Origin of the sequence: Paludibaculum fermentans (assembly GCF_015277775.1) — a bacterium.
GTDB lineage: Bacteria > Acidobacteriota > Terriglobia > Bryobacterales > Bryobacteraceae > Paludibaculum > Paludibaculum fermentans.
The window spans coordinates 4,323,364-4,379,538 of record NZ_CP063849.1; the positions used below are offsets into that span (position 1 = coordinate 4,323,364).

The following is a 56,175-nucleotide window of genomic DNA, read 5'->3' on the forward strand; positions in this document are numbered from 1 at the left end:
CGATCGCATGGCTGAAACGGGCCAGACGATGAGCGAACTCGCCGCGGGCCTGCCGCGCTACTACCGCCGCATGGGCAAAATGGCCTACGAACATGGCCGCCTCGGCTCCATGATGCAGGCGCTGGAAAGCCTCTTCCCCGGTGCACGCATTGATCGCAACGACGGCCTGAAGCTGATGTTTGCGGACGGCTGGATTCACGTGCGTTCGTCGAACACGGAGCCCATTCTGCGCCTCGCAGCGGAAGCCCGGACGGAGGATCGGCTGGAAGAACTATACTCGCGGGCGCTCAGCGTATCGTAAGAAAAGGCGGATGGACAGCGGCCTTACCGGGCCGCTCAGTCCTGGGGCGGGAGCTTGTCGGCGTCGTCCTGCAGAAAGATCGTCGTCTCGTGCTGTTTCGCCTTGCGCGTATGTTCGCGCACGGCCCTTTCACGCGCTTCCGAGCTGTTCTCCAGTTGATCGATGATGACTTTCTTCTTCTCGATCTCCTGCCGCATGGCCTCATTCTCCTGCTTCATACGCTCGATCTGCTGGCGTTTTTCCAACATGGCCGGAATGCCATTCGGCCCCCGCAGCACCAGGAATACATAGAAGCAGGTGACGGCGGCGGCGGCAACAAATCCGAGTTGGCGCAGGAGGGTGTTCATCGGTCGGGACGAGGGCCCATCTTTGTTTATAATCCGTTTGGTATCGCAAGTCCACACTTCACGGGATACTGAGTGACAAAATGACCAATAAAATCGTGGTACAGACGACTTGTGGATCCGAGGCCGACGCGCGCCGCATCGCGCGGCACCTTGTGGAACTGCGTCTGGCCGCCTGCGTAGCCATCACTCCGGGCCTGATCAGCACCTACCACTGGAAGGGCGCCATCGAAGAGGATCAGGAATGCGGCCTCGTCATCAAAACGCGCCGCGACCTCTTCGCCTCGCTTGCTACGGAGCTTCGCAAGGTGCACCCGTATGAGGTGCCGGAACTCATCGCCACGCCCATAGTAGATGGTTTCGCGGCCTACCTCGAATGGATGGACTCCGAGCTTCAACCACCTATCGAATTACCATAATCCTGTTGCGACGGCCATGACACCTGTGATTGGATAGGTGCTCATGCTGAACCAGCAGGCCCCTACTCGCGCCCGCCACTGGGTTGTGGTTTTCGCGGTCACCTTGGCCGTCCTGTCGTACATCGATCGTGTGGCGATCTCCAAAGCGACGCCATACATCATGAGCGACCTGGGGCTGACGAAAACTCAGATGGGGCGCGTCTTCTCGGCGTTTGCCCTCAGCTATGCGCTGGCCGAGATCCCCAGCGGCTGGATGGGCGACAAACTGGGGCCGCGCAATGTGCTGATGCGCATCGTCATCTGGTGGTCGGTCTTCACCGCTTCGGTCACCATGATGTGGAATGGTCTCTCCCTGGCCATCAACCAGTTCCTCTTCGGCGCCGGCGAGGCAGGCTGCTTCCCCAACCTCACCAAGACTTTCACCACCTGGCTGCCTTCCAACGAGCGCGTACGCGCCCAGGGCATCATGTGGATGTCGGCCCGCTGGGGCGGAGCGTTCACACCCATCCTCTGCGCTCTCATCTTCACCATCCTGCCGTGGCGCGCCGCGTTCCTGATCTTCGCCTGCCTCGGTGTCATCTGGGCCGTGTTCTTCTTCCGCTGGTTCCGTGATGACCCCAAGGATCACCCGTCGGTCAACGCCGCCGAACTCGCCCTGCTGTCCGAGAATCGTGGACTCGCCGGCAGCCACGGCGACGTGCCCTGGCGCAAGCTCCTCTCCAACCGCTCTGTGTGGCTGCTGTGGATCCAATACTTCCTCATCACGTACCCCTGGTACTTCTACATCACCTGGCTCTCCACCTATATCCGCGAATACTACGGCGTCAAAGACGAGATGCTGAGCGCGCGCTACGCCATCTGCCCTCTGCTGTTGGGGGGCATTGGATGCATCCTGAGCGGTCTGATGCTGCCCCGTATAGCGAAGCTCCTGGGCAGCACCACGAAGGCACGCCGCGTCCTGGCCAGTTCCGGCTTCCTCGGCGCCAGCGCCTTCCTGCTCATCTGCATCCAGCAGAAGGATCCGCTCTACGGCATGCTGGCCATGGGCATGGCGAGTTTCTGTAACGATCTGGTGATGCCCTGCGCCTGGGGTTCGTGCATGGACATTGGCGGCAAATACGCGGGTACACTCTCCGGCTCGATGAACATGATGGGCAACATGGCCGGCTTCGTCGCTCCGCAGGTCGGCGGCATCATCCTCGACGCCACGCGCACCACGGCCACACCGCAGGGCGACTACAACATGTTCATCTACACCATGGCAGCAGCCTACTTCCTGGGCGCGTTCTGCTGGCCGTTCATCGACCCCACCAAGCCCCTGGAACAATCCGAAGCCCACTGAGAGAAATCCGTGGTAACCTCCACTAAACTGTCGTGGATCAGAAAATAACTGAATTCACTCGAGACGTCGAGAACCTCATCCGCAGCGCAAGCGAGGACACCACCGACGCCTTGTGCGCTATCAACCGCACCGAGCATTCCTTCGATGCCGCGGCAGCAGGGCTCCGGGAGCGGCTGCTGAAGATCCCCCCGCCGCAGGAAAAGCCGCCTGTTTTCATTCCGCCACCGCCTTCCTTGCCGCAGGGACGCAGGCTGACCCGCCGAGATTTGAGCCTAGGCTGGTTGATGCTGATGGCCGGCGCAATGGTCGCCTTCGCCTTCGGCTACATCATGGGGTTGCCGCCCGATCAGCGCTTCCGCTCGCGCAACAGGTAAGTCGGATCCGGCTTGGCCGAAGTCGCGATCTCTTTCACCCGTTCCAGATCCGGCGCTGAGAACTCCACCACCTTGTTCTCCGCCTGCGCCGACACGAAGAGCTTCTGCCCATCGTCCGACAGCCGCAAGCCTTCCGCGCGTTGCCCCACCGGCACGCGATTCACCTCCAACTGTGTGTGCGCGTTGAGCACGGCCAGTTCTCCACTCCCGATCAGGCTAACGTAGATCCAGCGGCCATCCGGGGAAGGCGCCATCCGAGCCGGTTCGCCCGGAACACCCAGCTTGCGCTTGAGTTTGTTGGCCACGGCATCCACCTGCACCACCATGTTGTTCGTGCGGGTCGCGACGAATAGATTTTTTTCGTCGGTCGTAAGCGCGAAGCCCATCGGAACTCCGCCGACCTCGAGCTGCGTGGTCTGTCGGCGATTGGCCAGGTCGATGACGCTCACCGTGCCGGATCCCGCATCGGCCGTCCACGCCTTTCGCTCGTCCTTCGTCAGTTGCACCATGTGGGGCAACTTGCCGGTGAGCGGAATCGCCTTCACAATCCTCGACTTCTTCGCATCCACGATCAGCAGGGAGGCGGGAAAATCCGTAGTCACGTAAAGCAGCCCTGACTTGCCCCGTTCGATCCCATGCGGCCGGTGGTACTGGCCCAGTCCAATCTCTCCTACCGCCTTGCGAGCAGCCAGGTCGATGACGGTAATCGTGTTGCCGCCCTGCTGCGTTTCCGTGTAGGTGTCCGCCCCGTAGTTCGTCACGAAGGCGAACTTCTCATCCGCTGACAGAGCGAACTCGTGCGGCTTCTTCCCCACCGCAACCTTCGCCTCCAACCTGCCGCTGGCCGCATCATAGAACCCGAAGGAATCGTCCAGCTTGTGCAGTACCAGCAATTGATCCGCGCCCGGCAGGCATCCCGCAGCCGCCAGCATTGTCAGCAGCAAACGCTTCATACCTTCATTCTCGCGAAACTGTCCGGCGGGCCGCCATCACCGGCATTTCCGCCATTCCTTCGCCCAACTGGCGTAGTCCAGCCGGCAAAATCGGCGGGCTCGCCCCGCAAAACCGGGCCGGCATCATCTTTTCACCGCCGCTTTGCTAAACTGGTGGTTTCCGTATCCAAATACAGGAGTCCGTTTTTCGCATGATTCAGGCGACACAATTGCGTCCGGGGATGGTCATCAAGTTCAATAACGAACTGCATACCGTCTTCACCATGAACCACCGTACGCCCGGGAACCTCCGTGGCTTCGTTCAGGTCAAAATGCGCAATCTCCGCAGTGGGACGATGTTCGAGCATCGCTTCTCTTCCGAAGACCGCGTCGAGAAGGCGATTCTCGAGGAAGTGGAAATGGAGTACATGTACGACGACGGTGAGTACTACTACTTCATGAACACCGAGAACTACGAACAGACCCACCTCACGAAGGATCACCTCGGCGGCGGCGTTGACTTCCTGATCCCCCAGCTTAAAGTTCATGTCGAGTACTACGAAGGCAAGCCCATTAGCGTGGAGCTGCCTCCCTCGGTAGACATGAAGGTGGTGGAGACGGAACCCGGCATCAAGAGCGGCTCGGTTTCCAACGTGGGCAAGCCCGCGAAGATGGAAACCGGCCTCATTGTCTCAGTTCCTCAATTCGTGAACGAAGGCGATGTCATCCGTGTCAGCACGTCGGAAGGCTCCTACCAGGAACGCGTCACCAACTAGTTTTTAGAGGCGATGAGGGTGCCCGTCGCGGCATCCTCACCGGGCCTTTCTGATCGCCTCGGCCAGTTCTGCTTCTTCCTCCGGACGCACCGTCCGCAAATCCAGCAGCAATCGATCAGCTTCGATTCGCCCAATTACCGCCGGATCGCCCTCGCGCAACTGCCGCTCCAACACGGACGCATCGCCCTCCGGCGCAACCAGCCACGTGGGCAGCGCCTGCTCCGGAGTGGATCCTCCGCCCAGCAGCGATTCGCCAGGGACAACCGTGGCGGCTTCGACCTCGGCCGCCAGCCTCTCGGCGCGTACTTTGATCTCATCCGCCGTCAGGCGGATCATGCGCATCACCGGCAGTGCGGCCCAATCCTGCAGCAGCGTGTGCCGCAACGCCGTCTCCATGGCTCCAATCACCAGCTTGTCCAATCGCAGCGCGCGGAACATTGGATTCCGCCGCAGCCGTTGGACCAGATCCTCACGGCCCGCCAGCACGCCCGCCTGCGGCCCGCCCAGCAGCTTGTCGCCGCTGAACGAGACCAGGTCAGCACCAGCGCGCAGGCTCGACTGGACCGTCGGCTCGTTCACACCAAAGGGCGAGAGATCAGTCAGGCTGCCGCTGCCGAGGTCCTCGTAAACAGGCACGCCGCTGGCCTTGCCCAGCGCCGCCAGCTCTTCGATGGACGCCCGGCCCGTGAAGCCCTGCATGCGGAAGTTGCTGGGATGGACTCGCATCAGCAAGCGCGTGCGATCCGTGATGGCCCGTTCGTAGTCTTCAACCCGAGTGCGGTTCGTGGTCCCAACTTCCACCAGCACCGCGCCCGAGCGCGCCATGATATCGGGGATCCGGAAGCCGTCGCCGATCTCCACCAGTTCGCCGCGCGACACAATCACTTCGCCGCCGGAGGCAAGCTCGTGCAGCGCCAGGAACACGGCCGCCGCTCCATTGTTCACCAGAATCCCGGGCACACCCAGCAGCCGATCCAGCAGACTCTCCGTGTGGCTATCGCGTTTGCCTCTCCGTCCCGTCCGCAGGTCGTACTCCAGGTTCGAATACCAGCCTGGAGACGCGGTCTCCGCCAGAGGGGCCCGGCCCAGGTTCGTGTGCAGCACGACCCCGGTCGCATTGATGACGCGCCGCAACGAAGTCAGGGAAAGCCCCCGCAGTCGATCCTGCAGCAGGGTAAGCGGATCGGGCAAGGTCTTCTCCCCAGCCCGGATCATCGCCCGCAAGTCCTCAAGCACGGCGCGGCACTCCTGCACCGCCAGCTCATGCGGGACACCGCCCCCGGCCTGCAAGACCAGCTCGTCGACCGAGGGCAGCAATCGGAACAGCTCCTGCATTCTCACTTGAGGGGGAACAACGCGCGGAGTTCGTCCAGCTTGGGCCGCCGGCCGTACTCACACAGTTCGAAGCACTCGACATGCTGGACCTTGGCCGCGGCTTCGGCCCCGATCTCCTCGGCGAGCACCTTGCGCTTCTCGTCGCTGATGGGCCCGCTGCGCCACTTGTCCAGCCACACCCTGCGCGCCTTCAGATCCTTTGGCACCGAATCCAACTGGTGATCCACCCAGGGCAGCCACTCGTACACTTGCGAAACGTGGGCATCCAGGCCATCCACCTTCTGCTTCCAGGTGTCGTCGATGGAAACCACCACATCCGGACGGAACGGCGCCGGCTTCTGGAAGTTGTCTTCCACATAAAGGAAGATCGGGTTGTCTACCAGTGCGGGCGTGTCCGTCACGGTATTCGGCACCACCACCATGTAGGCGGCATCCTGGACCAGAACACCGGTGTAGCGATGATCCGGGTGATAGTCGTTCGGCCTCGGAGCCAGGACGATATCCGCTTTCCATTGCCGGATTGCGCGGATTACCTGCCGCCGCACCTCCAGCGAGGGCAGCAGTTCGCCGTCGTGGTTGTCCAGGATCTGGTATTCCATGATCCCCAGCCGCCGCGCGGACTCCTGCGCCTCGAGGTAGCGGCGCTTCGCCAACGCCGCGCCAGCCAGCGTCTGGTGGCCCGCATCTCCGTTCGTCACGGCCAGGAACTTCACCGCATGGCCGGCTTTGGCCATCTTTGCCGCCGTTCCGCCAAAGCGGATGTCACAGTCGTCCGGATGCGCGCCGATAGCGATCACCCGCAATTTCCGCGTGGATGCAGCCGGAGTCTGGCCCATCGCCAGAACCCCGAAAATCACGCCGGCAGCCAGCACTCTTCTAGTCATACTGTCCCGTAGAGTCCTTTCCATGTCTGTTCTTTCTGCGTGTACATGGCCGTGCGGCCCAGAATCGCGATCATCGTGGAACGCGCCGCCCGATCGGCTACGTTCTCCACGTCGCCGCTCAGAATGCGTCCCAGGAACTGCTCGATCCCTTCGTAGGTGATGTCGCGCTTCGACTCCATGGTCTCCACGTCGTTGCGTCCCTTGTAATGCACCATGCTGGCCCGCGATGTAACCAGTGTGCCCTTCGTGCCCGTGAACTCCTCGCCCACCTTGCGGTACCCGACGGGGGTCAACTGGTTCGCTTCGAAGTTCACCAGCAGGTTGTTCGGCCATTCGAACGTCAGATTTAGATTGTCGTTGATGTCCATGGTCGTCCGCACCTTGCGGCCGCAGTAACCCACCGCGCGTAGCGGCAACCCGCCCAGGAACCAGTGCAGGACATCGAGATTGTGGCAGTCCTGCTCAACAATGAAATCACCGGAGTACTTGCGGAAACAGAACCAGTTCCGCAGGTCGGCCTTCGCCGTATCCAGCCCCGGATAGTCGCGCCGCGTGAACGGGTCGTTCGCAATCCAGTAGCCCCGCGCCACCGATACACTGCCGATCGCTCCTGCCTGCAGCCGCTTGTACGCTTCCAGGTACACAGGGCCGTAGCGCTGCTGGTAGCCGAACGACAGCACCTTCTTCGGATCCATCTTCTTGCCCGCCGCCATGACACGCTTGCAGCCTTCAAAGTCCACACCTGCGGGCTTCTCACAATAAACGTGCTTCTTGGCTTCCACCGCGGCTTCCAGCATGCGAGGATGCTCGAACGGAGGCGTGGCGATGAACACGGCGTCAATCGACGGGTTCGCCAGCATCTTCTCAAACTCTCTGTACGTATCGACCTTGTCCAGTTGCAGCGCGGCCTTCGCCTGCTCAATGCGATCGTCGTAAAGATCGGCCAGAGCCGTGATGCGCGCCCGCGGATCGGAGTGCGTGATCTTGGAGTCGTAGGTACCCCGTCCGCCGCAGCCGATCAGGCCGACCGAGATTTTCGAGTTCGCCTGCGATCCGCGCACTGCCTGCGGACTGACAATCGAGAAGGCGCTCGCGGCTGTGCTGGCCAACACGGTCCGGCGCGAAATGGATGGGGATTCGGGTGATTGCGGCATGGAATGTCCCTGCCGCCTGATTCTATCTCAAACGGAACCGGCAACTACTTGTTGAGTGGCTCCGTCGGAGCCTGCCCGCGACGATGCTGGTGAGCGCTATGGTAGATCTCGCGAATCTCAGAGCCGGTCGTGGCCAGCGCCACCGCTCCCGCCGCCAGCAGCGGCACCGTCACGACAAAGAACATCATGCCGGAAAGCGACTTCGCTGTCTGTGCGTCCACACCCAGCATGCGGTGCAGTGCCAGGAATCCGCACAGGTGGAACAGACCCACATTCCCCGGCGCGCCAGGCACCACGGTGCCCAGCCTCAGCACCACCAGCACGATTGCCGCCGCGCCCCAAGGCAGGTTTAACCCATAGCCCTGCAGCATCGCGTGGATCGGGATCACCTGCAGTGCCAGGTAGACAGTGCTGGCGGCAACCGCCGCGGGGAACGACTTGGAGCGCCCCATCGCATGCAGCCCCTCCACCACACGCCGCAATTGTTCCGACCACCGGTGGCGCGTTGTCATGTGATGCGCAAAGCGCCGGTTTAAAACGGAGAACACGACCAGCCCGCCGATTACGGCGACCACGGAGGCGAGAATCCATACCCCGATCTCGATCTCCTTCGGCAGCTCCGCGGAGAGCGAGACCAAGGCGAAACCGACAATCAGCCACACCCCGTCGATCAGTCGTTCAATCAGCGCTGAGCTGAGCACAAGCGGGAAGGGAATCTTATCCCACACGGTCAGCAGGTAGCAGCGGATCAGTTCGCCGCTGCGCAGCGGCAGAACTTCATTCGCGAACAGTCCGATGTAGATCGCCTGGACACTGCGCCAGAACGGCACGCGGGCCACGGGCCGCAACAGGATGTTCCAGCGCCATGCCTGCGAGAAATAGACGAGGACGTCGCACGCCACGGCGAGCAGGATCCATGCCCAGTGCACGCGCGCCAGCTTCGGCAGCTCCAGGCGCCAGTCGAAATCGTGATAAACCCACAGGAGACAGCCCAGCGAAAGCGCGTAGACAATCACCGTGCCGAGCCACGGTGGAAACCGCCTGACTGCCCCACCGCCTGCGGGTGAGTTTGTCCCCATTACTCTTCCATCTTAGACTTCCGATGCTCCCGGAAGTATCGGGACAGGTTTTCTGGGGAAGAATTCCGTTACAACTGTTAATTCGGACGCGAAGCCGTGCTCTCTCGAACGATCAGTTCCGGGTTGAGCAGGATCACCACGGGATCGGGTGAATTCGTCCGTCCCTCGATCCTTTCGATCAGCAATTGAGCACCCCGCCGGCCGATCTCGTACGCCGGCTGGGCCACGACGGTCAGCCTGGGTTGGATCACATCGCCGAAGGGAATGTCATCGAACACCGCCAGCGCAATGTCTCCCGGGCACCGCAACCCCAGCTCCTGCATCGCCTTCAGCGCTCCGAAGCCCATCATCGCGTTGGCCGCGAAAATGGCAGTGGGCGGCTCAGACCGCAGCAGCAACTCCTTCGACATCTTGTAGCCGCTGTCCAGCCGGAAGTCTCCGAAACACACCAGCGACGGATCAAAAATCAGGCCGCTTTCTTCGAGCACCGACCGGTATCCCACCAGGCGCTGCTCCGAGGTGTAGACATCGTGCGATCCGCACACCATGCCGATGCGCTTGTGCCCGCGCAGCAGCAGGTGATGCATGCACATCCGCGTGCCCTTCACATTGTCGACGCAAACCGAGTCCACTGGCGAATCCAGCGGCGCACGGTCGAGACACACCACCGGCGTCCCGCCATCGATCGCGGCCTTAATGTGGCCGATGTCGCCCGAATCCGGCGCCATTACCAGGAGGATTCCATCCACCTTCCGCGCCCGCAGCAGCGTTACGGCCCGCCGCTCCCGCTCCACGTGATCGTCCGTGTTTAACGTGATCAACAGATAGCCGCGCTCCAGCGCCGCATCCTCCGCCCCGCGAATCATCTGCGGGAAGAACGGATTGGTAATATCGGTGACCACCGTACCCAGAGTTTTGGTCGACCGCGTTTTCAGACTTCGTGCAATTTGATTCGGTTCATAATCCAGTGCCCGCATCGCCTCTTCTACTCGGCGGCGCAGTTCCGGGCGCACTGACTCCGAACCAGACAGCACGTTCGACACAGTACCCACGGAAACGCGGGCTTTCTTTGCTACTTCCCGAATCGTGACCATCGCGATGTCAATCTACCACCATCCGATGGTCCCTTGCATTGCCACCCGAATCTTTACTTGAATCGACTCCGGCCTCCGGCTCGCGAAGGGCTTCGATCGGCCTGCGGGGTGAGCCTTTTCGAAGCCTGTTCAAATCGAGGGTTCAACTTTCACCGTGTTCATAAAATCCGGCCCGGACCCAGCCTTCCTGAGCGTGCAGTTCGGCTGTGAGCGCAGCATGATACGATCATTTCCGCATGCGCCCCGCCATCCTACTGCCTGCTTTCGCGGCCCTGCTCTTCCTCGCCGGCTGCAGCCCTGAAACCAAGCCCGAGCCCGCGCCCGTCAAAAAGGCAGCCGCGCCTCCGGCCGACGAAAGCCGCCGCTTCCCCTCCGCCAACCGCGTGGAGACCAACATCACCGCCGACCACCTGCTTGGTCACGATTTTCTGCCGGGCGGCAACATTGCCCACTACAAGAAGGGGGCGAAGGAGTTTGACCTGATCCTCCTCCGGACCTCCTCCGCGGAAGCGGCCGGCATCCTCCTGTTCGATTACAAGACCCACCTGGCCAACCCGAAAGTCGTCCCCGGCTTCGGCGGCTTTGCCGGCAAGGATGGCGCGCGCGACGCCTTCCTCTTCGCCAAAGGCAAATACCTGGCGGGCGTCATCGGCTTACCGGAAGCCGAAGCCGACGCGCTGGCCCGCGAATTCGCAGCACTCATCCAATAACCGGTTACCCGCCATGTCCTGCGGCCCCAAAGCCACGGAACTCGTCGGAATTGTAGGCCAGACCATGGCCCAAGCCCTGACAAAGGGCGGCGCGTGGATCGTCTGCCGCCCCGGCTGCGCCGAATGCTGCCTGGGGACTTTCGCAATCTCCCTCACCGATGCGGAACGCCTGGCGGAAGGCCTCCTTCATCTCTCCCAACACGATCCGGCCCGCGCCGCCCGCGTCCGCCGTCGAGCCCAGGCGTTTCTAGCGCGCTTCGCCGCCAGCTTTCCCGGCGACCCCGCCTCCGGCCTCCTCGACAACTCGACCCAAGGCCAGGAACAGTTCGAAACATTTGGCGAAGACGTGCCCTGCCCCGCCCTCGACCCCGCCTCCCAAACCTGCGATTTATACGCTTACCGTCCGGTCACCTGCCGCACCTTTGGACCTGCCCTGCGCTTCCCCGAAGGCGAGATCCGCGCCTGTGAACTCTGCTACCAGGGCGCTGCGGAGGACGAGATCGACAGCGCCGCCGTGCCGCTCACCCCCAGACACCTGGAAGATCTTCGTGAAGCTCACACCATCGCCGCGTTTGCCCTCACCGGCCCGCCGCGGCGCTTTTAGGCGACAACGCCCAACCCGCCTGTTACCCTGAAAGGGACCCCCTCCATGCGCCAGCAGCCCCCCGTCCGCAAACCCGAAGTCATGAGTCCGGCCGGCTATTGGCCCCAACTCCGCGCCGCCGTCGAGGCCGGAGCCGACTCCGTGTACTTCGGCCTGAAGCACTTTTCCGCTCGCGCCAAGGTCGGCTTCACGCTGACGGAACTGCCCTCCGTCATGCGCGAACTCCACACCCGCGGCGTCCGCGGCTACGTCACCTTCAACACGCTTGTCTTCGAACACGAGATCGCGGGAGCCGCCGACGCCATCGCCGCCATCGTCGACGCCGGAGCCGACGCGCTCATCATGCAGGATTACGGCATGGTCCGCCTGGCCCGCCAGATCGCGCCCGGCATGGAGTTCCACGCCAGCACGCAGATGAGCATCACCGACGCCGCCGGCGTCCGCCAGGCCCAGGAACTCGGCGTCCAGCGCGTCACCCTCGCCCGCGAACTCGCCCTCACCGAGGTGCGCTCCATCATCGAGCAGACCTCCTGCGATCTCGAGATCTTCGTCCATGGCGCACTCTGCGTCGCTTACTCCGGCCAATGCTTCTCTTCCGAAGCCTGGGGCGGACGCAGCGCCAATCGCGGCCAGTGTGCCCAAGCCTGCCGCCTGCCCTACGAAATGCTGGTCGACGGCCGCCTGGAGCCCCTGGCCGACGCCCGCTATCTCCTCTCGCCCGGCGATCTCTACGGCCTGCGCCAGGTGCCCGAAATCGTCTCCATGGGCGTGTCGGCAATGAAAATAGAAGGCCGCTACAAAGACGCCGACTACGTCGCCCTCGCTACCGCCGCCTATCGCAAAGCAGTCGACGAAGCCGCTGCCGGCCGCAAGCTCTCCATCACGCCCGTCGAAGAGCTCCAGCTAGAGCAGGTCTACTCCCGAGGTTCCGGCCCATACTTCCTCACCGGCACCAATCACCAGACCGTCGTCAAAGGCCGTGCCCCGCGCCATCGAGGTGTCTGCATCGGCAAGGTCACCAAGGTCAGCCCGGACTCCGTCACCATCCAGACGGCGCCTGCCCACAAAATCGCACCGGTGAAGCCCGGTGACGGCCTGGTCTTCGACGCCGCCTCCTGGCGCAGCCCGGAAGAGCCCGAAGAGGGCGGCCGCATCTTCCAGTCGCTCCCCAATCTCGACGGATCCCTGGAATTGAAGTTCGGCAACAACGCCGTCCGCTTCACCCGCATCCATCCCGGCGACCTCGTCTGGCGGACCCACGATCCCGCCCTCGAACGCGTGGCCAAGCCCTATCTCGAACCCGCCGCTCCCGCCGCCCGCCAGTCGATTCACATCCGAGTCACCGCCGCCGAAGGAGCGCCGCTGGTGACCGAGTGGCACCTCATCGCCCATCCGGAAATCTCGACCACTGTCATCTCGCCCGAGTCCATCGAACGCGCACAGAATCGCGGCCTCACCAAGGACTTCCTGCACGAACAGTTCTCCCGCCTCGGCAACACGCCTTACACCTTGAAGAGCATTGAGCTCACCTGCACCGGGACGCCGTTCGCAGCCAGTTCACTCCTGAACCGTCTGCGCCGCGAAGCCGTCGAGCAACTCCAGGCCCAGCAGGTCAACCGGCCGCCCCTGGAAGTCAACCAACCCAAGCCGCTTGTGGAAGCAGCCCTGCGCCAGGCCACCGCCGAGGAGCCTGCCAGCCTGGAGCCCCAGCTCCACCTGCTGGTCCGCACTCCCGAACAGCTCGAAGCCGCCCTCGAACTCACACCGGCCAGCATCACGCTCGATTACCTCGACCTCTACGGCCTGCGGCCCTCCGTCGAAAAGGTCAAAACAGCCGGCATCGCCGTCCGAGTCGCCAGCCCGCGCATCCTGAAACCCGGTGAAGCCCGCATCACCAACTTCCTGCTCAGCCTGGAGTGCCCGCTGGTCATCCGCTCCACAGGCATCCTGCACGAACTCAAGCAGCAGCCGCACTCCGACCTGATCGGAGACTTCAGCCTCAATACCGCCAACTCGCTCACCGCCTCGGCCTACTTTGAACTGGGGTTGTCGCGCCTGACGCCCACGCACGACCTCAACGCCGACCAGGTAGCCCGCCTCGCTCGCACAGCGGGCGCCGCCCGTATTGAGGTCGTAGCCTACCAGCACCTGCCGGTCTTCCACACCGAGCACTGCGTCTTCTGCCGCTTCCTCTCCACCGGCACCACTTACAAAGACTGCGGCCGCCCTTGTGAAACCCACACCGTCGCCTTGAAAGACCCTTCCGGCCGCGCCCACCCCGTCATGGCCGACGTCGGCTGCCGCAACACGGTCTTCGGAGCCGAGGCCCAGGAAGCCAGCAGCTTCATCGACCAGTGGCAGGAAGCGGGCATCCGTCATTTCCGTCTGGAGTTTGTCCACGAATCCGCCGGCCAGGTCCGCGAAGTCACCTTGGCCTTCCAGTCCTATCTGAAAGGCGAATCCACTTCAGCGCAACTGGCCGCCGAACTGAAGCGCATCGCCCCGCAAGGCGTCACCCAAGGCAGCCTCTTCGTCCCGCCGGACTACCTGGCCCTGCCGATTTTGCAGTGATCGACACAGGCGTTCCGGTATCATGACCCCATGCCGGAAGACCCATCGTTCGTCGCACGCCGGCATACCCGGTGGGTCGCACCACTCATCCTGCTCGCCCTCACCACAGGGATCTTCTGGAAACTGCTGACCAAGCAGTATAACTGGCTCGACAGCCCCGACCTTGCCTTCCAGATCCTCCCGTGGTTCCAGTTTCAGGCCTCAGCCTGGCACGCCGGAGAATTCCCCCTCTGGGACCCCCACCTCTGGGGCGGCCAGCCGCTCCTGGGCCAGATGCAGCCCGGAGCTGCCTATCCCCTCAACTGGCCTCTATTCCTCGCCCCCCTCCACAACGGCCACATCCAGCCGTTCTGGATCAATCTCCACTTCCTGTTCTCTCACTACCTGGCTGCCCTCTTCTGCTACCTACTCTGCCGCGACCTCGGCCGCTCCAACTCCGCCTCGATCCTCGCTGGAGCCGGTTACGCACTCGGCGGCGTCCTGGGGACCATCGGCTGGCCGCAGATGCTCAGCGGAGCCGTCTGGGCTCCCCTCGTCCTCCTCTTCTATTTCCGCTGCCTGCGCGGCTGCCATCCCGCCGCCAACGCCGCCCTCTCCGGAGCCTTCCTCGGCATCAGCTTCCTCTCCGGCCACCACCAGATCCCCAGTTTCACGGCTCTGGCCATGGGCGGCTTCTGGCTCCACTACATCTGGATCCAGCCCAACCGGATGCGCGCCCTCCGCCAGCCCGCGATCGCCGGCATGCTGCTGGCATTGGTGGGCGCCCTGCAACTCCTGCCCGCCATCGAAACCGGCCGCCTGTCGCTCCGCTGGGTCGAATCCCAGAACCCCGTCTTCTGGGGCCAGAGCGTGCCCTACATTGTCCACAAGCAGCATTCATTCCCGCCAAGCTCACTGTTGGGTGTCTTCATCGCCGGACTCAGCCGCGAGGTCGACCCCTTCCTCGGCTTCACCCTGGTTGCCCTCGCTCTGCTCGGCCTCGCCGCCTGTTGGAAACGCAGCGAGGTGCGGCTGTTCGGCGCCCTGGCCGTGGGTGCGGTCGTCTTTGCGCTCGGCGGCTTCTCCGTCTACCATGGCGTGGCTTACTTGCTCTTCCCCATGGTGGAGAAGGCTCGTACGCCAGCCATCGCCTTTTTCCTCGCTCAACTGGCCCTAGCCGCCCTGGCCGCTTTCGGCCTCGACGCCTTCCGTACGGAGGAGATCCGGCAATCCACCTTCGTCCGCAGCCTCATCCGGGGCCTGCTCGCGTTCAGCGCTGTCGCCTGGAGCATCACCCTCGCCAGCGCCACCGTGCGCCAGGAGACAGGCAACGAGTACGAGGCGCTCTCCCTCGCCGCAATCAGCGCCATCGGCCTGGCAGTTCTTCTGCACGCCTCCAGGACCGGCCGCATCCGGGAATCATCAGCCGCCGCGCTTTCTATTGCGCTGCTGCTGTTTGAGTTTGGCACCGTCACCACCGCCAACTACCAGCACCGCGAGAACAAAGGCGGCTCCCTCTACAAGCTCACGCAGCACGATGATGTGGTCGATTTCCTGCGCACTCTGCCCGCGCCCATGCGCCTCGAAGTCGACACCGACGACGTCCCCTTCAATATCGGCGACTGGGAGGGCCTCGAACAGTTCCGGGCCTACTCCGGCGGCCTCACCGCCAACGTCGCCCGCTTCGAAACCGACCGCCTCAACGGCGGCCATCTCGCCCCCATGCTCTTCGCCCTCGGCTACCACCTGGGCAACGATCCCATGCGCGACGGCCAGCAGCAGGTCTTCCAGGGCCGCGCCGGCCTGAAGGTCTATCGCAATCCCGAGGCGTTTCCCCGCTACTGGAGCGTCCACGAGGCCGCCACCGTGCCTTCAGCCGAGATCATCCGCCGCATGGGCGAGGAAGGTGGAAATCTCCGTCGCAAGGCCCTCATGACAGCCTCGGCGCCGCCGCTGGAAACCTGTGGCGACGGCGACGAACTGAGGCTCACCGCCCGCTCCTCCTCGGCCCTGACCTTCGAGACCACGATGCGCTGCCGGGGCCTGCTCGTCGCCAGCGAGACTTACTTCCCCGGCTGGCTCGGCTACGTCGACGGGCAACCGGCCCCACTTCACGAGGTCTACGGCGCCCTGCGCGGCATCGTCGTCAACCAGGGCCGCCACCGCGTGGAGATGCGCTACCGCCCCGTGTCGGTTTACTGGGGCGCGGGCCTCACCCTGCTCGGCCTGCTGACGGCTCTCGCCGCCGGCCGCTATCAAATGCGCGCGCCCGAAAAAGCCTGACGAACCTCCGCGCGGTTTACGGCCCGGCGCCCTGCCTGCTACGCTCCAGTTGAAGTGAGTTGTACAAAGTGAGCAGTCCCGCTGCCCCCACCGTTCCCTTGCCCTGGTATCTAAGCTTCGGTCCTGCTTTGGCCGCAGTTCTCTGCCTGTCTGTGTTCTACTATCGAGGACTCGATTGCTGGTTCTACCAGGACGACTTCGGCTGGCTCCATCTGGCCCCCGCTAAAGGTTTCCGCGACTTCCTCGCTATCATTTTCGCACCCAAAGCTCACGGCAACCTGCGGCCGTGGAGCGAGAACCTCTTCTTCTATGGCTTGAAGGCCATCTTCGGAGTCAATCCCTTACCCTTCCGGATCGTTGTCTTCCTCACCGTATCGGTCAACCTGTTCCTCCTCAACGCCATCGCGCGCCGGCTCACCGGGTCTGTCCTTGGCGGAGCCACAGCCGCCTTCTGCTGGCTGCTGAACCCCTGCGTGGCGCCCTCGCTGTGTTGGACTTGCATCTACAATCAGCCCCAGTCGCTCTGCTTCATCCTGCTCGCCTTTTTGCACTACCTGCGAGGACGCAAACGTGCCCAGTGGGTGGTCTTTCTGCTCGGGCTCGGCTCACTGGAAACAGTAGTGATGTATCCGCTCCTGATCTCGGCCCACGCCCTGCTGTACGATCGCAGCCGCTTCAAGCGAACCCTGCCCTTCTATGCCGGTTCCGCCGCGTTCACCCTACTCCACTTCCTGGTCGCACCCATCTACAAAACCGGCCCTTACGCCATCCAGATCGACCGAAGAATCTTCCACACCCTCTGGACCTATTTCGAAATGGCACTGGGTCCGGAACGCTTCGGCCACTTCTATTGGGATTGGCCTGCTTGGGTCGTGCCGTCAGCCACAGCCGCCATCTGCGCTGCCGTGCTTGTCATCGTGATCCTGCGGGACACAAGGCGTGGCAGCACTCAGATTGGCAACTCCACGGCAATCTTCGGCGCCGCCTGGTTCGTCATCATGCTCGGCCCGCTGTTGCTGCTGCCTGATCACATCATGGACTACGCGCTTACCGCCCCCGCGGTCGGTCTCGCCCTGATCATCGCCGCCGCTGTCTCGGCGCGGAAGGCGATAGGCATGCCCATCGCCATCCTCTACCTGGCGTTCGCAGCGCCCGCCGCCTGGCACGTCACGCGGTGGAACTGGGAGCGCAGCCACCTCGCCCGGGACCTGGTCCAGGGCGTCCTCCGATTCAAACGCGCCAACCCGGAAAGAATGATGCTGCTCACCGGCATGGATACTGACCAATTCCTCGCCGGCTATGCCGATCTGCCTTTCGAAGTGCACGGCTACTTCGACGTCTGGCTGGCGCCCGGCGCCGAGTCCAACATCCACGACGAGGGCCATCTGGCGCCGCTCATGGTCTGGAAGCCCGAGAAATCGTATCCGCTGCTCGATGCCGGCAAGGCCATGGTCCTCGACGTGGCAGGCGGCAACGTACACGACGTCACCGCCCAATACCAGGCCAACCGCCCGAAGTACTAAGCCGCCCGAGCCGGCAACAAGACAGCCTGTACCGGCCTTTGCGCCCGGAACGCGGCCAACTCCGCCGGGTACTCCCCGATGAGGGGCGCCGGAGCCCGCAGGACATTGTCCCCGAAAATTTCGCGCAGCTGCAGCGCATTCACCATGGCGCGGCCACCCTCCGCGTTGGCTGTCACCACCAGAACCCGCGCCGCATTCGCGGCCAGCCGCTCAATCCGCGGCTGCCACTCCAGCAATTCGTCGAGGTCGTAGAGGTACGACTGGTCCACCGGCTGATCAAACTCACGAAAACCCTCCGGGCTCCGCCGCCCATGCAATCGGACGACTGCCACCCCCGAGGTAAGCAACGCCGTGGGCGGCATCGCCCGGAAGTACTTCGGCTGGTCGATGTTGACGAAACCAACGCGGTAGTTCACCAGCGTCGTCACCGCCTCATCCCTCAGCCATGACTCGTGTCGAAACTCCGCAGCCAGGGGAAACTCATGGAACGTCCGTCGCAGCTGGATGAGGAACTGTTTGTTCTCCTCGCTGAACCGGAACGCCCAAGGAAACTGCATGACCACCGCACCCAGCCGCCGCGCCTTCAGCAGCGGGAACAGGCCCACCTTCCAGGCCTCCACCGCGGCCTCATTCAGGTCCCGGTCGTACGTGAAGCGCCGTTCCAACAGCGCCGTGAACAGGAAATCAGGGTTCCGCTCCACTTTCTTCGCGTAGAGCCTGGCGATCTCCTGCCGCATCGGGCCGGCGAAGGTCTGCCCGATCTCCGCTACGTCGACATACCGCGCCAGTGTGTCCAGCGGGTGCCAGCCGCGTGTCGCGGGCTTTGGATAGACAGTGGAAACCCAGTCCGCGCGATGCCATCCGGACGGACCGATTGAGAGGTGGTGCAGCATTGCCATGCTTCCTCCTTCGCCTTATGTTTGCCAACCCAGAGTAGAACAAATAGCGAAGAAGCGCAAGACAAAAAATGTCCGCATCAATTTTGGGCTACCTGTAACCTGAAACCACGCTTTTGCGCTCTTATAGTCAATCCCCGTTACGAGAAGCGGGCGCCTTCACCCCAACACCCAACCCGGCGCCCGCACCCTCTTCTCCGTAGTCCCGCCCTAATCTATTCCTATTAGCCGATTGAACTGCTCACGATAATGCAAAACACCCGCTGTTCCTCCGGATTGCTCCGGCAGAACAGCGGGCGTCAAAATGCAAGCGCAACCAATATTAAACTAATCCGCGAACATCCCCTCAAATAGGGCTGAGGTCAGATACCGTTCGCCGGCGTCCGGCAGGATGACCACAATCGTCTTGCCTGCGAACTCAGGCTGGTTCGCCAACCGCACCGCGGCAGCGGCCGCCGCGCCGCAAGAGATGCCGCTCAGGATCCCTTCTTCCGAAGCCAGGCGCCGCGCCATCTCCATCGACTCATCGTTCGACACCTGCTCCACGCGATCTACCATCGAGAGGTCCAGGGTCCCGGGAATGAAGCCCGCGCCAATCCCCTGGATTTTGTGCGGACCGGGCTGCGGTGCCTCGCCGTTCCTCACCTGGGTGATCACGGGGCTCGCCGTCGGCTCTACGGCCACCGACAGAATCGGCTTGCCCTTCACCTGCTTGATATACCGCGAAGTGCCCGTAATCGTGCCGCCCGTGCCTACGCCGGACACCAGCACGTCCACCTGGCCATCGGTGTCGTCCCAGATCTCAGGCCCCGTGGTCTCGAAATGGATCTTCGGATTCGCCGGATTCTGGAACTGCTGCAACAGGACAAACTTCGACGGATCCGAGTTGTAGATCTCTTCGGCCTTCGCGATCGCACCCTTCATGCCCTTGGGACCTTCGGTCAACACCAAATTCGCCCCAAAGACCTTCAACACCTTGCGCCGCTCTAGCGACATCGTCTCCGGCATGGTCAGGGTGATCGGATAACCGCGGGCCGCCGCGACAAACGCCAGCGCGATGCCGGTATTACCGCTGGTTGGCTCCACCAGTTCCTTGCCCGGGCCCAGGATCCCAGCCTTCTCGGCCTCCCAAACCATCGAAGCGCCGATACGGCATTTCACGGAATAGGCCGGATTGCGGCCCTCGATCTTCGCCAGCACCGTGGCGCCGGCGCCCTTCGTTACACGGTTCAGCCGGACTAAAGGAGTCCGGCCGATGCTCAACGAGTTATCATCAAAAACTCTCATCGGCTCCCCTTAAATTTCCCAATTTGGCACGTATCTTGCCTGCCGGTCTCGCCAATTCCGAGCTAATTCGGCGAACGTGGTTTTGTCGATGACCCCAGCCACCGCGTCGTCCACCCGATCCCAGAACTCGCCCAGCGGTCCCGGTTCTTCCAGCGCCGCACGGCCTGTCCGGCCACCTTCCACACTGCGCAGCACCTGCCCCACCGTAATCGTCTCCGCCGCTTTCGCCAGAAGGTACCCCCCCTCGGCGCCACGCCGGGACTCGAGAAACCCGTGCTTCTTCAGGTCAGCCAGAATCGTCTCCAGAAACTTCTGCGGGATCTTTTGCCGCGTGGCAATGTCCGCAATTCTGATTGGCTGCGCCCCTGGCGACAAGGTCAGGTCAAGTACGGCACGCAGTGCGTACTCACACTTCACGGAAACGTTCATTAGCGTCTGCACTGGCATTTCCCTATTCTCACTAGAGAATATCGCCTTCCATCCGGGCGGTCAACACAAGCCTGCTCTTTTCCATCACTTACCCCGCTTCCTACCCTTTGGATTCGCCGCATCCGGGGCCTTGGGCCCTAATCCGACATCAGGAAGATCAGCGGCCGGACGTCATCCTCCGGCGTCCATTCCCAGTAACTTAACAGGATGGTATAGACCATCAGGCCGGTCTCCCCTTCCCCAAAGAAGAGGTACCGGGACGCCTGCTGCATCAGGTTCTCCCTGGTCAGTCCAATGAAGATCGAGATGGGATCAATCAGTTCGCTGATGTACGCAATGGTGTTGGCCAGGGCAGTCGCCCCGTACGCATGAGCGACGAAGTTCTCTCCCTCACGCTCGATCCGGAACTCAAGCGGCGCCGAAAACTCGCTCCGGTTGTCGGCCAAATGGATGTGTACAAACAGGAATGGCCCGTGCACCTTGTAGTGCTTCACGATCTCAGCCTGCTTACGCGTCCGCGCCGTCGCCGTATCGTTCCGGATGGGCACCAGATGAACTTTCTTGTCGACCAGTTCCGACGCCAGCCGCGCGGACTCAGAATTGCTGAAGTAGCTCTTTGTCACCCGGAACTCAAACGACCGCTTCGACCGGCTCAGTGCGCTCACCATCATCAACAGCAGCGTAAAAACCGACCCGATGATCAACCCGTCCGGCCGCTCAATACAGTTGTCCACCAGGGTGTAGGCGAATACCAAAGCCACCGCGCCGGTATAGATTGCGAGCGGCTTTCGCGCCTCCTTCCACAAATCCAGCGTCGCCGCGCAGGCAGCCGACAGGATCAGCACCAGTACTCCGGTGGCGTACGCTCCGCTCTGTGCCTCGACGTCGGCGCGAAACACCAGTGTGACCACCACATTGATTCCAAACAGCACCAGCACCAGCGGTCGCGACAGCGTCATCCACTCCGGGGCCATTCCGAACCGCGGCAGGTAACGCGGAATCAGGTGTAGCAACCCCGCCATCGCCGACGCCCCGGCCAGCGACAGGATCAGGATCGTGGACACATCGTAAATCGATCCGAACACCGGGCCCAGGTACTTGTGCGCCAGAAAAGCAATCGCACGACCGCTGGCCGGTCCGCCAATCCGGTAGGCGGATTCCGGAATAAGCAGCGTGGTCACCATGCTGCTCGCCACCAGCATCACGCTCATGATCAGCGCCGCCGTCACCAGCAGCCGCTTGGTATTGCCCACGCGTCCGGCCGGGGGTGTCCCACTGCGCTGATGATAATCCGCATCCCGTGGCCCGCCATCGATCAGCGGCATAACCGAAACGCCGGTCTCAAACCCGCTCAAACCCAGCGCCAGTTTGGGGAAGACGAGCAGTGCGCCCGCCATCACCATCCCCATGTCGCCCTTCATTGAAAGCGCGACCCGCCAATCGTGCAGCAGCGCCGGGTGGAGGAACACTTCATAGGCTCCACGCGCCAGAACCACCACGTTTAGCAACAGATAGGGGACAGAGGCGGCCGAGGCCACGCCGATCGCCTCTTTGAATCCCTTGAGAAAGACCAGCGTCAGGGCGGTCAGCAACCCCAGCGTGATAAGGATCTGGTGGTCGCCCAGGTGCGGGCGCAGAAACGGATTCTCCACTGCGTGCTTCGCCGCATCGGCCGCGGACAAAGTCATGGTAATGACGAAATCGGTTGCCGCAAACCCGAGCAGCGTGAGCACCAGCAGCTTGCTCTTCCAGCCCAGCAGCAGGTTCTCGAGCATCGCGATCGAGCCCTGCCCCGCGAAACTGCGCTCCGCCACCTGCGAATACACCGGCAGGGCACCCAGAAGGGTCACCAGCACGAGGATCGCGGTCGCCAGCGGCGCGACCGCCCCCGCAGCAAGCAGCGCGATACCCGGCTGATACCCCAGCGTGGAAAAGTAATCCACGCCCGTCAGCCAGATCACCTTGTACCAGGGATGCGTGACCGTGTGGTGGGCCGACTCCTCCAGTGCCTCCCCGCGAGCGATCCATCGTCCGAACGCGGAGCGGAACTGTAGCGACGGTTGCGGCAGTTCCTTACTGACAGGAATGAGTCGGCCCATGACAGACCAGATGTTAGCTTAAACGTCGCAGATGCGCATCATCTCGTCGAGCGTGGCGATCGGATCCTTGCCCTGCGAGGGGCTGTACTCGTGTGACATGTAACCCGTATAGCCCGTATCCACAATCGCCTGGGCGATGCCCTTGTAGTTCATCTCCTGCGTATCGTCGAACTGGTGCCGGCCCGGGTTGCCCGCCGTGTGGAAGTGGCCAAAGTACTGGATGTTGTCGCGGATCGTGCGGATGATGTCGCCTTCCATGATCTGCATGTGATAGATGTCGTACAGCAGCTTGAACCGCGGCGAGCCCACCCGTTTGCACAGCTCCACGCCCCACTTGGCGTGATCACATTGGTAGTCTTTGTGGTCCACCTTGGAATTCAGGAGCTCCATGCAGATGGTCACTTCGTTGTCTTCCGCCAGTTTGATGACATCCTTGAGCACCAGCAGGCAGTTATCCATACCTTCTTCATCGCTCTTGCCGCGCCGGTTGCCGCTAAACGTGATGACGTTTGGGATCCCTTCCTTCTTCGCGCGCGGCAGGTTCTCCTTGAACTGCGCGCGAATCGCGTCATGCAGCGTCTTGTCGTTGCATGCATCGGTCAGCTTGCCGCCGCCCGCCGTCATGTTCGGAACCAGGCCGTATTTCTTAAGGATCGGCCACTGCTCCGGCTGCGTCAGGTCGTAGCAATGCGCCCCCAGCCGCGCAGCCTGCTTGGCGCGCTCTTCAAACGGCATGTTGCGGCCGAAAACACCGCCGCACACACCCTGTTTGATGCGGTTCTTGCGTTGTACCTTCTGCTCGGTCGACTGAGCGCTCAACACCGCCGGCATCGCGGCCGCGGAAACGAGGAAATCTTTACGGGTCATGAGTGGAATCCTAGCCAGACGACTTCCGGCACCCGTTATCGTATAGCATTCCAAACAAAACCGGCCGCGCACCTCACTTCACTCCTTGTGGCCGATGCCCACAAACGGCAGCGCCGTGGTCCGCCGGACGCTGACCCTGGGCACATCCATACCGCGCTCACATGACCTGTGGCCGCCGCCCGTTATCCGGTCTTGGCATCCTGATCTGGGCACGCCGCGCCTCATCCCCAAAAATGCGGAGGATGGATTACCGCAAAGACAGCCGCCTCACCCTCGACGAGTAGATCGAGCTGCGCGGCGCCTCCGCTTTCGGCGAACGCCGACCCATCGCCAATCGAGGCACCGTCCAACAGATGCTTGACCAGGCAAATCCCCTCGTCACCGCCGGCCCCCAACCGCCAAGAATTCTGCTTCGTCGGCCGCTCTGGTGCCCGGGACAGGATGAAGATTGGCTGAAAATCGTGCCTGACGCCAAGACCGGTCACAGCATTTCAAAATAAATCTGAAAAAGTTCGCAATTTATTCTATTTCAACACTTTAGCGTCCATCACCCACACGTTTTACTACCTCCATCCAGCCGATTTCCTTGGACCTGTGGGAGTAGAATCGAGACGGCTCACCCCACTGCGCTTCCCGCTCGCGAGGCGCTACCCCACTAGGAGAATCCCATGGAACCGAACACCACACTTGCGCCACAAGGCGCCCGCGGGACCGAGCCCGCGCCCCCTACCTTCGCCAGCAGCGTCATCAACGGCCAGATCCTCACCGCGCAGGCGCCACCGGCCCTCGACCCACACGCCTACCTGCGCCCCATCGAACAGATCACCACACCAGACCAATTCCCGCCCGGCGTCCTGCTCACCTCAACCGCCACCGCCAACCTGCGCCTCCAGTCGCCCAGCCCCTTTGGCTTTCACTTCCACTGGATCAAAGAGGCAGTTCGCGGCATCCTGCAGGGCACCACCGGGCTCTGCCTGGACGCCGCCGCGGAGGCCCACGTGACGGCCACTCTCACCGGCTCCTACACCGCCACCCTTACCCGCGACGACCACGGTGCCGAACCCTGGCTCCGCCTCACGCTCAACCGAGCTTCCGAAGCCACTCTGCAGGGCTCCGCCAAAGCTACCATCACCGCCAACGTCGACACGAGCCTGCCGGCGGGCAGCGACGAACTTCTGAGAGCCATCCTCGGAACGCACTCGCTGCAGTGGCTTCGCGCGACCCTCGCCGACATCGGCAGTGTCCGCTGGAGACAGCTTGCCGATACCTGCGGAGCCAGCGGTTCCGCCCTCGAATCCCTTCTCGAGGCCTTCCAGCAGCCCGGTACCCGAGCCGAGTCCGTCCTTTGGAAAGCCGCCGGTCAACCCACCGGCCTCGCCGAACTCCTGTCCTGGTCCTACTCGATCGCCAACGATGGACTGAACCTGACAACCTTCCGTTCCCGTCTCCAGCAGGGGCTCGAACAGAACCCGGCCTTCGCTTCCTCCATCGTTGCGCAGTGGCTCGAGGCCGTAGCCGGCTGCAGCCTGACCCAAATCTCCACCGAAGACGCCTGGACTCGTATCCACGCCGCCGCCACCCTGCTCGACCGCCTCACCAACGTCGATAAGCTCAGCCGCGACGCCCCAGCCATTCTGACTCTTCTCCTCCGTCTGCCCGCCATCGCGGCGCAGGAGCTGGATCCCTTCGCCCCCGCCTCATGGGCCCTGCCCCGGCTCCAACAATTGTTCGGCTCCGGACTCCCCGCCCACGCACTGCTGGAGCGCGTGAACTCCTGGGTGCCTCTCCGCAACCGCATCTACCAGGCCGCCAGGGAAGCCCTTCAGAAACAGCTCCCGGCCGAGCTCTCGATCCTTCTCGAATCCTCCACTGGCGGCACAGCCCTGGCCGACGCCAGCTTCGCCATGACGCCCATGGGGCTGGACCTCCTGCGCAGGGTCCTCGGAGGCGACCTGACGCCGCTCTACGGACCGCCCACCTCAAGCCTCCAGACGCACCACGGCCTGCTCACACATCACCTGCGCCGCACCCGCCACGTCGAAATCCACCTACCGTTCCTTGACACCCGCTCCTGGCAAAGCGGTGTCACCGCCTTGGCGTCCGCCGAGGTCCTCTGCGACGCCGCCGGCCGCCTGATCACCTGGCATGCTGCCGCCTGCGACTTTCACCAGGTTTCGAACGAGTTCCATAGCAAGATGATTCTCGCGGCAGCTTTCTCTACGCGCGACTCTGGCCCCATCAACGACAACTTCGATCTCACCTTTGAAGACACCAGACAGGTGAGCGCATCGGGCCATCACGAAGCTTGGTTCCGGGTCCTCCAGGCCTATGGCATCGACCGGCCTGAACTGCCGTCCGAACCCGTTCAGGCCACGCTCACTCTCTCCCTTCCGGGCCGCTTCGTCGAAGCCTGGACCAGAGCCCCTCACTCCAAAGAAACCGACTACTTCCCCACAATGTGCCGCGTCTCTCGGGCCATGCAGGCCGCGGTCCGCTACTGGCTGCCCACACTGTACTTCTCCGATCTCGAGCATTTCCGCACGCCCAACGCGGCCTTTCCCCTGCTCGCATACCAGTACTCCGCGCCTTATGCCGACGTGAAAGCGCGCCACCTCTCCTACGACTTCATGAACTCCGAGATGCTCGCCAGAGCCCTCAATTCCGCCGCCCCCGGCCTGCGGCAGGCTCTGCCAGAACTCCAATGCGCCCTGGCCGCGGCAGGCATGCAGGAGTTTGTCTCGACCTACGATCCGAATTCTGTGGAGCGGATCCTCGCTTCGGTGCAGATCCAGAGCCGTAACTTCAATGCCCTGCTGGCTGCCGACACCTTTTTCGCCGAGGAGATGGTCCGTCTGGCGGATATGACCCGCGAACTGCGGGCCACGTGCAGCCGCAAGCCGGCTATGGCGATCCGCAACCTCACCCGTTACAGCGCCGATCTGGTTAAAGCCCTGCACGGCCAGTTGCGCCGCCTCTATGCGGGAGACGATTTCGTAGCGTTAGGCTCGCTCTTGCTGATCGCCGCGACTTCCGCGCTGGCGGGCGGCGGCAAGGGCCCGCTCCCCATCACTGCCACACTACAGTTGGAACAGAGAGGCGAGGTCCGAGTCTACACCAGCGAGACGGCCGCAACCTGACCGGCCTCCAGCGGAAGCCCAACCTCAATCCGCAAATACTGCCTGGGGGCGTTCAGCCTCTACATCCCCAGCCGGCAGCCCTGGCCAAAGTGAGGACGTACTACTGCTTCCCCCCTTGCCTGGCGGCCTGAGCGTCCAGGAATTCGTAGCGTCCCCGGCTCACTTCGGGCTGTGCTTTCGCATCCGCATCGAGATGCATCACCTGGATGGAGGCGGGGCTGTAGGCAGGCCACTTGGGGAGACCGGGACCATTCGGGTCGCCGGTCTTCGCGAAGTTCGTCCAGTAATTCTGGAGGAGTTCCGAGACTTTGCGGTCGTCCGGCTGCCAGTTGAAGTCCTTGTTGGAGTCGAGGGCTCCGAACACATACTCGATCTCCGAGGCGTGGACGGCGCCGTATGAGCCGGGCTCCATGCCGGGGATGGATTTACCGGGGAGCGCGGGGCGGACGCGGTCAAACACGTATTGATAGACCGGGCTAGCTGCCGTTTTGGCGTGGGTATTGATCCACTTCCATGTGCCGTACGCGATGAAGAGGTCACCATCGAGGGCCTTGGCAGAGTTCAGCGCATCGGCATCGCTGGCCGCTGTGTAGAGCCTGAGGAAGGCGCCGGCATCGTCCTTGTAGCGTTCTCGGGCCTGCTGCTGGAAGCGTTCGGCGGTGAGCTTCTGCTTCGCGTTCCCCATCAGCGCCTGATAGGGCATTTCGTCGGAGTTCCAGCCGGCCAGCAGCGGAATGTGGGCCTGTTTGCCGGCGGCGTAGATCTCGGCTGCTGAGGTGGGGAAGTAGTAGCCGTCGATGTTGGGGCCAAACCCACCGCGGCTGTTCTTCGTGGTATCCAGCAGTTTATCGGCGGGGATAGCCCGAAGGGCGGCGAGATTGTCAGCCTTTTGGTCGGCTGCAAATTTGACGCCGGCCTGCTCGGATTCCGCGAGGTTGCGGGCGCTGAGGGTGGCGCCGAAGAACGCACCGCTTTCTCCGATGGCGCGGGTCATCAGGTCGCGAGAGAGCGGTGAAGACATGAGTGCGCAGACGGAGAATGATCCGGCGGACTCACCGAAGATCGTGATGTTGTTGGGGTCACCGCCGAAGGCCTTGATGTTGTGTTTGACCCAGCGTAGCGCTTCAGCCTGGTCCATCAGGCCGTAGTTGCCGGAGGCGTTGTGGCCGGACTCCTTTGTGAGTTCGGGGTGGGCGAAGAAGCCGAAGATGCCCATGCGGTAGTTCACACTGACGACGATCACGCCTTTGGTGGCGAGGACTTCGCCGTCCTGGCGAGGCTCGGATGAACCGCCCGCCTGGAAGCCACCGCCGTGGACCCAGAACATGATCGGCAGCTTCTCCCTGGCGGATTTGGCGGGGGTCCAGATGTTGAGGGTGAGGCAGTCTTCGCTGGGGCCAGGGTCCCGGAAGATCATGTCGTCGTAGATGCGGGCCTGCATGCAACGCGCGCCGAAGGCGGTGGCAGGGCGGACACCTTTCCACTTCGCTACAGGCAGGGGCGCCTTCCAACGGAGGTTGCCGACAGGCGGGGCGGCAAAGGGGACGCCTTTGAAGGTGCGGATGGCGGGGTTGGTTCCGGGAGCGCCTACGAGGGTGCCGGAGGCCGTGCGGACGCGGTCGGCGGCAGTCATGGAAAGAAGCGCCATGGGAACGAGGGTGACTAGGGCGGTGATGCGCATGTTGATGAACCTGGGTTATGAGACCCGAGGACAGTTTATGACATGCGGGGGTGGGCGTGGCGGGCGAGCCGGATTCAGTTCGGCGATATTCAGAGGGGCGGAGATCGGGTGGGCCAGAGAGAGAGTGGGCCCTGGGACTAGCGCAACTGGCTGATGCGGCCGCGGGCGATGCGGCGGACGAAATCGAGGTCGCCATCGAGGAAGTCGTAGTCGGGGAGAACGGCGGGCGTTTCCCAGAGGATCTGCTCGAAAGTTTTTGGTTGGGGCTCCCCGGTGTAGGTGTCTACCTTGTGAAACAGGAGGATCAGCGGGGGGCGGCCTTGCGCCGAATGCTCGTACCGGGCGATCTCGGGACCGATCACGGCTTCTATGCCGAGTTCCTCCCGGAGCTCACGCCGCAGGGCTTGTTTGGGGGTTTCGCCGACTTCCACCTTGCCGCCAGGGAACTCCCACTTGAGGCCGTGACGGTCTTTCGCCATACGCTGGCCTATGAGCAGCTTGCCGTCTTGCTGGAGGACGCCAGCGACCACGATCATTGTGCGCACCATGCAGGGTGAGTAAAGATGGAGGAAACCTTAAACCATTGTACAGCGAACAGCTTCTCGAACATTTCCAGAATCCGCGCAATGCAGGGGTGCTGCCGGATCCGGCCCTCACCGTCAACGTGGAGAATCCTGCCTGTGGAGACCGGTTGCGGCTCTCGGCCCGGGTGGAGGACGGGGTTGTCACGGCCGCGATGTTCCAGGTGCGGGGGTGCACGGCTTCTATCGCTTGCGGGTCGGCCTTAACGGTTTGGCTGACAGGCCGGCGAGTGGATGAGGTGTCGCGATGCAAGGGATCGGAGATTGCCGCGGCGGTGGAAGGATTGGTCGGCGGGCTGGCTAACGAGTCTAAACACGCCGCGCTGTTGATGGCGGACGGGGTGGCGGGGTTGATTCGGGCCGCTCGGGCGAGCTGATTTTCCGGTTGGCGGGATTGGTCGCGGTGGGGGGACGTTCCGGCTCCGGTCACCAGGGGGTGAAATCAGTTTGCGACTTTTCATCGCTTTTGGCCAGAGCGGAACGTCCCCACACGCACTAGGGTTTCTTGAACGACTCGGGTTTCACTCCAGTGTTCAGCTTGCGTTCAGCGATGGTGCGGTCGAGGACCTTCTGGCCGTTCTGCAGAGTGACTTCATGGAACGGGAGGGTCAGGCCCTCCACCGGGCGAAAGTCGCTGAGCTGCACTTCCGTCTCGGCCGGGCCGCTCATGCCGATGCTGCTGTAAGCCATCTTCACCAGTTGGTGGCTGGCGGGGTCGAAGGTCAGTTTGGCTTCGAAATCACCCTTCTTCCAATTCACAGTCGTGTCGTCGATGGCCTGGACCTCGGCTTCTCCGGCGGCTGCCGCGAGAAGCAGGCCCATCCCACCGCCGGCAGCAGGGATCCCCTTGCGCAGTTCCCCCGCCAGGTTGGGCGGGAGGTCCTGTGCCTGCGGGCCCTGGGCGGCCCAGGCGTTGGCGCCGTCGACTGATTCCGTGATGACGCCCACAGGCAGCTTCATCACCATCTTGTAGTAAGCCGGGTAGAGGACGGATTCCTCGGAGTCACCGTCGAAGGAGGCCTGAGGCATGGTCAGCTTGATCTTACCCGTCAGCACCTGATCTTTCACCGCTGCAGCTTTTTCCTGACCGCCCAGCGCGGTGAGAGCGGCGGCAATCAGCGCTTTGCCTTTAGTGGCGGCTTCGGGGCTGGCTGCGGACGCGGCGGCCTTCACCTTGACCATGTCAGGCGCGGTGAGGTCGAGATCCTCCGCCTTGATGATGCGGGTGGGTCCGTAGGCTTGGAGTTCCTTGGAGAACTCCTTCGCGTTGCCGACGGCGACGATGGTGAGTTTGTCGGTCTCCAGGAACTTCTGGAGTGAGGCGGACATCTGCTCGCGGGTGAGGGCCTGGAGGCGTTCGCGGAATTTCGGGTAGTAGTCGTCGGGCAGGCCGTAGACTGCGGTGGTGAGGACGCGGCCGGCGACAGCGGCGGCCGTCTCAATGCCGACCGCGAACGAACCCATAAGGTAGGCCTTGGCCTCGTCGAATTCTTCCTTCGTGGCCGGATTCTGCTTGAACTCCTGGAGGAGGTCGACCAGCATGCGGATGGCATCGGCCGTCTTTTCGGTACGGGTGAAGGTGGACGCCTGGAAGGTGCCGGTCTGGCGGGCGGGCTCAAAGGAGGAGTTCGCACCGTAGGTGAGGCCTTCGTTGGCGCGGAGCTTCATGTTCAGGCGGGAGTTGAAACTGCCGCCGAAGATCTGGTTGGCAACGTAGAGAGCAAGATAGTCGGGGCTGTTGCGAGGTACGCCGAGGTGGCCGACGATGATCTGGGTCTGCACGGCGTTCGGCATGTCGACGATGACGACCTGCGGTTTGGGCGCGGGCGGCGCGGGCAGTTTGGCATCGGGCGCGGCAGCGGCTTCCCAGGATCCGAAGTACTTTTCGACGAGCGCGAACGCTTCGTCGGGGGTGACGTCGCCCGCGACGGCCATCCAGGCGCGGCCGGGCGCATAGTTCGCCTTATAGAACGAGACGATGTCCTCGCGCTTGATATTGCGCAGGGTCACGGGCGTGCCGTCACCGGGGTAGGCGTAGGGGTGGGTGCCGAGCAGGGCTCGGGAGGCGCTTGCGGGGGCAAGGTACTCCGCGCTGGAGTAGGAGACCTGCAGGTTGGATTGCGCCTGGCGCATGGCGCGATCGATCTCTTCCTGGGAGAAGGCCGGGTTGCGCGTCATGTCCGCCAGGAGTTCCATGCCCAGCGAAGAATAAGACTTCATGAAGGTCATGCCGAGCGTGGCCACGTCGTCACCGGCTCCGGCGGAGAGGGAGCCGCCCGCGTTGTCGGCAAGCTTGGCCAGATCCTGCGCGGAGCGGGTAGTGGTGCCCTCGTGGAGCAGCGATGCGGTCATATTGGCGAGACCGGACTTCTCTGGCGGGGCGTAGGCGCCACCGGCGATGACCTGGAGAGAAGCCGAAAGAAGCGGCAGGCGGTGATCCTCGATGACGAAGACTTTCAGCCCGTTGGGGAGGGTCTTAGAGGCCACCTTCGGAAATTCGTAGGGGCGCGGCGCGGTGGGGGCGGGAGGAGTCATCTTTGGCTTGGCAGGAGGCGCGGGCTTGGCGACAGCGAGGGGATTCACCTTGGGCGGTTGTGTGGGTTGAGCGGTCTGGGCCGAGGCCAGAATGGAGACGAGCGCGGGGAGCAGGATCGTGGTGAAACGCATGGTTGGATCCTCTGTTACTGCTTGGGCTCCGGCGTCTTGGGCGCTTCGGCCTCGGGATAGACCCAGAGCTTGGTCTGGTTGGACTTGGCCAGGTACTTCTTGGCAACGCGCAGGACGTCAGCGGCAGTGACCTTGCGGTAGTTCTCGAGTTCGGTGTTGTAGCGCTCGGGGTCGCCCAGAAGAACTGAGCACTTACCGAGGAAGTCGGCCTTGGCCTGGACGCCTTCGCGGCCGATGATGAACCCGGCGATCGTCTGATTCTTAGCCTTGGCGAGCTCTTCGTCGGTGACAGGCTTCTCGGTCATCTCCTGGAAGGTGTACTCGAGGCTGTTGGAGACTTCCTTGATGTTTTTACCCTGGTTCACCACGGCGAAGCCGAAGAAGACGGACGGACCTTCGAGGAAAAGGCCTTCACCCTGTGCGGCGACAGCGGACTGTTCGTCGTAGACCAAGCGCTTGTAGAGGCGCGAGGACTGGCCGGTGGAGAGGATGGAAGACGCGATCTCGAGGGCGTAGGAGTCGGGGTGGCCGAGCGGCGGAAGGTGGTAAGCGCTGACGACTGCGTCGAGGGGTACGTTTTTGTACTTAATGGTGGTCTCGCGGGCGGCGGTCTGGACCGGCTCAGTGGCCGTGACGCGGGGGATAGGCTTGCCTTTGGGGATCGACGAGAAGTGCTTATCGATGAGGGCGATGGCTTCCTTGGCGTCGAAGTCGCCGACCGCGACTATGGTGGCGTTGTTGGGGACGTAGAAGAGGTCGTGGAACTCCTTGACGTCCTCGACGGTGGCCTTGTTCAGGTCTTCCATCGAGCCTATGGGGAGGTGCTTGTACGGGTACTGGGTGTAAGTCTTGGCCAGCACGTCCTCAAAGATCAGGCCGTAGGGCGGATTCTCGAAGCGCAGGCGGCGCTCTTCCTTGACGACTTCGCGTTCCTTCTTAAAGTTGGCGTCGGAGACATCGAGGGAGGACAGGCGGTCGGCTTCCAGCCAGAGCATGCGCTCCAGGTAGTTGGAGGGGAAGGTTTCCCAATAGACCGTCTGATCGAAGCTGGTGTAGGCGTTGACTTGGCCACCCGCCTCGCGGACATAGCGCATATGCTCTTCGGGGCCAACATTCTTGGAGCCACGGAACATGAGGTGCTCGAACAAGTGAGCGAAACCGGTGCGGCCGGTCTTCTCGTCCTTGGAGCCGACATGGAACCAGACCTGAAGGTTGGTGACCGGGCGCGAGTGATCCTCGGCGAGGACGACCTTGAGGCCATTGGGGAGTTCGTGGCGGAGGATCTTGAGTGGGGGTGGGGTATCGGCAGCAAAGCCCGTCATAGTCATAGTGAGAGCAGCCAGGGGTGCGAGGCACAACACGCGCAGGTTGGGTGCGGAGTGACGGCTGGATTGGAGCAGCATATAGCGGTATCCACAGGTTACGGATTTGCCTTGAGGGTAGCAGATTGCGGGGAAACCGGTCTAAGCAGGTGGAAATGTTACGAGTGTAGGAGCAGCGATGCGGTGTTGCGAGATTGGTGCGGGGGTGCCGCGAGGCCGCACAGCAGCACCCCTCCAGTGGTCCGGCTGTCCCCCAGGGCTTTTAACCCGCCCCTTCTTCAGCCGTCCCTCCGAACTCCGCCGGCTCTCCTCCGAGCCGGCGCCCACAGTCTCCGATTCCAGTTCCACAGGGGGTTTCTAGAGGCGCCCTCCAGCCCAACGGCCTAACCGGCGCGAATCTCTCCTCCGATCTTCGCGTGGCATTCAGCCGCTGAACCTATCCGTCCAGAAACCCCTCAGCGGGCCTTTGGAATCGACCCACTGCTCTAATAAGCAGGTTCAGTGCCAAAGTCACCACCCCTCAATGTTGTTGAAAAATAGGGAGGCTCACTAAGGTATTTGCAGGGGTTGTACAGTGTGTAGTCAGACGCTGTCCAGACCTTGGACAGCGGGGTGTGTACAGGGTAGACTAACGGATTGTCATGGTAAGCCAGCTGCCAGCATCGGAAAAGCTCGCGGCGATTCTGCGCATTAGCCAGCGCATGAACTCGGAGCGAGACCTGCACCAACTGCTGGACCTGGTGGCCGAAGAGGGGGCGCGGCTTCTGGGCGCCGAGCGGGCCAGCATCTTCCTGCTGAGTGAAGACGGCCGCGAACTGACATCAAAGGTAGCGCTGGGCAGTACGGAGATGATCAGGCTGGACTCGAAGCAGGGGATCGCGGGGACGGTGGTATCGACCTGCGAGGAGATCTGTGTCGACGACGCCTACGGGGATACGCGGTTCTACCAGGGAGTGGACGAGCGCAGCGGCTACCGGACGAAGAACATGCTGGCAGTGCCGTTGACCGACCTGGATGGGCGTGCGATTGGCGCATTCGAGATCCTGAACAAGCGCGAAGGGATCTTCGACGAAGAGGATAAGCAGATCACGCGGGCCCTGGCGGCCAGTGCGGCGATCGCCATCCAGACGGCAAAGTTCATTGCGGAGTTGCAGCGGCACCGGGTGCGGTTGGAAGACGAGAATCGCAACCTGTTGCGGGAGTTGGGCGGGAAGCTGCCGGGCAAGACAATCCTGGGTTCACATCCAAAGATCGAAGAGCTGCGGCGGATGATCGAGCGGGTGGCGGACGCCGAGGTCACGGTGCTGATCACGGGTGAGAGTGGGACGGGCAAGGATCTGATCGCACGGTCGCTGCATTTTGCGAGTCCGCGGGCAGCGCGGCCGTTTGTCGCACTGAACTGCGCGGCTTTGCCGGAAACCCTGGTGGAGACCGAGCTCTTCGGTGTAGAGAAGGGTGTGGCGACGGGGGTGGACCGGCGAGCGGGCAAGTTCGAGTCGGCGCATGGCGGGACGCTGTTCCTGGACGAGATCGGCGACCTGAGCCTGGCGGCGCAGGCGAAGATCCTGCGGGTGCTGCAGGAGCGGATGGTGGAACGAATTGGCGGTCGGACCCCAATCCCGGTGGACGTGCGGGTGATTGCGGCCACGAATAAGGATCTGGCCGAGGCGATTCAGAAGAATCTGTTCCGCGAGGATCTGTTTTACCGGCTGAATGTGATTCATCTGCGGACGACGCCGCTACGGCAGATGTCGGCGGACATTCCGGCCCTGGCTGCAATGCTGCTGCAGAGGATCGCGGAAGAGATGCGGCGTCCCGTGCTGGGCTTGTCGAGAGCGGCGCTGGGCGCGCTGGCGGGCTACCGTTGGCCGGGCAATATCCGGCAACTGGAGAACGAGCTGCGGCGGGCCATGGTGGTGGCGCGAGGCGCGATGATCGAGCCGGAGGATTTCTCTGAGGCGCTGCAGGGATCGCCGGACACCGCCGCGGCGGAGCAGGCGGCCGGGCGAGGTTTGCAGGAAGAGATTGAAGATCTGGAGCGCCGACGGATTCAGGAAGCGATGGCGCGGCACGGCCAGAACCAGCAGAAGACGGCGCGGGCGCTGGGACTCAGCCGCCAAGGGTTGATCAACAAGTTGAAGCGGTATGGCATCAAAGCCACCGCTGCGGAGGAAGAGCAAGGTGGCCAATCAGGCTAGGATGGGCGGTACGTCGTCGGCGCATGACCGGATTTCGCATCACACATCGTGGGCGACACGCCGGATTACGGCGGTGCTGTTGAGTATCTGGATCGGCGGGATTCTGCTGGTGTCGCTGGTGGCGCCGGCGGGCTACCGCTCAGTGGACAGCACGATGGCGAGGCCGCCGCAGCATATCGCGAAAGCGATGCAACAGCTGGGGCAGACGCCGATGCGGGACATACTGCAATACCAGGCATCGGAGGCGAACCGCGTTGTGCTGGAGTGGTGGGGCCTGTTGCAGATGGCGGCCGGGCTGTCGGTATTTCTGCTGTTGCTGTTCATGAGTACGGCGGGGCGGCCGGCATTGGGCATATCCCTGGGGATGCTGCTGATGTCGCTGCTGGAGGAGTTCTTCCTGATTCCACGCATTTCCCAGATCGGCCAGGACATTCAGGTGACGAATCCGGCGCGTGCGGCGGAGATGGCGGCGAAGATACGGGCGCTGCACCTGGGCTTCACGGCGTTCGAGATGGTGGTGGTGCTACTGGGCGCGATTCTTCTTGGGCTGCTTCTTCGCAGCAGGCCTGGGTTCAGCGGGAGCCGGAGCGGGCTCAGGGGCGACGGCGTCGAGGCCTAGGTCGAGCTGGATATGATCGATGACGCCGATCACGGCGGAGTCGATTGGCGCGATTTTGAGTCCGACGGTGGTGAAAGCCGCGAAGCCGTCCTGCACGAGCAGAACGCGGTCACCAATGCCGGCGCTGACGCTATCTACGGCGATGACGGGCATGCCGCGATGCGAGCCGTCGAGGTCCAGCGGTTGGACGAGAAGCAACTTCTTCCCCTCATGCGAAGGGTGCTTCTGGGTGGCGGTAATGTCTCCGATGACACGGGCAATCAGCATCAGAGGTGCTCCTCCGTCCTGGGCTTGCCGAGGTTCAGCTCGTCAACGATCCCAACGATGGTGGCATCGGACGGGACTTCAGCGTCGGTAAAGGGGAAGGACGCCTCCTTGCCGCGGACCCAGTAAATGAGTTCGCCGGAGCCGGCGCCGGTGCAATCTGTACAGATGATGGCGCGGCCCGTGAGCGAGAGGTCGGCTTTGACGGGTTGGACGATGAGCAGGCGCTGGCCGGTGAGGCCCAGGTTTTTCACGCTGGACCAGACGCAACCCACGACTCGGCCTAATTGCACGTGTGGATCCCTTTAGCGGCCTGTGTCCATGGAAACGTTGTCGACGATGCCTACGATGACGCAGTCGACCGGTTTGTCCTTGCAGCCTTCAGCCATGCGCGCGCTGCTGCCGGCGACGGTGATGACCAGTTCGCGAAAACCGGCGCTGACGGTATCGATGGCGACCAGATAGCCTGCCTCGTCCTTGCCGTCGGGGGTGACGGGCTTGATGATAAGGAGTTTGTGCCCCTCAAGTCTGGGGTCTTTGCGGGTGGCAACAATTGTGCCGACCACACGGCCGAGCGTCATTTCAGTTTCCTTCCCGGCCTATTTCGACGACTTGCCGATAGGCAGGATAGCTTCGAGGCTCGGATGGGGCCGGGGGATGACGTGGACGGCGACGAGTTCGCCGACACGGCGGGCGGCGGCGGCGCCGGCATCCGTAGCGGCGCGAACGGCGGCCACATCGCCACGGACGAGCGCGGTGACGTAGCCCGAACCGATCTTTTCCCAACCGACCAAATTCACATTGGCGGCTTTCACCATTGCGTCAGCGGCCTCGACCATGGAGACCAGACCGCGGCATTCCACCATTCCAAGCGCATCACCCATCGAAGTATCCTCTCTGCCACCTCACCCAGCCGCGCGGGCGGCGGATCAGGCAACGCCTCGCGACCGCAACACTTCCTCGACCAGCGCGATGAGTTCCTCGCGCGTGACCTCGAATTTACCATTAGACCGCACTGGAGAGCCGGATGGAATGTCCTCGGCGGCGAGCGGGCAACCGGCTTCCAGAGTGGAGCGGGCGTTCACTCCGTAGCGCGTCCGGGACTCGTAGAGCTTGTCGACTTCGATGCGGGGCAGGGCCTTGGCGCCGCCCAGCAACTCGGCCACCAGTGCAATGCGGGCATAGTGCTCGACGGTCTCCATGCGGAAGTAAGCGCTGAAGACGTCCGGACCGTAGCAGACCACCCCGTGATTGGCCATGAGGATGGCGTCGTAGCGGGGGATGTAGGGCTTCAATGGCTCAGTCAGGGCGCTGGTGCCGGGCAGGCCATACTCTGCCAGAGGCACGCAGCCGAGTCCGATGACGACTTCGGGCAGGATGGCCTGGTTGAGAGCGCGGCCAGTGGCGGCGAAACCGGTGGAGACGGGGGGATGCGTGTGAACGACCGCCTGGATGTCGGGCCGCATCTCATAGATGAGCAGGTGCATGGCCAACTCACTGGTGGGCGCTTTCGCGCCGGAAAGCTTGTTGCCCGCCATATCGCAGATGATCAGATCATCCTTGGCGAGCATACCCTTGCTGATGTTGGTGGGGGTGCAGAGGACACGGCCGGAGTCGAGCCGGATCGAGATGTTTCCGTCGTTGGCTGCGATCCAACCTTTTTCGAAGACCAGACGTCCAATTTGGACGATGTCCTCGCGAAGCTCCTGTTCCGTTTTCAACATCTAAAAGTCCAATTGTATCAGACGGGATTTTTAGTCCCTCCGGAAACAGCCTATCGCGCGGTTGCTAGAATGTCGTGGTTAGGAGACCACACTAGATGAAAAATGCTCTTTCGTTGGCAATGACCCTTGGCGCCCTGGGCTGCCTGATGGCCGTTTCGGCCAGTGCCCAGAAGGCGAGTCCGCATGAGACAACAAAGGCGACGATCGCCGGCAAGACGATCACGATCGTCTATGGCCGCCCGTATGTGAAGGGACGGGACGTGTGGCATTCGGCGGTGGCGCCGGCCGGCAAGGTATGGCGCACGGGCGCCGACGAGGCGACCAAGATCACAACCGATGCGGATTTGATGGTTGGTTCGGTGCACGTGCCGGCCGGGACCTACTCCCTGTTCACGATCCCCAGCGGCGACACAAAGGACTGGACGCTGATCCTGAACAAGACGGCCGACCAGTGGGGTGCTTTCAAATATGACGAGAAGCAGGATCTGGGCCGCGCGGCGATGAAGGTGAAGAAGCTTTCCGCCCCCGTCGAGCAGTTGACTATCACGGTGGAGCCGGGCAAGGGCAGCAATGGGAAGTTGAAGATCGCCTGGGCTGACACGGAAGCCTCCATCGACGTGATGGTGCACTAAGCGCTGGAAGTTTCCAGCTTTCGGCGATCAGGTTGGGTTTGTTTGTTCGTGACGGGCCGGACTCGCACGAGTCACCACAGCGGCTCCCGCTAGGGGAGTTCGAAGCTTATGAAGCGGAGCTTGCCGGCCCGTTCGATCTGGACTGCTATCGGATCTCCCGATTTCATCTTGCGTAGCATCTGTCGCAGGTCCGCTACTGAGGAGACGAGCGTGCTGTTGACTGAATAAATAACATCACCGGCTTTGAAAGGGTCGTCCAGAAGAGGACCATCTGCGTGACGAGCGGCCACCAACAGGCCGCCCTTTTCGCGCCGGATGGGGTCTACCTGCTCTCGCAGTTTCGGGGTCAAGTCCACAGCGAAGATGCCGAGTTCGGAGACGAGGTTTTCTTCGCGGCTGGCCAAATCAGCATAGGTCGTGGCTTCGTCATGGCGTTCCACCACCTTGACGGTCAGGGCTAGGCGGCGTTTCCCGCGGACGATTTCCAGATTGACGAATTCGCCGATGGCCGGGCGGTAGACATTGATGTTGAACTGGCGCGCGTTCTCCATCACCTTGCCGTTCAGGCTGTAGATGATGTCGCCCACCCGCAGGCCCGCCTTCTCCCCCTCCCCGTCCGGTTCCACGTCCCCAATGACGACGCCCCAGTTCTGGCTGAGCTTGAGCCCTTCGGCCAGCGAGGGGGAGATGGTCTGGGCGGTGACTCCGATCTCTCCCCGCACGACCCGGCCAGACTTGCGGAGCTGGTCGACCACGTTGGCCACGATGTTGGACGGGACAGCAAAGCCGATGCCCTCGCTCCCGCCGGACTGCGTGAGGATGAGCGTATTGATGCCGACCACACTACCGGAGGAGTCAACCAGCGGTCCGCCGCTGTTACCTGGATTGATCGGTGCGTCGGTCTGGATGTAGATCATGGGGTCGTCTGGCTTTAGCTGGCGCGCGGGCGAGCTGACGACGCCCATGGTGACGGAGTTGTCGAGGCCCATGGGGCTGCCGAAGGCGAGGACGAGCTGCCCCTGCTCGACGGTATCGGAGTCGGCCAGACTCAGGGCGGGCAGACCCTTCTCGTTGACCTTAAGCAGGGCGATGTCGGCTTCGAGGTCGAGCCCGACGAGTTCGGCGCGCGCGATCCGGCCCACGGGCCGGACGGCCGAACGGCGGGCGCCGCTGGTGCTCTCGACGGTGGTGGGCAGGGTGACCTGGACGCGCTGCGCTCCGATAACGACGTGGGCATTCGTGACGATGAAGCCGGATTCGTCGATGATGACGCCGGAACCGGAACTCTGCTGGCGGGCGGCGACGCCGGGCTCGTCGGTCTCGTCCCCTTCGAGCTGGCGGTAGCCGACGGCGGTGACTTTGACGACAGAAGTGTGGACGCGGCGGCTTAGGCCCTGGAAGCTGGCGCTCAGGGCGGCGAATTCGGTTCCTCCGGCCGGCGGCTGAGGCCGGCTTTGCGCTGACAACAGCAGCGCGGCAACGATCGTTCCGGGCAACAATCTTATGAGCAAGCAATTCCCCCGTTTTGTCCTATTCTAATCTCTAAGACAGGCAGCGCATTTTGGAGGACCTCAGATCATGAGACGCCGGACTTTCCTGCAGACCGCGGCTTTGAGCGCAGCGGCACGGATGGAACTGTTGGCCGATACGCCGATGCCGACGGCGACGCTCGGCAAAACCGGGCTCAAAGTTTCCCGTTTTGTGGTGGGCGGGTACCACATGAATGTACAAGGGGAGGAGAACGCGACGAAGATCATCCATCGCGCCATCGACCTTGGGGTGAACTTCTTTGACAGCGCCAATCTGTACCACAAGGGCAAGAGTGACGAGGTGTACGGGCGCGCGCTGGAGGGCGGGCGGCGGCAGAAGGTCATGCTGATGACCAAATGCGAAGTGTACTCGCGCGACGGTGCGATGAAGACACTGGAAGAGCAACTGCGCCGCATGAAGACGGACTACCTGGACCTTTGGGCCTGTCACCAGGTGAGCGAACACAAAGAGGTCGACCAGATCCTGGCGGCGAACGGCTCGCTGGAGGCGTTTGTAAAGGCGAAGCAGCAGGGTAAGGTGCGGCACATCGGCTTCACGGGACACCATGATCCATCGATCCACCTGCGCCTGCTGGAAGCGACCGACGTGTGGGAGACGGTGCAGATGCCGATCAACCTGATTGATCCGCACTACCTGAGCTTCATCACAAACGTGCTGCCTGTGGCCCGCAAGAAGGGCCTGGGGGTGCTGGCGATGAAGTCGAATGCGATGGGCTCGATCACGAAGCAGCAGGTGGCCAGGATCGAAGAGTGCCTGAAATTTACCTGGAGCCAGGACGTGGATGCGGTGGTGTCTGGCGTCGAGACAGTGGAGCAACTGGAAGCCAATATCCTGACGTTGAAGACCATGAAGAAGATGACGCCGCAGGAGATCAGCGTGCTGCTGCACAAGACGAAGCAGGGGAAGACGGGCAGCCAGGTGGAGCAGTACAAGGTGAAGGAGAAAGGGGCGGCTGCCGGGCCGTGCCATCGGGATGGCGAGCCGGCTTAGCTTTCAGCGATCAGCGGTCAGGTTTCAGCTTGAGTTTACCGGCTGATGGCTGACCGCTGCTGCTCCAGGGCTCCGACAGGCTACTTCGTGTAGGCGATGGCTTCGATTTCTACCCGGACATCGCGCGGGAGACGGGCGGCTTCCACCGTGGCGCGGGCTGGCGGGTTCACCGGGAAGTAGCGGGCGTAGATTTCATTCACCTTGGCAAAGTCGCCCAGGTCCTTCACAAAGATGGTCGTCTTGAGGACGGTCTCGAAGGAGGCTCCAGCCGCTTCGAGTACCGCGCGGAGGTTCTCCAGGACGCGGACCGTCTGCTCCTCGATGCCACCCTCCACGATCTGGCCGGTGGCGGGATCGAGCGGAATCTGGCCGCTCAGGAAGGCCAGGCCGTTCCAGCGGACAGCCTGCGAATACGGGCCTATGGCCTTGGGTGCGTCTTCGGTTGAGATGATTTCTTTCATGGTTTTCCCCATTCGAGCGCGCCGGTAAGGGAGGCCGCGCTGGCGATGTTTTCCTGTTTCAAGAAGTGATCGAGCTCGCGCGCAATCCGGATGGGCGCGCGCGGATCCCAGAAGGTGGCGGTACCGACCTGGACGGCCGTGGCTCCAGCCAGCATGAATTCAGCCGCATCCTCGCCAGTCGCGATGCCGCCCAGCCCGACGACCGGAATCTTGACGGCCCGGGCAGCCTGGAAGACCATCCGCAGGGCGATGGGTTTGATGGCGGGTCCGGAGAGTCCGCCGAAACCGGCTCCCAGGCGCGGTTTGCGGGTGCGGACGTCGATGGCTAGGGAGACGAAAGTGTTCGTGAGCGAAAGGGCGTCGGCGCCGGCGGCTTCGGCGGCCTGGGCCAGGGGCTCGATGCTGGTCACATTCGGCGAGAGCTTCACGATGAGAGGCCGGCGGGCGATGCGGCGAACCTCTGAGACGAGTTGGCCCAGCAGTTCAGGATCAGAAGAGAAGAAGATGCCGCCGTGCTTCGTGTTCGGGCAGGAGACGTTGAGTTCGTAGGCGGCGACACCCTGGTGATCTTCCAGGACGCGGACGACTTCGCAGTAATCCTCAATGGCGTAGCCGAAGACGTTCGCGAAGACCGGTGTCGAGTGCTTCCGCAAGGCAGGTAGTTTCTCAGCCACAAAAGCGCGGACACCAATGTTCTGCAGTCCGATGGAGTTCATCATGCCGCCTTCGGCTTCCCACACGCGCGGCGGCTTATTACCATCCATGGGTTCGCGGGAGAGGCCTTTGACGACGAAGCCGCCCATTTGATCGAGATCGAGGATGGACTCGAATTCGACACCATAGGCGAACGTGCCCGAGGCGGCCAACACGGGATTCTTCAGCGGGATACCGCAAAGCGATACGGCTAGACGGGAAGAGGCGGGGTCACCGGCCATTCATACCAGTGTAGCGAACGGTGGGGGAATAACTGGGGCAGGTGGGGACAGCTTTCGGCTTGACATCCTGGAAGGTACATACATACTAGTTGGTATGCCAGCATCGAAGCGCGTCCGGGTTCAGGAAACAAGCCCCCGGCGGGATCCGGAGAGGACGAGAAAAGCACTTCTGGCAGCAGCGTTCCACTGCGTGCACCGGTCGGGATTCCAGGGGACAGACCTGGATACGATTCTCGAAGCAGCGGGCGTGACCAAGGGCGCGCTGTACCACCATTTCGCGAACAAAGAGGCTCTGGGCTATGCCCTGGTGGACGAGGTGATCGGGCAGATTGTGCGGGAGCGGTGGCTGGAGCCGCTGCAAAACGCGGAGGATCCGATCGGGCGGCTGATCGCGATTGTGCAGGCGACCCCACTGCAGCAGGAAGAGGTGGAACGCGGGTGTCCGCTGAACAATCTGGCGCAGGAGATGTCCCCGCTCGATGAGGGTTTTCGAACCCGGATTGCCGCGCAGTTCCATGCCTGGCGAGGGGCGATTGCGGATGCTTTTCGGGATGGCCAGCGGCGCGGGAAGGTACGCGGCGATGTGGACGCGATGGAGACGGCCACGTTTCTGGTGGCGACTTTCGAGGGGTATGTCTCCCTGGCCAAGAATGCGCAGGACTTCCGGGAACTGCAGTCGGGCAAGAAGCTGATGGTGCGATATCTGGGGAGTCTGCGGGCGGCGGGATGAGTTTGCGGCGGCGCGGCAGCATGCCGTACAAACCGGTTGGTATTTGGAGAAGCCGCAGCCGGACGGGTTCGGCTGCGGCTTCTGAATGGGTCTGGGCCCGTCAGTGGGAAGAGCCGGCCTTGGCTTTGGCTTGGGCGAGTTGTTGGTGGAAGCTCTTCTCGTACTGGTCAATCGCGGCCTTGTAGCCCTGGGGATCGACGAACGAGCCGGCCTTTACCTTCTTCTCCATGTCGTACTGCGAGGCATGGGCGGCCACCCAGATCTCGGGCTTCATCCGCTGCTGCTTGGCGAAAGACTGCTCGAGGTCGGCCGCGATGTTGGGGTACTTCGGATTGCCAAGCAGCGGCATGACCACGGTGCCCATGTTGGCGAAGGCCACGGCGCGCTTGCGGCCGTTATCGTCGACGGTCATGGTGTACGTAACACTGCCCCTGGAATGGCCCGGGGTCGTGATGACGGTGAGGGCGGTGGCTCCGAGCTTGATGACCTCGCCGTCCTTGATGCGGCGGTCGACATGGATGGGTGTGAAGTAGGCTTCGGGGCCAAAGGCGGGATCGCTGTGGCCGCCGTCCTCCATGATGGGCGCATCGGCTTCCGTGGCGTAAACTTTGGCTCCGGTAAGCTTGCGGACCTCTTCCATGGCGGCAACGTGGTCGAAGTGGGCCTGCATGTTGAGCAGGATCTTAACGTCCTTCAGTTGGAAGCCGAGCTTCTCTATGCTCTGGCGCAGCAGGGGCGTGGAGTCAGCGAGGCCCGTATTGATAAGGATGTGGCCTTCGGGATTGGTGATGAGAAAGCAAGCCAGGTCCTCTGTTCCGACATAGTAGATGTTGCCGGCGATGCGATGGGCCGGGAAAGGTTTCTTCCAGCCTGGGTTCTGGTCGGCCAGGAGGAGGGGCAGGAACAGAAGTGCGGTGAGCAAAAAGCGCATGAGTGCCAGTATCGCGCGACCAGGTGGTGGGATGGTGGGGGCCGGACCGGGCGAGGGGCCGATGTTACACCGGCAAACACACGTGCGATCGGTGCCCTGCCGGCCATCTTCCGGCCAACGCGTGCTCAGATCCTTGAGACCGCGGCTCCGCCGAATGAATCACAATTGAGTATGCCCCAACCGACGTGCCCGGAGTCCCTCGCATCCGCCAATGGGTTGCAGCCGCAACATCGCGGCTGGGATACTTCGGCAGTGGAGACTACTCTTGAAGATCTGACAGAACGGCTGATCGGTTCCTACAATTGCTGCGGCGGCATCAACCATATCGACGGCAAGAACCTGCCGTCGAAGAATGCCATCGCCGAGATCACGGTGGATCTGCTGCGGCTGCTGTTTCCCGGCTTCTTCGATGAGTTCCTGATTCACTCGTCGGAGATCCACTCGGAAACGTTGGAGCTTGTCGGCAGCGTGCTGCGGCGATTGGAGAATGAGGTCTACAAGAGCCTCGAGTACAGCACTCCGAAAGAGCTGGAAAACGAGAACCTGAAGGACGCTGCGCACCGGCTGACGTTGAAGTTCCTGGGGAATCTGCCGCAGGTCCGCGCGATGCTGCAGACCGACATCGAGGCGGCGTACGAAGGCGATCCGGCGGCATTGAGCAAGGAAGAGGTGATTGTCGCCTATCCTTTCGTGGAGGCCATCGCCGCACAACGCCTTGCGCATGAGCTCTATCTGGACAGTGTCCCCCTGATCCCACGCATCATGACGGAGTGGGCGCATTCGCGGACGGGCATGGACCTGCACCCGGGTGCTCGCATCGGCACGCATTTCTTCGTGGATCACTGCACGGGTACGGTTATCGGTGAGACGTCGGTGATCGGAAACCACGTCAAGATGTACCAAGGCGTCGGTCTGGTGGCAAAATCCCTGGCGGCCGGCCAGGCGCTGCGCGGCCACAAGCGCCATCCCACCATCCAGGACAAGGTCACTATTTATGCGGGCGCCACGATCATGGGAGGCGACACGGTGATTGGCGCGGGCAGCACGATTGGCGCCAGCGTGTTTGTCACCAGCAGCGTCCCACCCTATTCGCTGGTGATTCACGAGGCCGCCGAGGCCAAAGTAATCCAGAAGCGGCCCAGCGGCGCGTTCGAACTGGATTTCCAGATCTGAGCGCCTCGGCTCACTTTGCGGCGACGCGCTACCTTGAATCTGTGAGGGAATCGGACTTGGCTGAGATCGACGAGATGCCGCTACTGTCGCGGACGCCGGCGGAGTGGGCGCGCTCCGTGCTGGCGGAACCGATGCGGCTGCTGGTGGACCACGCCTTCCTGGAGAAGAAGGCGGCCTCCAACGCGCTGGAACTGCTGACCCGGTGGCCGAACGAGTGGTTGGACGGCTGGGTAGAGACCATGACCGGCGTAGCCCGGGATGAGACGGCGCATCTGGCGCAGGTCACCCGGCTTCTGCTGCGGCGCGGCGGGCGTCTGGACCGGGTCCATAAGAATCCTTATGCCAACGCGCTGCGGCTGATGGTGCGCAAGGGCGAGGCGACGGAACTGCTGGACCGGCTGTTAATTTCGGCATTGATTGAGGTGCGGTCGTGCGAGCGCTTCCTGGCACTCGCCGAAGTGTCGGAAGACAAGGAACTGGCGGAGTTCTACAAGGCGCTGTACGCGTCCGAGTCGGGGCATTACCGGGTATTCCTGAAGCTGGCGCGCAAGGTCGCAAAGCCCTCGGTGGCGGACGCACGCTGGCGTGAGATGCTACTGGCCGAGGCAAGGATTCTCGGAGAGCAGGAAGTGGGCCCGCGCATTCATTCCGGCTGGCCTGGAATGACGGCACCCAACGCATAATTCCGCGTACGGTAGTCCAAATCGGAATTATTTGGATATTTGCATCTGGATTAACTTAACCCTTCTTTACACCACTGCATCTCACGCGGAGCCGTGAGCTGTCGATGGAAGGGGCAGTATGTCTGTGAATGCTATCAACAGTTCGCTTTCCGCAACCTCGCTGGAAAGCATACTTAAAACACGGACGGCGAGCACTTCCGAAACATCGGGGGTGTCGTCGGATCCGCCGGCAAGGGTGTCAAAACTAGGCAGCTTGATGGCCCAACTGAGTGAGCTTCAGCAGTCCGATCCGGACAAATTCAAGGAAGTCGCCTCGACCATTGCGGACAAATTGAAGGAGGCCGCGGCGTCGGCTAGCGAGAATGGCGATTCCGAGAAGGCGACGAAGCTGACCGAACTCGCCCAGAAGTTTACGACCGCCGCGGAGACGGGCAGCATGCCGGATCTTCGGCCGTCCGGCGGCATGAAGGGCCCTGGTGGGCCGCCTCCTGGTGGCGGACCGCCTCCTGGACCGCCGCCTACCGATTCGAGCACCAGCGGCACGAGTTCGACGGACGATACTGACAGCAGTTCGACCGATAGTACGGACAGCACGGATTCGGCGGCGAATACGGTGCTGGAATCGTACAAGGAGATGTTGGCGTTGATGGAGAAGCAGGCGGGCACCGATCCAATGTCGACGCTCACCGATGTGTTGCAGAGCGTGTTTTCAGGGCAGACCGCCTGAGGATTGCTGTTGGGACGGGCCTCTGCGTGGGGCTGGTCCGTCCTTGCCCGAGCTTGTATTGGCGGTGACTAAGCCCAGTCGGGCCGGCGGCGCCGGAAGAGCCCGGCAGAATCTTTGAATTGACGGGCCTTGTCCGCATCCATGGAAGGATTCTTAAACTGGGCATCCATCAGCGCGGTGAGATGCGGAAAGACCTCGGTGTTCCGGACGAAGCCGGAGAAGCGTTCCGCACCCGGGCCGAGAGCCGTCAGCAGGGTGTAGTCGGATGTATGAGTGGATCCCGTCCACCCGATTCCCGTATGATTGCCCACCACCTGCCCCATCAGCCCGGACATTGTGTCAAGCTGCCGGTTCATGCTGAGCTTCTTTGTCCCGCTGCCTGACTTCCGCAGGATCTCGATCTCGTCAGGCGCGAGTTCGAACCCGAAGTGATAGCGAGCCAGTTCCTGGACGCGCTCCGGGGTTGGAGCGGGGCCAGCGGGCGCGGTGGCAGCCGGGGTTTTCATGGAATACTCCGCGGCCCCTCCGAGGCGGGGGGAGATCGCGTAGAACGAACTATTTATGCGCGACAGGCGCTCGAAGCACAGGGTGCTTTCCTTGTACTCGTAACCCATGCCAACCAGGCCGGGATTGGAATTCCCATGATCGCTGGTGACGACGACAAGGGTCTCAGGGTGCTTTTCCGTGAATCGGAGCACAATCTCGACGGCCTCGTCGAAGGCGAGCATGTCCCACAGCATCGCGGCCGCGTCGTTGGCGTGCGCAGCGTGGTCGACACGCGCGCCTTCCACCTGGAGCAGGAAGCCGTTAGAAGCAGGACTGAGCGCAGTGAGGGCGGCCGAAGTCATTTCAGACAGCGTCGGCACCAGTTCCTCGGCCGCTTTGTCGGCGCGTCGGTCGATGGAATACGGCAGATGGCTGGCGCTGAAAAGGCCAAGCAGCCGGGCACTGCGAAGGGCGGTGAGCTCGTCGCGGGTAGCCGCGTAGCCGTAGCCGGCTTTGCGGAAAGCGGCGACCATGTCGCGTTTGTCGGCGCGGGCGTTGGGGTCGAAGAAGCGCCGCCCGCCACCCAGGATCACGTCGGCGCGATCAAGGTATTGTTCGGCGATCAGGTGCTCGTCGTCGCGGTGTTTTACCGAAGCCGTGAAGCCGGCGGGCGTTGCGTGGGTCACGGTGGCGGTGGTCACCAGCCCCACGCGCTTGCGCTTGTCCCTGGCAATCTCAGCGATTGGCGTGAGTTCCGTGCCGTCGGGCAGGACGTTCACCCAGCCGTTGAAGATGCGCGAGCCGGAGCCCCACGACGAGGAGGCGGAAGACGAGTCCGTTACCAGCGAATCCAGGGAAGCCATGTCCATCAGGCCGCGTTGGGCCTCGGGACGGTCGAGCAGCGCCTGCCAGAGCAGGCCTTTACCGCGGATGAGCTGGGAGAAGTGGTCGGCGAGGGGCAGCACACTGGGGCTCATCCCGTCGGCCACCATCCAGATGATGTTCCTGGGACGGGCGCCGGGCTTCAGTTGGGCCGAGTGGAGAGCCTCGAGACTGCCACCCAGCGCGGCGAGAGCGCCCGCGCGGCCAAAGAAGCCACGCCTGCCGATCCTTGCGGGGTTGCCTGTTCCTAGCATCACGCCGTTTTCAATTATGACAGTTTAGTCACGGTCCGGATGGCGGCGATCACAAGTTCCGGCGCGTCCAGCTGGACCCAATGCCCGCTCAGGGGGGCGATCACGTGGCTGCCCAGGGTAGAAAGGGCGGCGGTCTGCCGGTGCACTTCCTGGACCTTGGGGTCGATTTTCCCGCCGGAGATGACGACGACAGGGATGGACCGCAGCGGAGCCGCATCCAGGGGGCGGGCACAGGTTTCCGGCAGGCGCTCGAGGTACTCCGCCATGGTCAGGAAGCAGCGGGGCAGGCACCAGTGGGCACACATAATGGGCCAGAGGTCGGACGGGAGTTTGCTGACCTCGCCGACGAGACGATCCGTTACGGAGCTGCCCTGGCCGCTGGAAGCCTTGGCCAACAGTTTTGGGATGGCTCGCGAGCCGGAGAGAAGGAGGTTGAGTGCGAAACGGACAACGCCGATGCGGGCCAGGAAGGCTCCGCGACGAGAGAGCATGACTCCTTTAGCCAGCCGTTTGGCCTGGGTGGGGACAAGCGGACACCACTCGAAGGGCTCCAGCGGGTCTACCAGGACGAGTCCGCGGACCTTTTCCGGATGCGCGACGGCGAAGTGGCGCAGGATGAGACCGCCAAAGGAATGGCCGACGAGGATGAAGGGGCCGGGCAGCCGGGTGGACTCCAGGAATTCGTTCAGATCGGCTACGAGATTGGGCATGGTGCGCGGGGCGGACCGGGCCTGGCTCCAGGCGAGCCCGGCACGGTCGTAGCTGGCGACGGTAAACTCCCGGCTAAGAGGCTCCTGTACCAGCCGCCAACTCACGGAACTGGCAGCGATGCCGGCCTCGAGGATCACTGTGGCCTCCCCGCTGCCGGTCTGGTGAATATGGAGGCCGTTGACGATGCGGCCGGGACCAGGGAAGCGGGTTGCGTCGCGGCGCACCCCGATGGCCTGGTAAAGCAGGCCCGCGGCCGGCAAAAGCAGAACTACGACCGCGAGCCAGATCACAAAATCAACCTTCGTACTTGCCGACAACGATGATCGAGAGAGTTGTGGAACCGATCTTCACATGAAGAACCTGGTCAGTATCGCCTGCGGCCTCGATCCCCTGGGAGATTCCGCCGTCATCCTTCCAGATGCTCAGCACCAGAGGATGAGGAGTGCCCGACGCCTTGCGGCTCATCTCAACCAGGGCGTCGAAGGCCGGGTGGGCAGCCGGGTCGGAATCAGTAGCCGCTGGCGAAAGAATAGCAAAATCGCGCTGCGGAGCCACCCCCTGATGATCGCCGTTCATCGGGAAGAAGCTATACCGCATGGTATAGGTACCGGGTTTAATGGTCTGGCCGCGGCGATCGCTGGCCCGGGCCGGGTACTTCACAACGCCCAGTAGAGACCCGTGGCCGACACTGGACCAAGTGGTGTTCTGCTCAGACGCTCCGCCCTTGGGCTCGGCTGCCACAACCCACATTTCCAGCAGGACAGAGCCGTCATCCTTGAGAACCTTCACACCATCCTTGACCAGGGACGCGGCAACGGCGGAGGCCTCGGTAGGTGGAGCGCCAGCCGGCTGAACTTTGAATTCTGCAAAACACGAGACGGCCAGCAAACTGGCCACACCGATAGCGCGGAGGATTGTCATTTCCTACTTGGATGCAAGGACAGGCAATAAGATGCGATCCAACTCGTCGTCGGTCCAGGCGGACGGGGTCATATTTCGGTGCAGCGACCAGCGCTCGACATGTTCGAGCGTGCCGCCCGGCTCCACCTGGGTAAGCGGTCCAAGTGTTTCCATCTCCAGGAAATCGGCGTTGGTAAAGGTCTCATAGGAGGAGCCCATGTCGGGGTGCTCCTCGCGCGGCGCGGCGTCGTACTGCTTGAGGAACATTTCCCCGTTCAGGAAGTAGGCGCCAAAGGTCTTGGGGTTGTGATGCGCCAGTTTAGTGGGCGTCGTGTTGCCGGGCTCGCTGCGCAGGACAAGGTATTTCCTGGTGAAGGTCCAGCGGGGGTCGCTGAGATCACTGAACGCCCACATGATCAGCGGATTGGTGGGCTGGAGCATTTCGGGGTGGGTGCCGCGCGGGGGGAAGCCAGTGACTCCATGCCCGCCGGGGGCCATCATTGACAGCGCCCAGGCCGCGTACCGCAGGGGCATGTTGCCTTGATTGATGAGCCGGTGAATGACGGTGGCGCCAGTACCCGTCGGCGCCAGGTGAATCTCGATCTGCTTCTGGATGCGGGTTTCGTTCTCCACCGGTTGAGTGGCAATGAGGACGTCGCCCTTCAGGTCGACCTGGATTTCAGAGTTGTCGGGCGGATAGGTGTAGCGGATATCTTCCGGACCTACCCAAATACGGTGGCCACCTCGCGCCACCCAGGCGGGCTCTCCACTCTTGCCTTCGGTTTCTTTCTGAACCCAGAAGAGATTCTGCCCGCCAACATAGCCGAAGCGCATGACACGCGGGCCGATGTCGGCGGTGACGATCATCTCCACTTCGCCGTTGCTGATGCGGTAGCAGTTCGGCCAACCGGCCCAGGAGGTCTTATCGATATGGATTGAGGCAGTAGAAGTCATGGCGAATCTTAGGGCTAGGAATCCTAATCCTGCTCGTCGCCCGCTATTCTTTCTTGAATGCGAGCACAGCGTCAAGCGGTGAACCAGTACGGCGGGCCTCGACGCGGCAGAACCCGCAGGACTCCAAGAGCACCTTGTATTCCGAAGGGGTGCGTTCACGGCCTTCCGTACAAACAAGCATGTTTAATGACTGCATCTGGGAGGAGACCGGGCCGGAGGCGTCTTCATCCAGAAGCGTCTCCGCGATCAGCAGGGCTCCGCCTGCCGGCAAGGCGGCATGGATCTTGTGCAGGAGCCGATGGATCTTCTCTTCGGACCAATCGTGAAGTATCCGGCTGACGGCATACAGGTCGCCCGCGGGAAACGGGTCGGCAAAGAAGTCGCCGGCGACGACGGAAAGCCGGTCCGCGGCACGGGAGGCGGAAATGTGCGGCCGAGCCGACTCGACGACGGCCGGCAGGTCGAAGACCGTGGCGCGCAGATTGCCGTAGCGTTCGCAGGCTGCAATCGAAAGATGTCCGGTCGCGCCACCTAGGTCCACCATGTGCCGGAACTGGTTCAAATTGAAGATCCGGACCACGGCCGGTGAACCGATTTGCCCCAAACCGTGCATACCGGACAAAAATGTCTGGCGCGCCTCCGGCGTGCGGAAAAAGTGGTCAAACAAAGCCGACTTTCCGCCGAAAGATTGGTCCCAGCGGTGGGTACCTTCCCGGACGGCCTCGTCCAGGTGACTCCACAACTGGAACAGGACCTGATCCGAGTAGAGGATGTAGCCGCTGAGCGTATCGGGGCTTTCGCGACGGAGGTAGACCTCCGCTTCCTGCGTGTTTGCGTACAATTCTCCCGATTTGGTCAGCAGGCCCAGTCCGACACATCCATCAAGTAACCGGGTCAGCGCGCCGGGATGCAGATTCAGTTCCACGGCCAGGGCGGCAGAGGAGGCCTGCGAATGGTGCAATCGGTCGAAGACGCCGAGCGACACCGCGGTGAACATTGTCTTCGAGCGCCGGAACGCGTCGATGAGGTCTAGTACCAGCGAAGGATCAGCGTGTGCCATCTCCCACCATTGTGCCTGATGTATCGCTTCATAGAGGTCCAACTAAGGCTATTGCCCTATGGTTTCGACGGCTGATTTGACCGAAGGTTTAGTGAAGGAAGCATATAGAACCTTGGCCCATCCCAAGAAGATCCGGTCGATCGCGACGAAGTTCTCGATGTTCACCGCGATGCTCGTCTTCTGGGTGATCTCCGTAGTACTCGCGTACGATATATCCTCCAACGCGGACGGGGTGAGATTGAGCAAGGTCGCGATCCTGCTCGCGATTCTCCTGCTGGTGGCCGGCACCATTGCCAGGTTCACGACGCGCCTTCTGGTCAAGCCGCTGCTCCTGCTTCAGGAGGGGATTCAAGAGGCCCGGGCCGGCCGGATGAAGAAAGTTCAGCTCAGCAGCACCGGCGACGAGATAGAAGTTCTAGGGGATAGCTTCAATGCGATGATCGGCTCACTGGAGACGTATCAGGAGCAACTGCGGGAACACCAGGAGCAGTTGGAAGAGAAGATCCGGAGCCGGACAGACGAACTGGAACAGGCCCTGCAAAAGGCGCTGTCCGCGAGCCAGGCCAAAAGCGAGTTCCTGGCAAACATGTCGCATGAACTGCGCACTCCGATGAGCGGAGTGATCGGGATGCTGGATCTCGTGCTGGACAGCCCGGTAAGCAACGAGCAGCGTGAACAATTGAAAGCGGCGCAGAACTGCGCCCATTCCCTATTGGGCTTGTTGAACGACCTGCTGGACCTCTCGAAGATCGAAGCCGGCCGCATGGTGATCGAGGAGATCCCGTTCGATGTCCGCCAACTCGTTTCGGATTGTGCCAAGACGCATCAGTTGAGGGCTCGCTCGAAGAGCGTCGCCCTGACGTGGGAAGTGGATCCGGCGGTCCCGTCCCAGTTGATCGGCGATCCTCTGAGACTGCGCCAGATTCTGGCCAATCTGTTCAGCAATGCAGTGAAGTTCACGCCAGCGGGGTCTGTGCGGGCCTCGATTTCCGCGGACGTGTCAGAATCCGGCGAGACGGCTCCGGTGAAGCTGCGGATTCGTGTATCGGACACCGGCGTCGGCATCCCCAAGGAAAAGCTCGACGCCATTTTCGAAAAGTTTACACAGGCGGACGGCAGTATCAGCCGGCGCTTCGGCGGCACAGGCCTGGGCTTGGCAATCACGAAGCGTCTGGTCATGCTGCTGGGCGGGCACATCGAAGTAGAAAGTGAACCGGGCAAGGGCAGCACGTTCGTTGCTGTGATTCCGATGATGCCGGGCAGCAGCGAGGGCCGGGAGGCGATGCGGCAGAGTGCGCTGGCCCCACCCGAATCGGTGGATGAGAATGGCCGCGGCCTGGTTTTGCTGGTAGAAGACAACCTCATCAATCAGAAAGTCGTGACCTCCCTGCTCCGCAAGAAGGGCTACACGATCGACGTAGCCAACAACGGACAGCAAGCGTTGGAGAGCCTGGAAGCCAAGTCTTACCGGTTGGTCCTCATGGACGTTCAAATGCCCGTGCTGGATGGGCTGGAGGCTACCCGGCGTATTCGGGCCGACCAGCGCTTTGCGCACCTGCCGGTTGTGGCCATGACCGCGCATGCCATGAATGGCGACAGGGAACGCTGCCTGCAAGCGGGCATGAACGCGTACATTGCCAAGCCCGTGGATCACAAGCATCTGCTCACGCTGGTGGAGCAGTACATGGATCAGCCGCTGTTCCCCCTGCAGGAGAAACCCGTGGCAGCAGCACCGGTGCGGGCCAGCATCGGCTCAGCATCCCGCATGATGGACGCCGACCCCGTACTGCTGGGCCAGATGATGCAACTGTTCCTGCAACTGGCGCCTGAGCGGTTAAAGAAGCTCCAGGCAGCCACCGAATCCGGCGATCTGGCCGCGCTGAGGAGCGATGCGCAGCGAATCCAGAGCGCGGCGCAAAGCATCATGGCGGCAGCGGTGGCAGAGACGGCCGCCCGCTTGGATCGAGCCGCCGAGGATTCCGATTTCGAAGCGGCTCGTATCAGCCTTGAAGCGATGGAAGTGGAACTCCGCCGGCTGCAGGAGTCAGCGGTCCCGGCCGTTAGCTAGATCCGCTCCCAGAACTCCTCGTCCTTCTCCAACTCGCGCAGCATGCGCTTTTCGTCCGGAGAGCCGTGCGATTCGAAGTGAATCTCGCTGAACTCCTTGCCGGAATCGTCCATGCCACGCACGAGGCCGGAGCGGATGTCGTACACCCAACCATATATCTCCATGCGGGCGCCTTCGACGCGAGACCGGATGAACGGATGGGTTAATAGATTCTTCACCTGCTGGATGACGTTCTGCTCCACCATGCGCTCCATCCGTTCGTGCTCATCCACATCGGGAAAGAGCCTTTCCACTTCACGCCGGGCGGGTGCGGCGTGTTGCACCCAGGCCGCCACGTTCGGCATGGAAGCCACTTTCTCGGGGTGCAGGATCCCCTTCATGGCTCCGCAGTTTGTGTGCCCACACAAGATCACGTCCGTGATGCCCAGCGCCTCCACGGCATACTCAATGGACGCGACGGTGCCGCCACCATCGGCAGACCCCAAGGGCGGCACGATGTTGCCGGCGTTGCGGATGAGAAAGAGGTCGCCTGGTTCAGCCTGTAGGATCAGGTTTGGGACGACACGCGAATCGGAGCAGGTGATGAACAACGCCCGCGGCTGCTGGTTTTCGGCCAGGTGAGCGAAGAGTTCGCGGTGGCTGGGGTAGACGTCGGATTGAAAGCGCTTAAGTCCGGTCAGGATGTCGATCATGAGTGCTCCTAAATCAGCGCCGGGGCCAAGGGGACTCTGTCAGGGTACACCGCCCCTGTCATCAAGACCAGGCGCTCATAGAATAAGACCCGGTTGTCATCCGGAGGCGGCCTCAAAATGGGTGTCGTCCGATATACAATAGTCGGCGGCTGAGGTGCCGAACGAATGGAAAGCAAGAACAACAACACGTCACGCCGGTCGTTTCTGACCGGCCCGGCAGCGGCAGGCGCCGCATTTACGATAATGCGGCCTGAACTCGTCAAAGGCTGGGCTCCTGCAAAACTGAAGGTTGGCCTGGTTGGTTGCGGGGGCCGCGGCTCTCAGGCGGTGCTGGATGCGCTGAAGGGCGATTCGGCCGTGGAACTCGTCGCGATGGGCGACGCCTTTGAGGACAAGCTGGAGAAGAGCCTGAAGGACCTGCGGACCAGAGCGGAAGCCATGGGCGCGGGCGACCGGATCAGGGTGGAGCCCGACAAGAGGTTCGTCGGCTTTGACGCATTCAAGAAAGTACTGAAGTCGGATATCGACGTGGTGTTCCTGGCCACGCCGCCCGGCTGGCGCCCCATCCATTTCGAAGCCGCCATCGAAGCCAACAAGCATGTCTTCTGCGAAAAGCCGTTTGGCGTGGATGGCACTGGCATCCGCCGTTTCATGGCCGCGGCCCAGAAGAGCGTCGAGAAGAAGCTGACGGTGGTGAGCGGCGCCCAGCGGCGCAGCGACCCCTACTACCTGGAGAATGTGGATGCGCTGAAGAACGGCAAGCTGGGCGACATCGTCGGCTTGTACGCCTATTGGGTGGGGACGCCGGTGATTCAGCAGCGGAACGGCCGCGACGCGAAGTGGGGCGACATGGAATGGCAGCTCCGCAACTGGTACTCGAACCTTTGGATTTGTGGGGACCAGATCGTCGAGCAGCACCTGCACAACATCGACGTCTGCAACTGGGTGATGGGCACACACCCCATCAGCGTTGTGGCTACCGGCGGCGCAGCCTGGCGCCCCAAGGACGAGATCCACGGCACGATCTTCGACCACATCTCGGCGGACTATGAATACCCGAACGGTGTGCGGATGTCGAGCTACTGCCGTCAGTTCCCCAACGGCCTGTACGGCCAGGTGAACGAAGTGGTGGCAGGCGCCAAGGGCCGCATTGAACTGACGCAACCTCGTGGCGGCGTGGGCTACTATCTGGAGCACACAAAGCTGTACAAGTCGATCCGCGGCGATGGTCCGTACATCAACGAATCGCTCGAAGTGGCAGCCAGCACGCTGACCTGCATCATGGGCCGCGAATCAGCCTATAGCGGACAGAAGATCACTTGGGATATGATCTTGAATTCCAAACAGGATCTGATGCCCAAGGAAGACCAGTGGAAATATGATGGGAAGCCGGAAATCCCGGATTTCCCTGTTCCCGGCAAGTACAAGTTCATCTAGAATTGTTTGAAAGAAGTAAGGCCGGGCAGAGCGCCCTGAAATCCCGCTATCAGGGAGCGCTGCCCGGCCTTGCTGCGTCTGGAGGCCTCGTTGAGCGGGTAGGATGAAGACACATGCGACTTTCTTCCTATGGGCAGGCGTCGACTAGTCCGGCGCCGGTGAGCCGGATGATGGCCGAGTTCTCCCACGACTTCCGCGACGGTGTCGACATCAACCTAGGCATCGGGTATGTGAACGAGCAGACCATCCCGGTGGCGGGACTGCGTGAGGCGATGGAGGCTGTCGCCGCGGACGGACGGAAATACCGCCAGGCGTTCAACTACGGGAGCCCTGCCGGCTCCGCTAACCTGATCGCATCGTTGCGCAACTTCCTGATCGGTCATGGCGTGGGAGGGCTGACGGAATCCAGCCTTGCAGGCAAGCGGCTGGCGATTGGCGCTTGC

General features: G+C 62.4%; 54 protein-coding genes (2 of these 54 cut by a window edge). 23 read left to right on the forward strand and 31 right to left on the reverse strand.

Features of this window, described 5'->3' with window-relative positions; translation table 11 throughout:
- Window positions 1-301, forward strand: the 3' end of a protein-coding gene (gene glmM / locus IRI77_RS16880) for a phosphoglucosamine mutase (protein WP_194453207.1). It extends 1,052 nt beyond the left edge of the window; only the last 301 of its 1,353 coding nucleotides appear in the window; its start codon lies beyond the left edge, outside the window; its stop codon occupies window positions 299-301.
- Between the two features lie 35 nt (window positions 302-336).
- On the opposite strand, the gene IRI77_RS16885 is transcribed toward glmM, so the two are convergent.
- Complete coding sequence (locus IRI77_RS16885) at window positions 337-648, reverse strand: FtsB family cell division protein (protein WP_194453208.1); 312 nt, start codon at window positions 646-648, stop codon at window positions 337-339.
- 80 nt (window positions 649-728) lie between these two features.
- On the opposite strand from IRI77_RS16885, the gene cutA reads away from it, so the two are divergent.
- The 3 genes from cutA to IRI77_RS16900 are packed head-to-tail and all read left to right on the forward strand — an operon-like array spanning window position 729 to window position 2,780.
- Entirely contained in the window at window positions 729-1,064 is a 336-nt protein-coding gene (cutA, locus tag IRI77_RS16890; RefSeq protein WP_194453209.1) for a divalent-cation tolerance protein CutA, read from the forward strand.
- A gap of 43 nt (window positions 1,065-1,107) precedes the next feature.
- The gene (locus IRI77_RS16895) at window positions 1,108-2,406 is read left to right on the forward strand and encodes an MFS transporter (protein WP_194453210.1); all 1,299 of its coding nucleotides are present in this window, start codon (window positions 1,108-1,110) and stop codon (window positions 2,404-2,406) included.
- Between the two features lie 32 nt (window positions 2,407-2,438).
- Window positions 2,439-2,780: a hypothetical protein gene (locus IRI77_RS16900; protein WP_194453211.1), complete on the forward strand. Its 342-nt coding sequence runs from the start codon at window positions 2,439-2,441 to the stop codon at window positions 2,778-2,780.
- Here the strand turns inward: IRI77_RS16900 and IRI77_RS16905 are convergent.
- Window positions 2,753-3,733 (reverse strand): YVTN family beta-propeller repeat protein, encoded by a 981-nt coding sequence (locus IRI77_RS16905; RefSeq protein WP_194453212.1) that lies wholly within the window; start codon window positions 3,731-3,733, stop codon window positions 2,753-2,755. The genes IRI77_RS16900 and IRI77_RS16905 overlap by 28 nt on opposite strands.
- Before the next feature lie 191 nt (window positions 3,734-3,924).
- Between IRI77_RS16905 and efp the strand changes: the two genes are divergently transcribed.
- Window positions 3,925-4,488 carry an elongation factor P gene (gene efp, locus IRI77_RS16910; RefSeq protein WP_194453213.1) on the forward strand — a complete coding sequence of 188 codons (564 nt, stop codon included), beginning with the start codon at window positions 3,925-3,927 and terminating at the stop codon, window positions 4,486-4,488.
- Window positions 4,489-4,524: 36 nt separating this feature from the next.
- Here efp and selA read toward each other — a convergent pair whose 3' ends face one another.
- From selA to IRI77_RS16935, 5 genes are all read right to left on the reverse strand, one after another.
- Window positions 4,525-5,823, reverse strand: coding sequence for an L-seryl-tRNA(Sec) selenium transferase (gene selA, locus IRI77_RS16915; protein WP_194453214.1), 1,299 nt, complete (start codon window positions 5,821-5,823; stop codon window positions 4,525-4,527).
- A gap of 2 nt (window positions 5,824-5,825) precedes the next feature.
- Complete coding sequence (locus IRI77_RS16920) at window positions 5,826-6,707, reverse strand: PIG-L deacetylase family protein (protein WP_194453215.1); 882 nt, start codon at window positions 6,705-6,707, stop codon at window positions 5,826-5,828.
- Window positions 6,704-7,861, reverse strand: a complete 1,158-nt coding sequence (locus IRI77_RS16925; RefSeq protein WP_194453216.1) for a Gfo/Idh/MocA family protein — start codon at window positions 7,859-7,861, stop codon at window positions 6,704-6,706. The genes IRI77_RS16920 and IRI77_RS16925 overlap by 4 nt, the downstream gene beginning before the upstream one ends.
- A gap of 44 nt (window positions 7,862-7,905) precedes the next feature.
- The gene (locus IRI77_RS16930) at window positions 7,906-8,940 is read right to left on the reverse strand and encodes a lysylphosphatidylglycerol synthase transmembrane domain-containing protein (RefSeq protein ID WP_194453217.1); all 1,035 of its coding nucleotides are present in this window, start codon (window positions 8,938-8,940) and stop codon (window positions 7,906-7,908) included.
- Between the two features lie 77 nt (window positions 8,941-9,017).
- On the reverse strand, window positions 9,018-10,034 hold the full coding sequence (locus IRI77_RS16935) for a LacI family DNA-binding transcriptional regulator (RefSeq protein WP_194453218.1): 1,017 nt from the start codon (window positions 10,032-10,034) through the stop codon (window positions 9,018-9,020).
- Window positions 10,035-10,270: 236 nt separating this feature from the next.
- Between IRI77_RS16935 and IRI77_RS16940 the strand changes: the two genes are divergently transcribed.
- From IRI77_RS16940 to IRI77_RS16960, 5 genes are all read left to right on the forward strand, one after another.
- Entirely contained in the window at window positions 10,271-10,744 is a 474-nt protein-coding gene (locus IRI77_RS16940; RefSeq protein ID WP_194453219.1) for a hypothetical protein, read from the forward strand.
- Between the two features lie 64 nt (window positions 10,745-10,808).
- Window positions 10,809-11,348 carry a YkgJ family cysteine cluster protein gene (locus IRI77_RS16945; RefSeq protein ID WP_228486774.1) on the forward strand — a complete coding sequence of 180 codons (540 nt, stop codon included), beginning with the start codon at window positions 10,809-10,811 and terminating at the stop codon, window positions 11,346-11,348.
- Between the two features lie 45 nt (window positions 11,349-11,393).
- Entirely contained in the window at window positions 11,394-13,919 is a 2,526-nt protein-coding gene (locus tag IRI77_RS16950) for a U32 family peptidase (protein WP_194453221.1), read from the forward strand.
- A 30-nt stretch (window positions 13,920-13,949) separates the two neighbouring features.
- Window positions 13,950-16,181: a hypothetical protein gene (locus IRI77_RS16955; protein WP_194453222.1), complete on the forward strand. Its 2,232-nt coding sequence runs from the start codon at window positions 13,950-13,952 to the stop codon at window positions 16,179-16,181.
- 68 nt (window positions 16,182-16,249) lie between these two features.
- A complete protein-coding gene (locus IRI77_RS16960; protein WP_194453223.1) occupies window positions 16,250-17,704 on the forward strand; it encodes a hypothetical protein in 1,455 nt (484 codons plus the stop codon).
- Here the strand turns inward: IRI77_RS16960 and IRI77_RS16965 are convergent.
- From IRI77_RS16965 to IRI77_RS16985, 5 genes are all read right to left on the reverse strand, one after another.
- On the reverse strand, window positions 17,701-18,603 hold the full coding sequence (locus IRI77_RS16965; RefSeq protein ID WP_194453224.1) for a DUF72 domain-containing protein: 903 nt from the start codon (window positions 18,601-18,603) through the stop codon (window positions 17,701-17,703). The genes IRI77_RS16960 and IRI77_RS16965 overlap by 4 nt on opposite strands.
- Window positions 18,604-18,927: 324 nt before the next feature.
- Window positions 18,928-19,887, reverse strand: a complete 960-nt coding sequence (gene cysK, locus IRI77_RS16970) for a cysteine synthase A (protein ID WP_194453225.1) — start codon at window positions 19,885-19,887, stop codon at window positions 18,928-18,930.
- A gap of 9 nt (window positions 19,888-19,896) precedes the next feature.
- Window positions 19,897-20,334, reverse strand: coding sequence for an RrF2 family transcriptional regulator (locus IRI77_RS16975; protein WP_228486775.1), 438 nt, complete (start codon window positions 20,332-20,334; stop codon window positions 19,897-19,899).
- A gap of 119 nt (window positions 20,335-20,453) precedes the next feature.
- Complete coding sequence (locus IRI77_RS16980; protein ID WP_194453226.1) at window positions 20,454-22,415, reverse strand: APC family permease; 1,962 nt, start codon at window positions 22,413-22,415, stop codon at window positions 20,454-20,456.
- 18 nt (window positions 22,416-22,433) lie between these two features.
- Window positions 22,434-23,282, reverse strand: coding sequence for a hydroxypyruvate isomerase family protein (locus IRI77_RS16985; RefSeq protein ID WP_194453227.1), 849 nt, complete (start codon window positions 23,280-23,282; stop codon window positions 22,434-22,436).
- A gap of 668 nt (window positions 23,283-23,950) precedes the next feature.
- On the opposite strand from IRI77_RS16985, the gene IRI77_RS16990 reads away from it, so the two are divergent.
- Window positions 23,951-26,419: a hypothetical protein gene (locus tag IRI77_RS16990; RefSeq protein WP_194453228.1), complete on the forward strand. Its 2,469-nt coding sequence runs from the start codon at window positions 23,951-23,953 to the stop codon at window positions 26,417-26,419.
- A gap of 100 nt (window positions 26,420-26,519) precedes the next feature.
- Here IRI77_RS16990 and IRI77_RS16995 read toward each other — a convergent pair whose 3' ends face one another.
- Both IRI77_RS16995 and IRI77_RS17000 read right to left on the reverse strand, forming a co-directional pair.
- Window positions 26,520-28,100, reverse strand: a complete 1,581-nt coding sequence (locus tag IRI77_RS16995; RefSeq protein ID WP_228486776.1) for a carboxylesterase/lipase family protein — start codon at window positions 28,098-28,100, stop codon at window positions 26,520-26,522.
- A gap of 137 nt (window positions 28,101-28,237) precedes the next feature.
- On the reverse strand, window positions 28,238-28,636 hold the full coding sequence (locus IRI77_RS17000; RefSeq protein WP_228486777.1) for a (deoxy)nucleoside triphosphate pyrophosphohydrolase: 399 nt from the start codon (window positions 28,634-28,636) through the stop codon (window positions 28,238-28,240).
- 47 nt (window positions 28,637-28,683) lie between these two features.
- On the opposite strand from IRI77_RS17000, the gene IRI77_RS17005 reads away from it, so the two are divergent.
- On the forward strand, window positions 28,684-29,058 hold the full coding sequence (locus IRI77_RS17005) for an iron-sulfur cluster assembly scaffold protein (protein WP_194453230.1): 375 nt from the start codon (window positions 28,684-28,686) through the stop codon (window positions 29,056-29,058).
- Between the two features lie 118 nt (window positions 29,059-29,176).
- On the opposite strand, the gene IRI77_RS17010 is transcribed toward IRI77_RS17005, so the two are convergent.
- On the reverse strand, window positions 29,177-31,348 hold the full coding sequence (locus tag IRI77_RS17010; RefSeq protein ID WP_194453231.1) for a M16 family metallopeptidase: 2,172 nt from the start codon (window positions 31,346-31,348) through the stop codon (window positions 29,177-29,179).
- A gap of 14 nt (window positions 31,349-31,362) precedes the next feature.
- Window positions 31,363-32,751, reverse strand: coding sequence for a M16 family metallopeptidase (locus IRI77_RS17015; protein ID WP_194453232.1), 1,389 nt, complete (start codon window positions 32,749-32,751; stop codon window positions 31,363-31,365).
- A gap of 620 nt (window positions 32,752-33,371) precedes the next feature.
- Between IRI77_RS17015 and IRI77_RS17020 the strand changes: the two genes are divergently transcribed.
- A complete protein-coding gene (locus tag IRI77_RS17020; RefSeq protein WP_194453233.1) occupies window positions 33,372-34,868 on the forward strand; it encodes a sigma-54-dependent Fis family transcriptional regulator in 1,497 nt (498 codons plus the stop codon).
- Complete coding sequence (locus IRI77_RS17025; RefSeq protein WP_194453234.1) at window positions 34,852-35,487, forward strand: DUF4149 domain-containing protein; 636 nt, start codon at window positions 34,852-34,854, stop codon at window positions 35,485-35,487. Before IRI77_RS17020 ends, IRI77_RS17025 begins: the two co-directional genes overlap by 17 nt.
- Here IRI77_RS17025 and IRI77_RS17030 read toward each other — a convergent pair.
- The 5 genes from IRI77_RS17030 to IRI77_RS17050 are packed head-to-tail and all read right to left on the reverse strand — an operon-like array spanning window position 35,392 to window position 37,475.
- Window positions 35,392-35,754, reverse strand: a complete 363-nt coding sequence (locus IRI77_RS17030; RefSeq protein WP_194453235.1) for a EutN/CcmL family microcompartment protein — start codon at window positions 35,752-35,754, stop codon at window positions 35,392-35,394. The genes IRI77_RS17025 and IRI77_RS17030 overlap by 96 nt on opposite strands.
- Window positions 35,754-36,044 (reverse strand): EutN/CcmL family microcompartment protein, encoded by a 291-nt coding sequence (locus tag IRI77_RS17035; protein WP_194453236.1) that lies wholly within the window; start codon window positions 36,042-36,044, stop codon window positions 35,754-35,756. The genes IRI77_RS17030 and IRI77_RS17035 overlap by 1 nt, the downstream gene beginning before the upstream one ends.
- Window positions 36,045-36,056: 12 nt before the next feature.
- Window positions 36,057-36,332, reverse strand: a complete 276-nt coding sequence (locus IRI77_RS17040; RefSeq protein ID WP_194453237.1) for a EutN/CcmL family microcompartment protein — start codon at window positions 36,330-36,332, stop codon at window positions 36,057-36,059.
- Window positions 36,333-36,350: 18 nt separating this feature from the next.
- Entirely contained in the window at window positions 36,351-36,635 is a 285-nt protein-coding gene (gene eutM, locus IRI77_RS17045; protein WP_194453238.1) for an ethanolamine utilization microcompartment protein EutM, read from the reverse strand.
- A gap of 45 nt (window positions 36,636-36,680) precedes the next feature.
- Window positions 36,681-37,475 carry a class II aldolase/adducin family protein gene (locus IRI77_RS17050; protein ID WP_194453239.1) on the reverse strand — a complete coding sequence of 265 codons (795 nt, stop codon included), beginning with the start codon at window positions 37,473-37,475 and terminating at the stop codon, window positions 36,681-36,683.
- A 95-nt stretch (window positions 37,476-37,570) separates the two neighbouring features.
- Between IRI77_RS17050 and IRI77_RS17055 the strand changes: the two genes are divergently transcribed.
- Window positions 37,571-38,107, forward strand: a complete 537-nt coding sequence (locus tag IRI77_RS17055) for a DUF2911 domain-containing protein (protein WP_194453240.1) — start codon at window positions 37,571-37,573, stop codon at window positions 38,105-38,107.
- An 89-nt stretch (window positions 38,108-38,196) separates the two neighbouring features.
- Here the strand turns inward: IRI77_RS17055 and IRI77_RS17060 are convergent, their stop codons facing one another.
- Entirely contained in the window at window positions 38,197-39,603 is a 1,407-nt protein-coding gene (locus tag IRI77_RS17060) for a trypsin-like peptidase domain-containing protein (protein ID WP_194453241.1), read from the reverse strand.
- Between the two features lie 82 nt (window positions 39,604-39,685).
- Here IRI77_RS17060 and IRI77_RS17065 point away from each other — a divergent pair, with 82 nt between their 5' ends.
- Entirely contained in the window at window positions 39,686-40,648 is a 963-nt protein-coding gene (locus IRI77_RS17065) for an aldo/keto reductase (protein WP_194453242.1), read from the forward strand.
- An 80-nt stretch (window positions 40,649-40,728) separates the two neighbouring features.
- Here IRI77_RS17065 and IRI77_RS17070 read toward each other — a convergent pair whose 3' ends face one another.
- Window positions 40,729-41,109: a RidA family protein gene (locus IRI77_RS17070; RefSeq protein ID WP_194453243.1), complete on the reverse strand. Its 381-nt coding sequence runs from the start codon at window positions 41,107-41,109 to the stop codon at window positions 40,729-40,731.
- A complete protein-coding gene (locus tag IRI77_RS17075) occupies window positions 41,106-42,044 on the reverse strand; it encodes a dihydroorotate dehydrogenase (protein WP_194453244.1) in 939 nt (312 codons plus the stop codon). The genes IRI77_RS17070 and IRI77_RS17075 overlap by 4 nt, the downstream gene beginning before the upstream one ends.
- Window positions 42,045-42,138: 94 nt before the next feature.
- On the opposite strand from IRI77_RS17075, the gene IRI77_RS17080 reads away from it, so the two are divergent.
- Complete coding sequence (locus tag IRI77_RS17080) at window positions 42,139-42,774, forward strand: TetR/AcrR family transcriptional regulator (protein WP_194453245.1); 636 nt, start codon at window positions 42,139-42,141, stop codon at window positions 42,772-42,774.
- Between the two features lie 100 nt (window positions 42,775-42,874).
- Here the strand turns inward: IRI77_RS17080 and bla are convergent, their stop codons facing one another.
- Window positions 42,875-43,705, reverse strand: a complete 831-nt coding sequence (bla, locus tag IRI77_RS17085) for a subclass B3 metallo-beta-lactamase (RefSeq protein ID WP_194453246.1) — start codon at window positions 43,703-43,705, stop codon at window positions 42,875-42,877.
- Between the two features lie 252 nt (window positions 43,706-43,957).
- Here bla and IRI77_RS17090 point away from each other — a divergent pair, with 252 nt between their 5' ends.
- The 3 genes from IRI77_RS17090 to IRI77_RS17100 all read left to right on the forward strand — a co-directional run bounded on the left by IRI77_RS17090 (window position 43,958) and on the right by IRI77_RS17100 (window position 46,288).
- Window positions 43,958-44,878 (forward strand): serine O-acetyltransferase, encoded by a 921-nt coding sequence (locus IRI77_RS17090; RefSeq protein ID WP_194453247.1) that lies wholly within the window; start codon window positions 43,958-43,960, stop codon window positions 44,876-44,878.
- Between the two features lie 56 nt (window positions 44,879-44,934).
- On the forward strand, window positions 44,935-45,561 hold the full coding sequence (gene miaE / locus IRI77_RS17095) for a tRNA isopentenyl-2-thiomethyl-A-37 hydroxylase MiaE (protein WP_194453248.1): 627 nt from the start codon (window positions 44,935-44,937) through the stop codon (window positions 45,559-45,561).
- Window positions 45,562-45,817: 256 nt separating this feature from the next.
- Window positions 45,818-46,288 (forward strand): hypothetical protein, encoded by a 471-nt coding sequence (locus IRI77_RS17100; RefSeq protein ID WP_194453249.1) that lies wholly within the window; start codon window positions 45,818-45,820, stop codon window positions 46,286-46,288.
- Window positions 46,289-46,356: 68 nt separating this feature from the next.
- On the opposite strand, the gene IRI77_RS17105 is transcribed toward IRI77_RS17100, so the two are convergent.
- From IRI77_RS17105 to IRI77_RS17125, 5 genes are read right to left on the reverse strand one after another with little or no spacing between them, the layout of a single operon-like run.
- The gene (locus IRI77_RS17105; protein WP_228486839.1) at window positions 46,357-47,910 is read right to left on the reverse strand and encodes an alkaline phosphatase; all 1,554 of its coding nucleotides are present in this window, start codon (window positions 47,908-47,910) and stop codon (window positions 46,357-46,359) included.
- A gap of 14 nt (window positions 47,911-47,924) precedes the next feature.
- The gene (locus IRI77_RS17110; protein WP_194453251.1) at window positions 47,925-48,911 is read right to left on the reverse strand and encodes an alpha/beta fold hydrolase; all 987 of its coding nucleotides are present in this window, start codon (window positions 48,909-48,911) and stop codon (window positions 47,925-47,927) included.
- A gap of 4 nt (window positions 48,912-48,915) precedes the next feature.
- Window positions 48,916-49,542: a hypothetical protein gene (locus IRI77_RS17115; RefSeq protein ID WP_194453252.1), complete on the reverse strand. Its 627-nt coding sequence runs from the start codon at window positions 49,540-49,542 to the stop codon at window positions 48,916-48,918.
- A 3-nt stretch (window positions 49,543-49,545) separates the two neighbouring features.
- Window positions 49,546-50,475, reverse strand: a complete 930-nt coding sequence (locus IRI77_RS17120; protein ID WP_194453253.1) for a hypothetical protein — start codon at window positions 50,473-50,475, stop codon at window positions 49,546-49,548.
- 43 nt (window positions 50,476-50,518) lie between these two features.
- The gene (locus IRI77_RS17125; protein ID WP_228486778.1) at window positions 50,519-51,577 is read right to left on the reverse strand and encodes a class I SAM-dependent methyltransferase; all 1,059 of its coding nucleotides are present in this window, start codon (window positions 51,575-51,577) and stop codon (window positions 50,519-50,521) included.
- A gap of 16 nt (window positions 51,578-51,593) precedes the next feature.
- Between IRI77_RS17125 and IRI77_RS17130 the strand changes: the two genes are divergently transcribed.
- Entirely contained in the window at window positions 51,594-53,603 is a 2,010-nt protein-coding gene (locus IRI77_RS17130) for an ATP-binding protein (protein ID WP_194453254.1), read from the forward strand.
- Here the strand turns inward: IRI77_RS17130 and IRI77_RS17135 are convergent.
- Complete coding sequence (locus IRI77_RS17135; RefSeq protein WP_194453255.1) at window positions 53,600-54,295, reverse strand: carbonic anhydrase; 696 nt, start codon at window positions 54,293-54,295, stop codon at window positions 53,600-53,602. The two genes, IRI77_RS17130 and IRI77_RS17135, sit on opposite strands and share 4 nt — an antisense overlap.
- A 165-nt stretch (window positions 54,296-54,460) precedes the next feature.
- Between IRI77_RS17135 and IRI77_RS17140 the strand changes: the two genes are divergently transcribed.
- Both IRI77_RS17140 and IRI77_RS17145 read left to right on the forward strand, forming a co-directional pair.
- Complete coding sequence (locus tag IRI77_RS17140) at window positions 54,461-55,732, forward strand: Gfo/Idh/MocA family protein (protein WP_194453256.1); 1,272 nt, start codon at window positions 54,461-54,463, stop codon at window positions 55,730-55,732.
- A gap of 113 nt (window positions 55,733-55,845) precedes the next feature.
- Window positions 55,846-56,175, forward strand: partial view of an aminotransferase class I/II-fold pyridoxal phosphate-dependent enzyme gene (locus tag IRI77_RS17145; RefSeq protein WP_194453257.1) — the 5' portion only. The gene runs 1,011 nt beyond the window's last position; the window shows 330 of its 1,341 coding nt (coding positions 1-330); its start codon is at window positions 55,846-55,848; the stop codon falls past the right edge of the window.

What these genes read in the sequence shown, in the direction of transcription:
- IRI77_RS16905 (WP_194453212.1), bottom strand. Translation starts at nt 3,733, where the DNA reads ATGAAGCGTTTGCTGCTGACAATGCTGGCGGCTGCGGGATGCCTGCCG.
- IRI77_RS17135 (WP_194453255.1), bottom strand. Translation starts at nt 54,295, where the DNA reads ATGATCGACATCCTGACCGGACTTAAGCGCTTTCAATCCGACGTCTAC.
- efp (WP_194453213.1), top strand. Translation starts at nt 3,925, where the DNA reads ATGATTCAGGCGACACAATTGCGTCCGGGGATGGTCATCAAGTTCAAT.
- IRI77_RS17000 (WP_228486777.1), bottom strand. Translation starts at nt 28,636, where the DNA reads ATGATCGTGGTCGCTGGCGTCCTCCAGCAAGACGGCAAGCTGCTCATA.
- IRI77_RS17100 (WP_194453249.1), top strand. Translation starts at nt 45,818, where the DNA reads ATGGCCCAACTGAGTGAGCTTCAGCAGTCCGATCCGGACAAATTCAAG.
- IRI77_RS16950 (WP_194453221.1), top strand. Translation starts at nt 11,394, where the DNA reads ATGCGCCAGCAGCCCCCCGTCCGCAAACCCGAAGTCATGAGTCCGGCC.
- IRI77_RS16965 (WP_194453224.1), bottom strand. Translation starts at nt 18,603, where the DNA reads ATGGCAATGCTGCACCACCTCTCAATCGGTCCGTCCGGATGGCATCGC.
- IRI77_RS17140 (WP_194453256.1), top strand. Translation starts at nt 54,461, where the DNA reads ATGGAAAGCAAGAACAACAACACGTCACGCCGGTCGTTTCTGACCGGC.
- IRI77_RS17030 (WP_194453235.1), bottom strand. Translation starts at nt 35,754, where the DNA reads ATGCTGATTGCCCGTGTCATCGGAGACATTACCGCCACCCAGAAGCAC.
- selA (WP_194453214.1), bottom strand. Translation starts at nt 5,823, where the DNA reads ATGCAGGAGCTGTTCCGATTGCTGCCCTCGGTCGACGAGCTGGTCTTG.
- IRI77_RS17055 (WP_194453240.1), top strand. Translation starts at nt 37,571, where the DNA reads ATGAAAAATGCTCTTTCGTTGGCAATGACCCTTGGCGCCCTGGGCTGC.
- IRI77_RS17065 (WP_194453242.1), top strand. Translation starts at nt 39,686, where the DNA reads ATGAGACGCCGGACTTTCCTGCAGACCGCGGCTTTGAGCGCAGCGGCA.
- IRI77_RS17040 (WP_194453237.1), bottom strand. Translation starts at nt 36,332, where the DNA reads ATGACGCTCGGCCGTGTGGTCGGCACAATTGTTGCCACCCGCAAAGAC.
- eutM (WP_194453238.1), bottom strand. Translation starts at nt 36,635, where the DNA reads ATGGGTGATGCGCTTGGAATGGTGGAATGCCGCGGTCTGGTCTCCATG.
- IRI77_RS16930 (WP_194453217.1), bottom strand. Translation starts at nt 8,940, where the DNA reads ATGGGGACAAACTCACCCGCAGGCGGTGGGGCAGTCAGGCGGTTTCCA.
- IRI77_RS16955 (WP_194453222.1), top strand. Translation starts at nt 13,950, where the DNA reads ATGCCGGAAGACCCATCGTTCGTCGCACGCCGGCATACCCGGTGGGTC.
- IRI77_RS16940 (WP_194453219.1), top strand. Translation starts at nt 10,271, where the DNA reads ATGCGCCCCGCCATCCTACTGCCTGCTTTCGCGGCCCTGCTCTTCCTC.
- IRI77_RS17050 (WP_194453239.1), bottom strand. Translation starts at nt 37,475, where the DNA reads ATGTTGAAAACGGAACAGGAGCTTCGCGAGGACATCGTCCAAATTGGA.
- IRI77_RS16980 (WP_194453226.1), bottom strand. Translation starts at nt 22,415, where the DNA reads ATGGGCCGACTCATTCCTGTCAGTAAGGAACTGCCGCAACCGTCGCTA.
- IRI77_RS16895 (WP_194453210.1), top strand. Translation starts at nt 1,108, where the DNA reads ATGCTGAACCAGCAGGCCCCTACTCGCGCCCGCCACTGGGTTGTGGTT.
- IRI77_RS16975 (WP_228486775.1), bottom strand. Translation starts at nt 20,334, where the DNA reads ATGCCAGTGCAGACGCTAATGAACGTTTCCGTGAAGTGTGAGTACGCA.
- IRI77_RS17075 (WP_194453244.1), bottom strand. Translation starts at nt 42,044, where the DNA reads ATGGCCGGTGACCCCGCCTCTTCCCGTCTAGCCGTATCGCTTTGCGGT.
- bla (WP_194453246.1), bottom strand. Translation starts at nt 43,705, where the DNA reads ATGCGCTTTTTGCTCACCGCACTTCTGTTCCTGCCCCTCCTCCTGGCC.
- IRI77_RS17070 (WP_194453243.1), bottom strand. Translation starts at nt 41,109, where the DNA reads ATGAAAGAAATCATCTCAACCGAAGACGCACCCAAGGCCATAGGCCCG.
- IRI77_RS16995 (WP_228486776.1), bottom strand. Translation starts at nt 28,100, where the DNA reads ATGCGCATCACCGCCCTAGTCACCCTCGTTCCCATGGCGCTTCTTTCC.
- IRI77_RS16885 (WP_194453208.1), bottom strand. Translation starts at nt 648, where the DNA reads ATGAACACCCTCCTGCGCCAACTCGGATTTGTTGCCGCCGCCGCCGTC.
- IRI77_RS17010 (WP_194453231.1), bottom strand. Translation starts at nt 31,348, where the DNA reads ATGCGTTTCACCACGATCCTGCTCCCCGCGCTCGTCTCCATTCTGGCC.
- IRI77_RS16920 (WP_194453215.1), bottom strand. Translation starts at nt 6,707, where the DNA reads ATGACTAGAAGAGTGCTGGCTGCCGGCGTGATTTTCGGGGTTCTGGCG.
- IRI77_RS16945 (WP_228486774.1), top strand. Translation starts at nt 10,809, where the DNA reads ATGGCCCAAGCCCTGACAAAGGGCGGCGCGTGGATCGTCTGCCGCCCC.
- IRI77_RS17080 (WP_194453245.1), top strand. Translation starts at nt 42,139, where the DNA reads ATGCCAGCATCGAAGCGCGTCCGGGTTCAGGAAACAAGCCCCCGGCGG.
- IRI77_RS16925 (WP_194453216.1), bottom strand. Translation starts at nt 7,861, where the DNA reads ATGCCGCAATCACCCGAATCCCCATCCATTTCGCGCCGGACCGTGTTG.
- IRI77_RS17020 (WP_194453233.1), top strand. Translation starts at nt 33,372, where the DNA reads ATGAACTCGGAGCGAGACCTGCACCAACTGCTGGACCTGGTGGCCGAA.
- IRI77_RS17105 (WP_228486839.1), bottom strand. Translation starts at nt 47,910, where the DNA reads ATGCTAGGAACAGGCAACCCCGCAAGGATCGGCAGGCGTGGCTTCTTT.
- IRI77_RS17130 (WP_194453254.1), top strand. Translation starts at nt 51,594, where the DNA reads ATGGTTTCGACGGCTGATTTGACCGAAGGTTTAGTGAAGGAAGCATAT.
- cutA (WP_194453209.1), top strand. Translation starts at nt 729, where the DNA reads ATGACCAATAAAATCGTGGTACAGACGACTTGTGGATCCGAGGCCGAC.
- IRI77_RS16985 (WP_194453227.1), bottom strand. Translation starts at nt 23,282, where the DNA reads ATGACCCGTAAAGATTTCCTCGTTTCCGCGGCCGCGATGCCGGCGGTG.
- IRI77_RS17015 (WP_194453232.1), bottom strand. Translation starts at nt 32,751, where the DNA reads ATGCTGCTCCAATCCAGCCGTCACTCCGCACCCAACCTGCGCGTGTTG.
- cysK (WP_194453225.1), bottom strand. Translation starts at nt 19,887, where the DNA reads ATGAGAGTTTTTGATGATAACTCGTTGAGCATCGGCCGGACTCCTTTA.
- IRI77_RS17120 (WP_194453253.1), bottom strand. Translation starts at nt 50,475, where the DNA reads ATGACTTCTACTGCCTCAATCCATATCGATAAGACCTCCTGGGCCGGT.
- IRI77_RS16990 (WP_194453228.1), top strand. Translation starts at nt 23,951, where the DNA reads ATGGAACCGAACACCACACTTGCGCCACAAGGCGCCCGCGGGACCGAG.
- IRI77_RS17115 (WP_194453252.1), bottom strand. Translation starts at nt 49,542, where the DNA reads ATGACAATCCTCCGCGCTATCGGTGTGGCCAGTTTGCTGGCCGTCTCG.
- IRI77_RS16935 (WP_194453218.1), bottom strand. Translation starts at nt 10,034, where the DNA reads ATGGTCACGATTCGGGAAGTAGCAAAGAAAGCCCGCGTTTCCGTGGGT.